Origin of the sequence: Halomonas sp. IOP_6, assembly GCF_021151565.1 — a bacterium.
Taxonomy (GTDB): Bacteria; Pseudomonadota; Gammaproteobacteria; order Pseudomonadales; family Halomonadaceae; genus Vreelandella; species Vreelandella alkaliphila.
This window is the reverse complement of sequence record NZ_JAIRBO010000009.1, coordinates 1-57,671: the sequence shown is the minus strand read 5'-3', so window position 1 is coordinate 57,671 and position 57,671 is coordinate 1. Positions and strand designations below refer to the sequence as shown.

At 53.7% G+C, this 57,671-nt stretch carries 43 protein-coding genes, 2 tRNA genes and 1 pseudogene (1 of these 46 running past the window's edge); 24 read left to right on the top strand and 22 right to left on the bottom strand.

From position 1 onward, the window contains the following. The 4 genes from K7H08_RS15420 to K7H08_RS15405 all read left to right on the top strand — a co-directional run. Nucleotides 1–1,125: the 3' portion of an FUSC family protein gene (locus K7H08_RS15420; protein WP_231658465.1), read on the top strand. It extends 681 nt beyond the left edge of the window; the window shows 1,125 of its 1,806 coding nt (coding positions 682–1,806); the start codon falls outside the window, past its left edge; its stop codon occupies nucleotides 1,123–1,125. Further along, entirely contained in the window at nucleotides 1,122–2,663 is a 1,542-nt protein-coding gene (locus K7H08_RS15415) for a TolC family protein (protein WP_038478141.1), read from the top strand. Before K7H08_RS15420 ends, K7H08_RS15415 begins: the two co-directional genes overlap by 4 nt. Before the next feature lie 292 nt (nucleotides 2,664–2,955). Beyond that, the gene (locus K7H08_RS15410) at nucleotides 2,956–4,899 is read left to right on the top strand and encodes an aspartate:alanine exchanger family transporter (protein WP_231658464.1); all 1,944 of its coding nucleotides are present in this window, start codon (nucleotides 2,956–2,958) and stop codon (nucleotides 4,897–4,899) included. Between the two features lie 270 nt (nucleotides 4,900–5,169). After that, nucleotides 5,170–6,549, top strand: coding sequence for a glutamate decarboxylase (locus K7H08_RS15405; RefSeq protein ID WP_095604505.1), 1,380 nt, complete (start codon nucleotides 5,170–5,172; stop codon nucleotides 6,547–6,549). A 201-nt stretch (nucleotides 6,550–6,750) separates the two neighbouring features. Here K7H08_RS15405 and K7H08_RS15400 read toward each other — a convergent pair whose 3' ends face one another. The 4 genes from K7H08_RS15400 to hemB all read right to left on the bottom strand — a co-directional run bounded on the left by K7H08_RS15400 (nucleotide 6,751) and on the right by hemB (nucleotide 12,768). Then, nucleotides 6,751–7,779, bottom strand: coding sequence for a linear amide C-N hydrolase (locus K7H08_RS15400; RefSeq protein ID WP_038478135.1), 1,029 nt, complete (start codon nucleotides 7,777–7,779; stop codon nucleotides 6,751–6,753). 103 nt (nucleotides 7,780–7,882) lie between these two features. After that, nucleotides 7,883–9,346, bottom strand: a complete 1,464-nt coding sequence (gene cls / locus K7H08_RS15395) for a cardiolipin synthase (protein WP_231658463.1) — start codon at nucleotides 9,344–9,346, stop codon at nucleotides 7,883–7,885. Nucleotides 9,347–9,420: 74 nt separating this feature from the next. After that, nucleotides 9,421–11,634 (bottom strand): polyphosphate kinase 1, encoded by a 2,214-nt coding sequence (gene ppk1 / locus K7H08_RS15390; protein WP_038478128.1) that lies wholly within the window; start codon nucleotides 11,632–11,634, stop codon nucleotides 9,421–9,423. 126 nt (nucleotides 11,635–11,760) lie between these two features. Then, nucleotides 11,761–12,768, bottom strand: a complete 1,008-nt coding sequence (hemB, locus tag K7H08_RS15385; RefSeq protein ID WP_038478126.1) for a porphobilinogen synthase — start codon at nucleotides 12,766–12,768, stop codon at nucleotides 11,761–11,763. A 208-nt stretch (nucleotides 12,769–12,976) separates the two neighbouring features. On the opposite strand from hemB, the gene elbB reads away from it, so the two are divergent. Next, nucleotides 12,977–13,636, top strand: coding sequence for an isoprenoid biosynthesis glyoxalase ElbB (gene elbB / locus K7H08_RS15380; protein ID WP_095604510.1), 660 nt, complete (start codon nucleotides 12,977–12,979; stop codon nucleotides 13,634–13,636). 124 nt (nucleotides 13,637–13,760) lie between these two features. Here the strand turns inward: elbB and tatC are convergent, their stop codons facing one another. From tatC to K7H08_RS15315, 13 genes and pseudogenes are all read right to left on the bottom strand, one after another. Beyond that, nucleotides 13,761–14,543, bottom strand: a complete 783-nt coding sequence (tatC, locus tag K7H08_RS15375; RefSeq protein ID WP_231658462.1) for a twin-arginine translocase subunit TatC — start codon at nucleotides 14,541–14,543, stop codon at nucleotides 13,761–13,763. 161 nt (nucleotides 14,544–14,704) lie between these two features. Beyond that, nucleotides 14,705–15,091, bottom strand: a pseudogene (tatB, locus tag K7H08_RS15370) (Sec-independent protein translocase protein TatB); the annotation flags it as partial. Between the two features lie 3 nt (nucleotides 15,092–15,094). After that, on the bottom strand, nucleotides 15,095–15,379 hold the full coding sequence (tatA, locus tag K7H08_RS15365) for a Sec-independent protein translocase subunit TatA (protein ID WP_089039797.1): 285 nt from the start codon (nucleotides 15,377–15,379) through the stop codon (nucleotides 15,095–15,097). 23 nt (nucleotides 15,380–15,402) lie between these two features. After that, complete coding sequence (locus tag K7H08_RS15360) at nucleotides 15,403–15,759, bottom strand: phosphoribosyl-ATP diphosphatase (RefSeq protein ID WP_095604533.1); 357 nt, start codon at nucleotides 15,757–15,759, stop codon at nucleotides 15,403–15,405. Between the two features lie 96 nt (nucleotides 15,760–15,855). Next, nucleotides 15,856–17,478, bottom strand: coding sequence for a ubiquinone biosynthesis regulatory protein kinase UbiB (gene ubiB / locus K7H08_RS15355; RefSeq protein ID WP_038478112.1), 1,623 nt, complete (start codon nucleotides 17,476–17,478; stop codon nucleotides 15,856–15,858). Continuing rightward, nucleotides 17,478–18,155, bottom strand: a complete 678-nt coding sequence (locus tag K7H08_RS15350) for a ubiquinone biosynthesis accessory factor UbiJ (protein WP_231658460.1) — start codon at nucleotides 18,153–18,155, stop codon at nucleotides 17,478–17,480. Before K7H08_RS15350 ends, ubiB begins: the two co-directional genes overlap by 1 nt. Nucleotides 18,156–18,177: 22 nt before the next feature. Continuing rightward, on the bottom strand, nucleotides 18,178–18,933 hold the full coding sequence (ubiE, locus tag K7H08_RS15345; protein WP_038478106.1) for a bifunctional demethylmenaquinone methyltransferase/2-methoxy-6-polyprenyl-1,4-benzoquinol methylase UbiE: 756 nt from the start codon (nucleotides 18,931–18,933) through the stop codon (nucleotides 18,178–18,180). A gap of 121 nt (nucleotides 18,934–19,054) precedes the next feature. Continuing rightward, nucleotides 19,055–19,456, bottom strand: a complete 402-nt coding sequence (locus K7H08_RS15340) for a gamma-butyrobetaine hydroxylase-like domain-containing protein (protein WP_038478102.1) — start codon at nucleotides 19,454–19,456, stop codon at nucleotides 19,055–19,057. Nucleotides 19,457–19,693: 237 nt separating this feature from the next. Next, complete coding sequence (gene hslU, locus K7H08_RS15335; protein ID WP_083006999.1) at nucleotides 19,694–21,016, bottom strand: ATP-dependent protease ATPase subunit HslU; 1,323 nt, start codon at nucleotides 21,014–21,016, stop codon at nucleotides 19,694–19,696. A 10-nt stretch (nucleotides 21,017–21,026) separates the two neighbouring features. Continuing rightward, nucleotides 21,027–21,560: an ATP-dependent protease subunit HslV gene (hslV, locus tag K7H08_RS15330; protein ID WP_009724832.1), complete on the bottom strand. Its 534-nt coding sequence runs from the start codon at nucleotides 21,558–21,560 to the stop codon at nucleotides 21,027–21,029. Between the two features lie 210 nt (nucleotides 21,561–21,770). After that, a complete protein-coding gene (locus K7H08_RS15325) occupies nucleotides 21,771–22,538 on the bottom strand; it encodes an SPOR domain-containing protein (RefSeq protein WP_231658459.1) in 768 nt (255 codons plus the stop codon). 3 nt (nucleotides 22,539–22,541) lie between these two features. Continuing rightward, nucleotides 22,542–24,227 carry an arginine--tRNA ligase gene (gene argS / locus K7H08_RS15320; RefSeq protein ID WP_231658458.1) on the bottom strand — a complete coding sequence of 562 codons (1,686 nt, stop codon included), beginning with the start codon at nucleotides 24,225–24,227 and terminating at the stop codon, nucleotides 22,542–22,544. Between the two features lie 144 nt (nucleotides 24,228–24,371). Further along, nucleotides 24,372–26,756, bottom strand: coding sequence for a primosomal protein N' (locus K7H08_RS15315; RefSeq protein ID WP_231658457.1), 2,385 nt, complete (start codon nucleotides 26,754–26,756; stop codon nucleotides 24,372–24,374). A gap of 19 nt (nucleotides 26,757–26,775) precedes the next feature. Between K7H08_RS15315 and rpmE the strand changes: the two genes are divergently transcribed. Then, nucleotides 26,776–26,991 carry a 50S ribosomal protein L31 gene (gene rpmE, locus K7H08_RS15310; RefSeq protein WP_009724828.1) on the top strand — a complete coding sequence of 72 codons (216 nt, stop codon included), beginning with the start codon at nucleotides 26,776–26,778 and terminating at the stop codon, nucleotides 26,989–26,991. Between the two features lie 483 nt (nucleotides 26,992–27,474). After that, on the top strand, nucleotides 27,475–28,746 hold the full coding sequence (locus K7H08_RS15305; protein ID WP_038478085.1) for a malic enzyme-like NAD(P)-binding protein: 1,272 nt from the start codon (nucleotides 27,475–27,477) through the stop codon (nucleotides 28,744–28,746). Between the two features lie 80 nt (nucleotides 28,747–28,826). On the opposite strand, the gene K7H08_RS15300 is transcribed toward K7H08_RS15305, so the two are convergent. Next, on the bottom strand, nucleotides 28,827–29,651 hold the full coding sequence (locus K7H08_RS15300) for an acyl-CoA thioesterase (RefSeq protein WP_095604519.1): 825 nt from the start codon (nucleotides 29,649–29,651) through the stop codon (nucleotides 28,827–28,829). Nucleotides 29,652–29,761: 110 nt separating this feature from the next. On the opposite strand from K7H08_RS15300, the gene tadA reads away from it, so the two are divergent. After that, complete coding sequence (tadA, locus tag K7H08_RS15295) at nucleotides 29,762–30,214, top strand: tRNA adenosine(34) deaminase TadA (RefSeq protein ID WP_217181852.1); 453 nt, start codon at nucleotides 29,762–29,764, stop codon at nucleotides 30,212–30,214. A 49-nt stretch (nucleotides 30,215–30,263) separates the two neighbouring features. Here tadA and mltF read toward each other — a convergent pair whose 3' ends face one another. Continuing rightward, the gene (mltF, locus tag K7H08_RS15290; protein WP_038478076.1) at nucleotides 30,264–31,730 is read right to left on the bottom strand and encodes a membrane-bound lytic murein transglycosylase MltF; all 1,467 of its coding nucleotides are present in this window, start codon (nucleotides 31,728–31,730) and stop codon (nucleotides 30,264–30,266) included. Nucleotides 31,731–31,895: 165 nt separating this feature from the next. Here mltF and purL point away from each other — a divergent pair, with 165 nt between their 5' ends. From purL to nadA, 9 genes are all read left to right on the top strand, one after another. Continuing rightward, nucleotides 31,896–35,837, top strand: coding sequence for a phosphoribosylformylglycinamidine synthase (gene purL / locus K7H08_RS15285; protein WP_231658456.1), 3,942 nt, complete (start codon nucleotides 31,896–31,898; stop codon nucleotides 35,835–35,837). Between the two features lie 226 nt (nucleotides 35,838–36,063). Continuing rightward, on the top strand, nucleotides 36,064–36,855 hold the full coding sequence (locus tag K7H08_RS15280; protein ID WP_193061910.1) for a crotonase/enoyl-CoA hydratase family protein: 792 nt from the start codon (nucleotides 36,064–36,066) through the stop codon (nucleotides 36,853–36,855). A gap of 1 nt (nucleotide 36,856) precedes the next feature. Next, on the top strand, nucleotides 36,857–38,686 hold the full coding sequence (locus tag K7H08_RS15275) for a DEAD/DEAH box helicase (RefSeq protein WP_231658455.1): 1,830 nt from the start codon (nucleotides 36,857–36,859) through the stop codon (nucleotides 38,684–38,686). Nucleotides 38,687–38,797: 111 nt separating this feature from the next. After that, complete coding sequence (locus tag K7H08_RS15270) at nucleotides 38,798–39,775, top strand: segregation and condensation protein A (RefSeq protein ID WP_231658454.1); 978 nt, start codon at nucleotides 38,798–38,800, stop codon at nucleotides 39,773–39,775. After that, complete coding sequence (gene scpB, locus K7H08_RS15265) at nucleotides 39,772–40,572, top strand: SMC-Scp complex subunit ScpB (RefSeq protein WP_198349884.1); 801 nt, start codon at nucleotides 39,772–39,774, stop codon at nucleotides 40,570–40,572. The genes K7H08_RS15270 and scpB overlap by 4 nt, the downstream gene beginning before the upstream one ends. Beyond that, nucleotides 40,559–41,428, top strand: a complete 870-nt coding sequence (gene rluB, locus K7H08_RS15260) for a 23S rRNA pseudouridine(2605) synthase RluB (protein ID WP_038478061.1) — start codon at nucleotides 40,559–40,561, stop codon at nucleotides 41,426–41,428. The genes scpB and rluB overlap by 14 nt, the downstream gene beginning before the upstream one ends. 121 nt (nucleotides 41,429–41,549) lie before the next feature. Continuing rightward, a tRNA-Lys gene (locus K7H08_RS15255) sits at nucleotides 41,550–41,625 on the top strand. 51 nt (nucleotides 41,626–41,676) lie between these two features. Then, a tRNA-Lys gene (locus K7H08_RS15250) sits at nucleotides 41,677–41,752 on the top strand. A 289-nt stretch (nucleotides 41,753–42,041) separates the two neighbouring features. Further along, entirely contained in the window at nucleotides 42,042–43,070 is a 1,029-nt protein-coding gene (nadA, locus tag K7H08_RS15245; RefSeq protein ID WP_231658452.1) for a quinolinate synthase NadA, read from the top strand. A 71-nt stretch (nucleotides 43,071–43,141) separates the two neighbouring features. On the opposite strand, the gene K7H08_RS15240 is transcribed toward nadA, so the two are convergent. Further along, nucleotides 43,142–44,602, bottom strand: a complete 1,461-nt coding sequence (locus tag K7H08_RS15240) for a M48 family metalloprotease (RefSeq protein WP_198349886.1) — start codon at nucleotides 44,600–44,602, stop codon at nucleotides 43,142–43,144. A 183-nt stretch (nucleotides 44,603–44,785) separates the two neighbouring features. Between K7H08_RS15240 and K7H08_RS15235 the strand changes: the two genes are divergently transcribed. Together K7H08_RS15235 and K7H08_RS15230 are read left to right on the top strand one after the other, a co-directional pair. After that, entirely contained in the window at nucleotides 44,786–45,064 is a 279-nt protein-coding gene (locus K7H08_RS15235; RefSeq protein WP_038478052.1) for a sulfurtransferase TusA family protein, read from the top strand. Further along, the gene (locus K7H08_RS15230) at nucleotides 45,061–46,158 is read left to right on the top strand and encodes an AI-2E family transporter (RefSeq protein ID WP_038478049.1); all 1,098 of its coding nucleotides are present in this window, start codon (nucleotides 45,061–45,063) and stop codon (nucleotides 46,156–46,158) included. The genes K7H08_RS15235 and K7H08_RS15230 overlap by 4 nt, the downstream gene beginning before the upstream one ends. A 111-nt stretch (nucleotides 46,159–46,269) precedes the next feature. On the opposite strand, the gene K7H08_RS15225 is transcribed toward K7H08_RS15230, so the two are convergent. After that, entirely contained in the window at nucleotides 46,270–46,743 is a 474-nt protein-coding gene (locus K7H08_RS15225) for a peroxiredoxin (protein ID WP_038478046.1), read from the bottom strand. A gap of 384 nt (nucleotides 46,744–47,127) precedes the next feature. Between K7H08_RS15225 and dapA the strand changes: the two genes are divergently transcribed. The 3 genes from dapA to purC all read left to right on the top strand — a co-directional run bounded on the left by dapA (nucleotide 47,128) and on the right by purC (nucleotide 49,836). Continuing rightward, nucleotides 47,128–48,012: a 4-hydroxy-tetrahydrodipicolinate synthase gene (gene dapA, locus K7H08_RS15220; RefSeq protein WP_038478043.1), complete on the top strand. Its 885-nt coding sequence runs from the start codon at nucleotides 47,128–47,130 to the stop codon at nucleotides 48,010–48,012. Nucleotides 48,013–48,093: 81 nt separating this feature from the next. Then, nucleotides 48,094–49,092 (top strand): outer membrane protein assembly factor BamC, encoded by a 999-nt coding sequence (gene bamC / locus K7H08_RS15215; RefSeq protein ID WP_231658451.1) that lies wholly within the window; start codon nucleotides 48,094–48,096, stop codon nucleotides 49,090–49,092. 30 nt (nucleotides 49,093–49,122) lie between these two features. After that, entirely contained in the window at nucleotides 49,123–49,836 is a 714-nt protein-coding gene (purC, locus tag K7H08_RS15210) for a phosphoribosylaminoimidazolesuccinocarboxamide synthase (RefSeq protein WP_038478039.1), read from the top strand. A gap of 87 nt (nucleotides 49,837–49,923) precedes the next feature. Here purC and K7H08_RS15205 read toward each other — a convergent pair whose 3' ends face one another. Next, nucleotides 49,924–50,706, bottom strand: coding sequence for a response regulator transcription factor (locus K7H08_RS15205; protein WP_231658450.1), 783 nt, complete (start codon nucleotides 50,704–50,706; stop codon nucleotides 49,924–49,926). 795 nt (nucleotides 50,707–51,501) lie between these two features. On the opposite strand from K7H08_RS15205, the gene K7H08_RS15200 reads away from it, so the two are divergent. Together K7H08_RS15200 and K7H08_RS15195 are read left to right on the top strand one after the other, a co-directional pair. After that, nucleotides 51,502–55,104, top strand: coding sequence for an ESPR-type extended signal peptide-containing protein (locus tag K7H08_RS15200; RefSeq protein ID WP_231658449.1), 3,603 nt, complete (start codon nucleotides 51,502–51,504; stop codon nucleotides 55,102–55,104). Nucleotides 55,105–55,160: 56 nt separating this feature from the next. Then, nucleotides 55,161–57,671 (top strand): beta strand repeat-containing protein (locus K7H08_RS15195; RefSeq protein WP_231658448.1); only part of this gene is annotated, 2,511 nt, incomplete at its 3' end.

The following is a 57,671-nucleotide window of genomic DNA, read 5'->3' as shown; positions in this document are numbered from 1 at the left end:
GAACACGACCGACTCGTCGCGGAGCTAGCGGCGAGCTTCAATTTGCTCGCTACAGCCCAGGCGGCGACTGCCGCAGGCCGACCCGAGCCCGAACTGGCTCCCTTGCTGCGCCGGTTGGCTGAAGAGGGCTCGTCGCCGCCCTTGCCTGAGGGTGGTGGTTTAGTTGCCGATGCCGTCCGTACCTTCGTTGCCGCCCGAAATGTCGCTACTGTAACTGTACCCACATCATCTGAGGCTAAGAGTGGATTTTTGAAGCCAGATGCTTTTGAGAATCCTATTTATACCCAGTTTGCGCTCAAGGTGTTGCTTGCTGTCTTTCTGACCTATGCCTTGTACACCAGCATCGGGTTGTTTGAGATCCACACGGCGATGGTCACCTGTTTTGTGGTAGCGCTGGGAACCTCCGGCGAAACGTTCCATAAGAGCATCTTGCGTATCATTGGCTGCCTGATTGGGGCTGCGATGGGAGCCTTCGCCGTTGTCTTCGTGATGCCACACTTGGATGATCCGGGGCACCTTTTCCTGCTCATCGCCGCGGGTAGCCTGATCGCTGGTTGGGTAGCGACGGGGTCGTACCGAGTGCAGTATGCTGGCTTTCAGATGGCACTCGCCTTTTTCATCTGCGTGCTGCCCGGATCACCACTGGACTTTGGACCGAACTACAATCTCTCAGACGCGGGCTATCGCGTACTTGGCATTCTCGTGGGCATCGGCATCATGGGGCTGGTGTTTTCGTTGGTCTGGCCAGAGAGTGCAAAAGATACCCGTGATAGCGAGGTCGACGCCGCGCTTGTGGTAATGGCCGAGGTACTACGCGGCGAGGATCGTCTTGATGATATGTACCGACATGTTGGTGCTGCACACCATGCTCAGGAAGTTATGCGATTCGAGTGGGCTGGGCCAATTGCCAAGGAACAGGGCGAGGGTGTCCGGCGACTTGCGGCAATCGATGAATTAGCACGACTATTGCCATTGATTAGCGTGGAGAATGCAGCTCCACTCGCGGCCGCTTTAGAGGCAACCACTGAACACACGTCGGCAGTTTTAGATGTAAATGATGCAGGTGATAATGTCTACAAACGCGCACGAGTTCTGGTAGGGATACTGACAGGGGAAAGTGAATGAGAGTTGAACTTCATCGAATAGTGCTTGCCGCGATCTGTGCTGCGACAGCGGGTTGCGCACAGCATCCACCCCATGCAACATCACCTGACGCCTCGACACCCCTGGGGTTGGCGCAAACGGCAACCGGTGCCATGGATTTTTCCCTACCCGCCGATCTATCGCGGGCAGATGATCAGGTATCCACCCTCGTCAGTCAGCAGCTCACGGACGAACTGTCTGTCGCTATCGACTCGGAGCGAATTTATACCCTACCTGAGCTGATCGACATCGCCCAGCGTACCAAGCCCGCTACCCGCGCTGCTTGGCTGCGTGCCCGTGAAGCGGCTCTTGCCGTGAATGTTGTCGAGGCCTCCTATTTGCCACAGCTGTCAGCCAATGTGCTAGCGGGTTACGAAACGGTATCACGTCCCGAACAGGCAATTCCGGAGCTTGGAATCGGAACAGGGCGTCTGACAGCGACAGGTTACCATGTGATACCTAACCTTACCGTAGAATGGCTGCTGTTCGACTTCGGTGCGCGAGATGCCGCTATGGAGATTGCTGAGCAGGTAGCCATCGGTGGCAATATCGCTTTCCACGGTGCCCACCAAAGGGTCATCTTCGAAGTCAGCGAGGCCTATTTTCAATACTCTGCAGCACGTGCGGAAACACGCATCGACCGAGAGCGGGTGGAGGACGCCCGAACTTTGCGCAGAGTTGCTGAAGGCAGACTTCGAGAAGGCTTGGCTATCAGGGCTGAAGTCGCCCAGGCACGACAGATCGAGGCTCGAGCCCAGTTCGATTTGACGCTGGCCGAGAGTCGAGAGGAAAACAAGCGGACGGCGTTGATGCACGCCATGGGCCTCTCACCAGCAACCACAATAGGGGTAGCGGAGCTCTCAGATAGGCAACTGCCGGAAGAGATGCCTATGCCGCTCGACGAGCTGATCGAGAAATCACTGGCTCAGCGGCCCGATATTCAGGCAGCGTTGGCTCGGGTCCGAGCAGCCCGTTCAGAAGTGAACCTAGTGGCAGCGTCATCTAGGCCCAAGATCGCGGCGGTGGCTGAAGTTGGGCGAGCAATTGGGGGAGTGAGCCTCAGTGATAGTCGCTTCGACGGGAGTGCCTCAATGAATAGGACGCTTGACGAGGCCGTAGCTGGCGTTGTTTTCACTATGCCCCTTTTCGACGGCGGACTACGCCAGACTCAGAAGCGGCAGGCCCGTATGCAGGCTGAAGCTGCTGAACAGGATCTTCTTGAGATCCGCAATTTGGCTGCACAGGAGATCGTTGAAGCCTACAGTCTGCTGCACAGCAGCCTAGCTGCCTACACGGCCTCCGGTCCACTGCTTGAGGCCGGGCGAGAAACCTATGAAACTGCGCTTGGACTTTACGAAAATGGCCTCGCGTCGCTGTCTGAAGTCAGTCAGTCAAAAATCGGTCTAAACGACGTCCGTTTAATCCATGAGCAAGCCTTTGCCGACACCTTCGCTGCCGCGACAGCTCTTGCCTTTGCGACCGGTCGTCTCACTAACAGCGATGTTCCGGCCGGATTGTGACGTGAATCAAATGCAACGGCGCTCACCCGCCTTGTACTTTCATCCATGCCTTCATTTCAGGCAATAGAGGTCGATACGGATGACCTCATATCTATCATGCCAAAAATAACAAAATTCAACGGTAAAGGCATAGCTGTACGCCATGACAACACCCATTGCACTAACGCCGAAAGTGGCAGTTTCATCATATCGAGATGATTGTCTGTAGAACCTAATATGTTGACAGGTTTGTAGCAGTGTGATTAGTTGACCGAAGCCTAAGGTGAGTTTGTTTCAAGAGCGAGGGAGCGACATGCGCAACTCTTCTTTTTTGCTAAGTGCCTCAATAAGCGCCAGATTTAGTGTGCTTTTGGTCGCTGGACTACTCGCCTTAGGCATTGCCACGCACGCGCAAGCTGAGGGAGCAGGAACAGCAGAGAGCGGAACCCTACGAACCTTTGAGCAGGCGAGTGAGCGGGCCCTCGGCAGTGTCTTCGAATTCATCGAGCCGGTGACAGAGCGTGGTATCGAAGGTGTCTTTGCCTTCCTTGACGCGCAGCAATGGGTATTTATTTTGCTTGCGCTTGCCATCGGATATCCTCTCGGGAGGCTCAAGTTCGGTCCTATTTCTCTTGGATCAACTGCCAGCACGCTACTTGTCGCCGTCGTGATCTCGATGACGGCGCAAATCGCTTTTAATATGACTTATGCGATCCCGGGCATCGTCGCGACCATCTTCCTGTCGCTCTTCATGTATGCACTGGGGCTCGGGGTAGGCCCCAAATTCTTTGCTGGTCTGAAATCAGGTGGTTTGGCGGCGATTGTTTGCGGGGTGATTATCTGGGCACTGAACTGGGTGATTTGCGTTGGCGGCGCGCATCTTGTCGGGCTTGAATCAGGCTTTGCGGCTGGCCTGATTTCGGGCAGTTACACGATTACAGCCGTCCTTGGTGTCGCGGAATCAGCCGTGCAAAGCGGCTCGGCAACGGTACCTCCGGGCATGACCGCCGATGAAATTGGGGCTAACATGGCGGCAGGCTATGCCGTCAGCTACATCCTGTCTAGCGTCGGAATTATTCTACTCATGCGCTACCTGCCCGCGATGTTCGGGCACGACCCTGTCGCAGATGCGAAAAAGGCGGAAGACGCCTTTGCTGGTTCCGGCACCCATCCGCTTCCGGGCACACCGCATGCGTTCCTGCTCGGCTACATGCCGTTCGATATCCGTGCCTATAAGGTCGATAACGAGAACCTAGTCGGAAAGAGCGTTAATGAGCTTTTTGAGGCCCATCCTCAGGCCCCAATTCTTCGTGTAGAGCGTGATGGTCAGGTAATCGATGCGCTCAATAACCCGACAATTCTTAAAGGCGACATCGTGACTGTGCGCGCGGATGTGCACGACATGATTCTACACGGCAACGAGGTGGGTCCAGAGGTAGACGATCCGGTTGCTCGAGATATAACCATTGAGTCTGCAGATATCGCAGTATCGTCCTCCGAGATTGCTGGCAAGACTATTGCGGAGCTTGCAAGGACCTCACTGGCCTATGGTCTTCGTCTGATCGCGATTTTTCGGGCGGGGCAAGAGATTCCTATCGGGCCGCAAACCGATATTCGCGTGGGTGATGTAGTGCGCCTTACCGGGCCAGACAGTTGTATCGAACGGGCGGGAAAGGCCCTGGGCAGCAGGGTTATTACAGAGCAGACCCTTGCGACGACTGAAGTCATGTATATGGCGATCGCCATGGTAGTCGGCTTCATCGCAGGGACGTTGAGTGTCACGATCGCAGGCATTCCCTTCGCACTCGGCACTTCGGCTGGCTGCCTACTTGCCGGTATCATCGTTGCATATTTACGTAGTCGCAACCCGCAATTTGGCGGGCCGGTATCTGAAGGTGCGCGCAGTTTTTTGCAGGATATCGGCCTTAATGTATTCGTCGCCGTGCTGGGCGCGAATACTGGGCCGAAAATAATTTCGGCGCTAGGCGGCGACACGGTCATCTGGCTCGCCCTGATAGGTACCATAGCGGCCCTTCTGCCGGTAGTGGTAGCCTTTTTCGTTGCTGACAAATTCTTCAAACTGAACTCTGTGATCAACGCAGGCGCATGCGCGGGCGGGCGCAACTCGACGCCAAGCTTGAATGCGGTGCTTGAACAGTCTAAAAGCCAAGTGGCTGCGGTGCCTTTCCCTGTATCCTACGCCATAACGACGGTGCTTGCCCTTGTCGGTGGCTACATCGCGCAGATCTTGTCTTGACATATCTACTATACGTAATTCGCGGGAACGGCCGAGACAACCGAGCTATCCGTGCGGATAGTGGCTCATCTCATGAACTATGTTGACTGCCTCGCAGCATCACTCTCGATTATCCCGGCTAAGAGGGCAGTTATTCGGAGCTGCGCTTAGCGAACTCGATCCCCTGTTGAGCAATCAAGTGAAACCCTGGAAAAAGGCAAAACCTGCCTGATTTTGCCTGCGCCGAGCGACGCCGGAGGCGTGGCCACTACCATAGAGTGGAGATGAGCAATGACAAATCGTTCCCGAAACATGAATGATGAAATCTACGGATCCAGCACGTTGGCGAAGCCACTTCCCAAATCCGGGTTCCCCGATGATGAGCAAGCACCACGCTGGGTCTGCGCTGCCGTGCGCGACGAATTGATGCTGGACGGTAATGCACGCCAGAACCTCGCGACCTTCTGCCAGACTTGGGAGGAGCCCGAAGTGCATGAGCTGATGGATGCCTGCATCGATAAGAATATGATCGACAAGGACGAATATCCACAGACTGCCGAGATTGAAGCACGCTGCGTACGTATGTTGGCTGATCTCTGGAATGCGCCCGAAGGGCCTGCGACGGGGTGTTCGACGACAGGCTCTAGCGAAGCCGCAATGCTAGGTGGGCTAGCCATGAAACGCCGCTGGGAGGCCAGGCGCCGTGCGGATGGTAAGCCAACTGACAAGCCCAACCTCGTGACTGGCCCAGTACAAGTTTGCTGGCACAAATTTACCCGCTACTGGGATGTCGAACATCGTGAGATCCCGATGGAGCAGGGGCGGCTGCTGATGACCCCTGAGGAAGTTCTGAAATACTGCGACGAGAACACAATTGGCGTGGTTCCGACCCTCGGTGTGACCTTTACAGGCGAGTATGAGCCTGTAAAAGCCGTCAGCGACGCGCTCGATCAGTTGGAGCGCGATACCGGTCTTGATATCCCAATTCATGTGGACGGTGCCAGCGGAGGATTTTTAGCGCCATTCTGCGCACCGGATCTTGAATGGGATTTTCGCCTTCCGCGGGTGCGCTCGATCAACGCGTCAGGCCACAAGTTCGGCCTAGCGCCGCTCGGTGTCGGATGGGTACTATGGCGCGAGGAAAGCGACCTGCCTGAGGAAATGATCTTTTGGGTCAATTATCTGGGCGGTAACATGAAGGACATTGCGCTTAATTTCTCGCGGCCTGGCGGTCAGATTGTTTGCCAATACTACAACTTTGTCCGGCTCGGCCGCGAAGGCTACGAAAAGGTGCACGGAGCCTGTTATGACAGCGCGGCGTTCCTCGCCGCTGAGATCGCCGCATTGGGGCCGTTCGAGATTGTTTTCGACGGAGAACGCAGCCGTGGTATCCCTGCGGTCTCATGGAAGCTGAAGGACGGCAGTGATCCTGGCTTCACACTTTTTGATCTTGCCGACCGTTTGCGGGTACGTGGCTGGCAGGTGCCAGCTTATACACTGCCAACCCATTGTGAAGATCAGGCGATTCAGCGAATTCTTGTGCGTAACGGCGTCAGCGGGGATTTATGCGCACTACTGATTGATGATATGAAAGCAGCATTGTCGCATATTGCGGCCCATCCCAAACAGGTTCCTTTGGCAGAAGAGGATGCTTCAGGGTTCCATCACTGAATGCACCATTCTATAGCTCTGGTGCTTTGTGCTGCTGTCGAAGCCTGCTAGTTATTGAATACACTATCTATGATGCGGACCGCAGATGTTCTGCGGATCCGCTTCAGCGTGAAACCTGGCATGCAGGTGACTGAAAAAGAGCGTTCAGTAGACCCATGTTGAAGACCTGCATGTCTTTAACGGCATGCCAAGCTTGATGGTCTACTGTTTAGCCTGCGTTGCAGCTGCAATTAGCTGCCTTTCGCGCTCGATAGTGAGAAATTTCAATGTGCCGGTGTCGACGAATTTGTCGCTTACTTCGCCAGCAATGCCACACTCGACAGTTAGTTCATTCACGAGGTCTAGCTTCAGCTGGGGGGCTCCCTCGGCTAGGTTGAGGTCACTCAGGTCTACCCAGACAATGTTGGGGCGGGTGGTCGATTCGAAGACGTAGCGCCGATTAGTTAGGTCGGTGACAGTCTGCCAAAGCGTCTGGGATGCATCAGGTTTGCCGGGATCTGGGATACGGAACGGTTGGGCGACATTGCGGATGACACTAAACATAGCCGCGATGGCCTGTAGCTGCGTCTGGGGCTGATCGAGACGGCTCACGTAGTATGCAGCACGAGCGAATCTGTCGCTTGCTAGTGTCGACCCAGGAATGGGCTGGTCGCCGCCAAGTCCGCTGATGGTTTGGACTAGCTCGAGTTGCTGGTCGTACGTGGGTGAGTTTGTCATCACTCGGTAATCGCGGCTATGGTAAACCTTGGGTTTCCCCTCGCTATACTCGATGATGCACGAATCGCCGGTGGCGTCATCGAGTGCTAGGTGGATTGCCGGCGGTGCCCCTCCGGTAGGATCCATCATCTGGACGACTTGAACGTCTGAAGTTTCAATCCACTCGACGGCTTCTGCGACGGTGGCGTAGTTGTCGAGGAAGTACTGCATCCAGATGGCCTGACTCAGCTGAGTGCGACTGTCTTCTGGGTTGCCGTAGTCTGACTCTGCAAGCCATAGTACGTGACCAGCCAAGCCAGCCTCATTCAGACCGTCGACTGAAATCATGTCGAAGGCTGTCGCAACGACGCTCCCGTACTTCGATGTCCATGTCAGCGCTCCCTGCACCCCGTCGTCGCGTGTGATGCCTTTCGGCTGCGTCCATAGGTTGGTCATCAGGTCTTTGTGAAAGTCCATGTTACGGCCAACGATGACGGCTCCGTTGGCGTCCGGCCAAACTACTCGCGTGCACATACGGCTCTCCTCTCGCTAAGTTGCAACCAACATACTGCCAGAATAGGTCTGACATTATTCTCTTCGTATATCAGCAGTATAAATCACTTTCTGGCCGCTTAGTTCAAAGGATCGGCCCCAGCATCGCGACGGTATTATTGATTAATCGGCGGTGGCGGGGCCAGTTGGCAACCTCGTTGGGGTCAACGCGCACCGAGCTGTTGAGGTAGTGCTGCTGACGTTGGCGGATCTGTTGGGCCAGCTCTGAGTCGTAGGCCAGGATATTGTTCTCATAGTTGAGTTCGAAGCTGCGCCGGTCCATGTTGGCGGAGCCGATAAGACTGATCTCACCATCGAGGGTGAGCGACTTGGTGTGCAACAGGCCACCGACATACTCATGAATTTTTACGCCGGCGGTGAGTAGTTCGGCGTAGTAGCTGCGGCTAGCAGCGGCTACTACGCGGCTGTCATTGCGTTGAGGAAAGATAATAAGAGTCTCCACGCCGCGACGTGCGCTGGCGCAGAGCGCGGCCTGCAGAGGTTCGTCCGGCACATAGTAGGGTGTAGTGATAACTAGGCTTCGGCGGGCGCTGTAAATCAAGGCCTCGAACATCTCAGGCATGGCCGAGTAGCGCACGGTGGGGCCGGTGCCGATTACCTGTGTACATATGCCAGGCCGAGTGGCGGGGAGGGGGCGGTGCAGCAGGGCACGGATATCGTCGTTGACATGCGACATCCAGTCGCTGATGAACAGATGCTGATTTTGGCGTGCGATTGGCCCTTCAAAGCGAATCATAAGATCGACCCAGGGCGCATACTTCGCCTTGACCCGAAACTCAGGATCAGCGCAATTCTGGCTACCGCAGTAGGTAATGTGGTCATCAATGACGACAATTTTGCGGTGGTTGCGCAAATCGATACGGCCGCCAAGCATGCGCAAGATCGGATTGCCAATAGGCAGGGCGCGTGCAAGCTGGACGCCAGCAGCTTGCATCGCCCGCCAGTGCTTGGAGTGGATCATGGCGCGCGCACCAAGGTCATCTGCCATCGCTCGGCAGGCAATGCCGCGCGTGGCAGCCCGTATCAGCGCCTGGGCAACTTTGAGGCCGTTGTTATCGGTCAACCAGATGTAAAATAGTAGATGGACGTGATCTTGTGCAGCGTCAATATCGGCAACAAGTGCATCAATGACGGCGTTGGAGTCTTTTAGTACTTCTGCGTGGTTGCCACCGACCGGCTCGAACCCGCTGATAGAATAGCCCACCTGAAACAAGTGCTGATAGTGCGCCGGAATCTGCGGTGCGAGGTTGGTTGAATCAACACCAAGAGTGGTCTCTGGTGTTGATGTTTGCGCAAGTACCTCACGCATCCGTTTGGCGCGTTTGTTGCCGATGTTAGTCTCACCGAGTAGTAAATAGGTAATGATGCCAACGATAGGTAGGGCGATGATGACCACTATCCAGGTCAGTCTGGCCCTAGGGTCGCGGTGCGGTTTAAGTAGAACGCGGATGATCAGCAGCCACTGAATCACCAGGTGCAATGCAGCGCTGAGCGCAGTGAGAACGGTAGAGTCGCTAATGCCATTCATTATAAGTGTGCTTCCTCATGTTGATACGGCAGGTCAATCATGGCTAACCGTCCCCAATCCTCCTTTCTACTCAGCTAGCTTTTTGATGCGTAGGCATAGAGCAGTGTTTCCTGAGCGCTGATCGCGTCGCCATTGCCAGGATCCTGGAGGTGATAGCTACCGTCGCTTTTTAGTAACCAGCTTTGGCAGTTATCGACGAGGTAGGTCTCTAAATCTTTACGTACCCGCGTGGCAAGCTTTTTATCCAATAGCGGGAAGCAGGTTTCTACGCGATGGAACATATTGCGTGACATAAAATCAGCGCTTGAGCACCATGTTTCTGGTTTGCCGTCATTGTGAAAATGGAAAACGCGGGTATGTTCTAAAAAACGCCCAATAATCGACCGGACACGGATATTTTCTGAAACACCCTCGATACCGGGTTTCAAACAGCACATGCCGCGAATGATCAGGTCGCACTCTACGCCTGCTTGCGAGGCGCGATAAAGCGCTTTGATAAGCTTGGGCTCTGTTAGCGAATTGCACTTAATAATGATGTGCCCGCGCTTACCTTTAAGCGCCACCTGAGCTTCACGGTCAATCATTTCGACTAAGCGCTCGTGAAGCGTAAAGGGGGCGTGGAGCAACGTGTCGATCTTGCGCGCGCGGCCCATGCCAGAAAGCTGCTGGAACACCTTGTGCACGTCCGCGCATAGTGCTGTATTGGCAGTTAGCAGGCTGTAATCGGTATATAGTTTCGCTGTTTTAGAGTGGTAGTTGCCGGTGCCTAAATGTGCGTAGTGGCGCAGCTCGCCCTTCTCACGTCGCACGATATGTAGCATTTTGGCATGGGTTTTATAGGCCATGATGCCGTAAATCACGATGGCGCCGGCTTCTTGCAGGCGTGATGCTAACTGAAGATTGTCGGCCTCATCGAAACGCGCCCGCAGCTCGATAACAACGGTGACTTCTTTGCCTTGGCTGGCGGCATCGACCAGAGCACTCACTATCGTTGAATCTGCGCCCGTGCGGTACAGAGTCTGCTTGATTGCCAGTACGTCCGGATCGCGTGCGGCCTCGCGTAGTAGGTCTTCAATAGGTGAAAAAGACTGGAATGGGTGATGAAGCAGGATATCGCTTTTGGCAATAGCGCTAAATAGGCTGCCACCCTTTAATGCTTTTGGCACGCTAGGCGAATAGGGGCGATAGAGCAGTTCCGGTCGGTCAACATCACCGAGTACAGCCATCATGCGGGTCAAATTTACCGGCCCTTGAACACGGTATAAGTCGCTGCTTTCTAGCTCAAACTGGCGCAGCAAGAAACTGATCAAGTCATCTGGACAATTATCAGCGACTTCAAGGCGAACACCACTGCCATAACGGCGGGCTAATAGCTCGCCACGTAGCGCTGATGCCAAGTCTGAGACCTCTTCTGGGTCGACGGTCATATCGGCATTGCGGGTCAGCCGGAACTGATAACAACCGCGCACACGCATACCGGGGAAGAGTTCCTCTGCATGAGCGTGAATCATCGATGACAAGAAAATATACTCAGAGAAACCTTCTGCACACAGAGCTTTAGGCAGTGCCATCAAGCGAGGCAGTGAGCGAGGCGCTGGCAGTATTGCCATGCCACCAGCCCGACCAAAGGCGTCCTTTCCCTCTAGTTCAACAATGAAGTTGAGGCTTTTATTAACCAAACGCGGAAACGGGTGGGAAGGGTCTAAGCCAATGGGGCTGATGACCGGCATGATTTCGTTATCAAAAAAACCTTTAACCCAAGCTTTTTGCTCGTCGGTCCACTGATCGCGACGACGAAAGCGTAGCCCCTGAGCTTCCAGCGCGGGCAGCAGTGTTTCGTTCAATATTTGATATTGGCGGGCAATTTGCTGATGCGCGATATCCGAGATTTCTGCCAGCACAGCCTTAGGTAAGCGGCCGTCGGCGGCGGTGGTATCGTCACCTAATGCCATTTGGTGTTTAAGCCCAGCAACTCTTATCTCAAAAAACTCATCCATGTTGGATGAAAATATCAGCAGAAACATCAGCCGGTTAAGTAGCGGATGTGCATCGTCCAGGGCTTGTTCAAGCACCCGGATATTGAATTGCAGATGAGAAAGCTCGCGATTGAAGTAAAGCTGCGGGTCGTCAAGATCCGCTTCCAAGTGAGCCTCTTTCGCGTGAACTCCGGTGGGGGTACGATTGATACGCAATGGCAAAGCCTCTCCCTCGCCACTTACCGTCTCGTTTGCAGCGTTCGTTGACTCGCTAGAAAATGCTGGCGTGGAATCTGCTGATTGATCGTCCATGGCTGCCCCCCCGGTGGTGGTTCATACTCATCATAGCGTGATAACTACTGTTAATAGGAGTATGCCGGGAAAAGATGACAAACAAGTGTCACCGGTTTGTCATCTTTGAAGGTTTGACCCCTGAAATTAACGCTGTAACAAGCGTGCTGCTTCTAAGGCAAAATAGGTTAAAATCCCATCGGCACCTGCTCGCTTGAAGCACATCAGTGACTCAAGAATGACGGGTTCGGCCTCAAGCCAGCCGTTGTCGAAAGCGGCGCGATGCATGGCGTACTCACCGCTGACTTGATAAGCGAATGTCGGTACTTGGAGTTCGCTTTTTACACGACGTACGATATCCAAGTAAGGCATGCCAGGTTTTACCATTACCATATCAGCGCCTTCAGCGATATCCATAGCGACTTCATGCAGTGCTTCATCACTATTGGCAGGATCCATCTGATAGGTGCGTTTGTCCGCTTTGCCAAGATTGGCGGCAGAGCCGACTGCATCACGGAAAGGGCCGTAATATTTAGAGGCGTACTTAGCGCTATACGCCATAATACGCACATTATGCAGGTGTTCCTGCTCCAACACTTGACGTATGGCGCCGATGCGGCCATCCATCATATCGGAAGGTGCCACGACATCGGCGCCTGCTTCGGCGTGGGAGAGCGCCTGTTTGAGTAGCGTATCCACTGTGCGGTCATTTTGCACATAGCCGTGCTCATCAAGAATGCCGTCCTGTCCGTGGCTAGTATAGGGGTCAAGGGCGACATCGGTAATAATGCCAAGCTCTGGTAGTGCTTCTTTTAGCGCCCGTACACTACGCTGGACAAGACCATTCGAGTTGTAAGCCTCTTCTGCTAACTCGCTTTTTTGCTCAGCGCTGACAACGGGGAAGAGAGCTAAGGCAGGAATACCCAGCGCGTAGGCCTCACGTGCCTGCTCAATCAGCAGGTCGATGGAAAGACGCTCAACACCGGGCATTGAGGCAATCGCTTCGCGCTGATTTTCGCCTTCCAGTACAAAAACCGGCAAAATCAAATCGCTGGGTGTTAGCGTCGACTCCTGCATTAAGCGACGTGAGAAATCGTCGCGACGCATACGGCGAAGTCTGGTGGCAGGGAAGTGACGGGGAGCAGAGGTGTTCAACGGCTTTCTCCAAACAATCGCATAGTCAATCGAATAGTGGGTGCCCTAAAAGGCCTAACGTGAGTATATCAGTCCTGCACTGCAGCGAAAGCGGGCTTGTGATAGCTGGCTTGTAGTGGCTTTATAGACTGACTAAAGTGAGCCACTCAGCGACGCTAAGTGGCGACGATTTAACAGCGATAATAAGCGCTACGATAAGGAGATAAGCATGACCAAACAGGTAGCAATCGTATTAGCAGGCTGCGGCGTTTTTGATGGTTCTGAAATCTATGAAACAACGCTAACGCTGCTGCGCCTTGATCAGTTAGGGATTGGCTATCGCTGCTTTGCGCCGGATGTCGCTCAGCATCATGTGATTAACCACTTAACCCAAGAGCCTGTCGAGGGCGAGCAGCGCAATGTACTGCTGGAGTCGGCGCGCCTTGCCCGTGGTGATATTAGCCCGATTACTGAGCTAGATGCAGATGACTTTGATGCGGTCATTGTTCCTGGTGGCTTTGGTGTCGCTAAAAACCTGTCTGATTTTGCCGACCAGGGCGATAGCATGCAGGTACTTGAGAGCGTGAAAGAGGCGCTGGTAGGCTTTAAAGAAGAGGCAAAACCCATTGGCCTGATGTGTATTGCTCCTGTTTTGGTCCCGCGCCTGCTTGGCGAAGGTGTGGCCGTGACGATTGGTCATGATCCGAGTGTTTCTGGCGCCATTAGTGCGATGGGTGGCCTGCATCGCAGCTGTGGCGTAGAAGACATTGTGGTAGATCATGAGCATCGGGTGGTAACGACGCCTGCTTACATGCTGGCGACCCGTATCAGTGAGGCCGCAACAGGTATCTTTAAGTTGGTAGACCGCATTGATGAAATGATGGGCTAATGTTTTCTAGGTAATCGGCTATTCGTATGAAGAGCAAAAGCCTCTCGTATGAAGAGCAAAAGCCTCTGTCATGTTCCCATGGCAGAGGCTTTTTTTGAGCAGTGTATCGCCTTTAATAGTGCTTTTAGGTCTCTTGTTCCTCAGCGTCATCCGCCTTTGCCTTACGGCGTACCAACCGGCCAAACAATAGGCCCACCTCATAAAGTAGATACATCGGTATCGCTAACAGGCTTTGAGAAATAATGTCGGGAGGAGTAAGCAGCATGCCCACCACAAAGCAGCCTAAAATAATGTAGGGGCGCTTTTTAGAAAGGCTCTCGACCGTGGTCGCGCCAGACAGTATTAGCAGAAATGTTGCGATGGGGATTTCAAACGCAACACCAAAGGCGAAAAATAGCTTAAGTACAAAGTTCAAATACTGATTAATATCGGTCATTACCGCCACGTTTTCCGGCCCGGTCTGGGTGAAAAACTCAAAGAGCAGCGGAAAAACCACGTAATAAGCGAAGGCTGCCCCAGCGTAAAATAGCGCTATGCTAGAGACCAGAATGGGTATCGCCAGCGCTTTTTCGTTATCGTAAAGCCCAGGTGCTACAAATGCCCATGCTTGGTGCAGTACGAAGGGGATAGCGATAAAGACGGCGACTACCAGGGTTAGTTTGAAGGGCGCCAAGAAGGGCGAGGCTACCTCGGTGGCGATCATCTGTGAGCCTTCTGGCAACAGTGCCATTAATGGCTCAGCCACAAAGCTGTAGATGTCATTAGCAAAGGCATAAAGGCCAAGAAATACGACTAATATAACCACGACCGCTTTCATAAGCCGCGAGCGTAGTTCAATCAGGTGCTCGATAAGAGGCGCTTGGCCTTGGTCTTTACGTGGCTCCTGGGGGGCGCCAGACATGCTCATTGGTGATTACTATCCTTTGTAAGATCCGCCTTTGTAAGATCCGCCTTTTTAGCATCGGCATTTCCCACATCCGCCTGCTTGACGTTAGCCTTGCTAGACTCATTTTTGCCGCTAGGATTCAGCGCGCGCAGTTCATCGGTAGCACGTTGATGAGGCGTTGAGGAAGAGGCTGCTGGCGTGTCTTCGCGTACTGTTTGCAGGGCATCATCTAACCGAGCACTCGCGTTGGCAACCCGCTGCTCGGTCTCGTTTTGGGACGCTTGTGTCGAAGTGCTGGAAGGAGAGGGGGCGTCGGCAATGCTCTCAACATCCTGCTTGGCTTTTTTGAGACTGTCATCGAGCTTTTTCTGTTGCTCGTTGAGTTTTTGACGCAACTCCTCTGCTTCCAACTGAGCGCTGATCTCGCGCTGCATACCGGATACCGTACGCTTGATTTTGCCAATCCACATGCCTGCTGTGCGAGCGGCTCTAGGCAGGCGCTCTGGGCCAAGCACCAGAAGCCCGACGATACCAATCAGCATCAGTTCAAGAAAGCCGATATCCAGCATGGGTTATTTGCGCTCTTCGTTACGTTCTGTGGGGCGTTCTTCGGCGGCACGCTTCTCTTCTGCTTGAACATCATAGGTGTTACCAGCCTCTTCGTGGCTTACCTTCGCCTGAGGTTGGTCAGCATCTTTTTTGTCGCCGTCTTTCTCTTCTTCGTTAATGGCCTTCTTAAAGCCTTTGACTGCACCGCCTAAGTCGGTGCCCACATTACGCAGTTTCTTGGTGCCGAAAATTAGGATGATAATGCCCAGAACAATCAGCAACTGCCAAATACTGATACCACCTAACATATGCATTTCCTCATCAGTGCAGGTTAACGTTGTGTGCGGGATGCTTTTTCGTCATGACCAGAAATACCAAACCGCCGTGCTAGCTCATCTAAAACGCGCTGATGATCCAGTTCAAGGTGCGACAGCATCACCAAACTATGAAACCACAGGTCGGCGGTTTCAGCGATCACAGCTTGATGCGCCTGCTCGCCGCCGTGCTCGGCATCTTTAGCAGCCAAAATTGTTTCGGTCGCCTCTTCGCCGACTTTTTCGAGTATCTTGTTCAAACCCTTATGATGCAAGGAGGCAACATAAGAATCTTCTGCACAAGCATGTCGACGCTGCTTTAAGACCTCCGCGAGTGTATCTAGCACTTGCGTCGTCTGGGTAGAATCAGTCATAGGCATCCTTTTATCAATCATCACAGCGCTTTCGCCAAAGATCAGTGCTTTCGCCAAGGGCGACACTGAGACGCTCTATCTTACTGCCAGAATGTTTCATTGCCATAGCAGCAGCAACAAACCTACTCCCGCAGCTGCTAAAACAGGCCACTCTTGAGCCGATGCCCAGCTGCTCAGCGGCTGCCAAGCCAGGGCAATAGCAAGCAAAATAAGTCCGATACGCAGTCGGTAATGACGTTTATGCTGGCGCGTCAGTTGCTGCTGAACGGTACTAATGGAGTTCACTTGCTGATGACGCTGGCGGTGTTCATGCTCCATTCGGCTCAGCGCTTGATGCGCTAACACGGGTAGCTCAGGCAACTGATGAGAAAGCTCCGGCGCTTGGCGTTTGAGCGACTCCCAAAGGCCGCCGATACCAGCGCGCTGTTTCATCCACTTTTCTAGATATGGTTTCGCAGTGCTCCACAGATCCAGTTCAGGGTAAAGCTGACGACCCAGCCCTTCGATGTTAAGCAGCGTTTTTTGCAACAATACTAACTGTGGCTGTACTTCCATATTAAAGCGTCGTGCTGTTTGAAACAGTCCTAACAGCACCTGCCCAAACGAAATATCTTTTAGCGGCTTTTCAAGAATGGGCTCGCATACGGTACGAATAGCGGCTGCAAACTCGTTAGCGCGCGTGTTTTCGCCCACCCAGCCGGACTCAATATGTAACGCCGCTACTTCGTAATAATCTTGATGGAAAAAGGCCAGTAGGTTGCGTGCTAGGTAGTCTTGATCTTCTCGGGTAAGGCTCCCCACGATGCCGCAGTCGATGGCGATATACTGTGGATCTTCAGGATCATCGCAGTTAACAAAGATATTGCCGGGGTGCATATCGGCATGGAAGAAGTTATCTCGGAAGACCTGGGTGAAGAAGATTTCTACGCCGCGTTCAGCCAGCTTCTTAAGGTTGGTTCCACGCGCAATAAGGGTATCTAAATCAGCCACTGGCACGCCGCGAATGCGCTCCTGGACCATGACATGGCGGCGGGTGTATGACCAATAGATTGTCGGCACAAACAGCAGCGGTGAGTCTTTGAAGTTACGCTTAAGTTGCGATGTGTTTGCCGCTTCTTTATAGAGATCAAGTTCGTCAAATAAGGTGGCTTCGTAATCACGAATCACTTCTACAGGGCGTAAGCGTTTTGCGTCAGGCACTTTACCCAGCAACTTAGCGATTTGATACATCAGCGCCATATCCTGACGCATAATGCGGTCGATGCCGGGGCGAATAATTTTGACGACGACATCTTCACCGCTATGCAGCGTTGCTGCATGCACCTGGGCAATCGATGCTGACGCCAAAGGCACTCGGTCAAAGGCGGCAAATGCCTCTACGAGCGACATTTCCAGCTCTTTTTCGACCCGTGCAGCGGCTAGTTCGCCGGGGAAGGGCGGCACTTGGTCTTGCAGCCGTTTTAATTCATCGGCGATGTCTTCGGGCAATAGGTCTCGACGGGTCGAGAGCATTTGGCCAAATTTAATAAAAATCGGCCCCAGCGCTTCCAGGGCCAGGCGCAGTCGCTCGCCGCGACTGCGCTGCCCGACAGGAAACAGTTTTAGAGGCGAAAGAGCCATTAAGGCACGTAGCCAGAACGGCAGCCGCTCAACGGGTATCAACGTATCTAAGCGATGGCGAGCCACTATCCAAGAGATTTTCAATAACCGCAGGCTCATCAGTGCGGCTCCTCGAGGTGTGGCTGCTTGTTTGGCGACTGACTGGCCGTCAACTGTGTCAAGCGCTTATGCAGGCGATTGAGTTTGGCTTCCAGGCGGTCGGTCGCGATCTCTAGCTCGGTCAAATGATCTCGGAGTACATCGCGCTGTTGGCGGCCGGGGAGTATGCGTGCTTCTTCAAATACGTATTCAGAAACGTCTTGCAGCAGCTCATCTTTCGCTCTTAGCCCCCAGCGTGCGGCGCGCCGGATACCTTCGGCCAGTGAATGGGCCGGCATATCCCCCAGCCAGCGAGCTAGCTCGCCTTCCCAGTCGATATCCAGATCAAAGAGCAGGTCGCGGGTGGCTTCCAAGAGGTGGATACGGCCACGCACAGAAAGCTTGCCATCAAACATCAACCGCTCAATGGAGGCACCACTTAACCACTCAGAGAGCGTTTCAGGGGTGAGCTCGACGATGGCGTCGACGTCAGTTTCGTCTAGATCATCGCCACGCAGCAAATCAATCCCCGCATGGTGATAGTGCAGCACCAACTGAAGGTGAGGCTTTTCAAGCCTTACCAGTAGTCGACTCCCTGCTAGCGCAGACAAGCGCACAGGTGAGGCCGGATCACGGGCAAGCAAGGCATTCAACGTGCGTTCACATCCGGCCAGCAACAGGGTCGGGGTGACTAGCATGCTGACCTCATTGTCGGTGAGTTCATAATTTAATGCCGCGGTGAAGGGCCACGATACCGCCGGTCAGGTTGGTATATTCAACCCGATCAAGCCCTGCCGTTTCCATCATGCCTTTCAGGGTTTCCTGGTCGGGATGCATGCGAATAGATTCGGCGAGGTAGCGATAACTCTCACCGTCTCCGGCCACTAGTTCGCCCATTTTAGGTAGAAGGCGGAAGGAGTACTCATCGTAGGCTTTCGACAGCAGCGCATTATTTGGCTTTGAAAACTCAAGCACTAGCAACCGTCCGCCGGGCTTTAGCACGCGTGTCATAGAGCGCAGTGCAGCGTCTTTATCGGTGACGTTGCGCAGTCCGAAGGCAATCGTAATGCAGTCAAAACTGTTGTCCGGAAATGGCAGGCACTCGGCGTTGGCTTGTACATACTCAACGTTGCCTCCGACGCCATTATCCATCAGTTTGTCGCGGCCAACGTTAAGCATGGAGGCGTTAATGTCGGCCAATACCACTTTGCCACGCGGGCCAACCAGGCGAGAGAATTTGAGTGTTAAATCGCCAGTGCCGCCGGCAATATCCAGCACATGGTGCCCAGGACGAACGCCTGCGCGCTCAATAGTAAGGCGTTTCCAGACGCGATGGATACCCATAGACATCAAGTCATTCATGATGTCATAGCGCGCAGCTACCGAATGAAAGACATCGGCAACACGAGACGCTTTTTCGTCAACTGCGACTTCCTGATAACCAAAATGGGTGGTGCGTTTTTCAGTGGGGCTCATGGGGCTCTAGCTCCCGAGTTCGAGGCGGTAATAGTCGACCAAAAGGTCGTCGCAATAAATGGTTAGCGACATTGTAGCCTTCTCACCCCCAACTTGTCTGCGCTTCAACTGAGGTGAAGCGTCACAGCTGTTTGAATTGGATGCTGGCTGGTTCGCGGGAGGCGCCGGCCGCTTCTAGGCGTTGTAGGTAGTTTTGCCAATAATCTGTTTGGTGCTGAGCTAAGTCGTAAAGATAGTTCCAGCTGTAAAGTCCGCTGTCGTGGCCGTCGTCAAAGTGCAATTTCAGAGCGTAATTGCCGGCTTGGGTAATGTTTTGCAGGCCGACATCTTTTTTACCCACTTGCAGCACGGCAGTATCGCCGCCGTGGCCACGCACTTCGGCTGAAGGTGAATAAACCCGTAAAAATTCGACAGGCAGTCGAAAGCTTTCACCCGTGGCGTAGCTAAGTTCTAGCTCGCGAGCCTGCTTATGGTAGTGAACCCGCGTTGGGGTGGGGGCATTCGTAGAAGTAGGGGCATTCATGGATGACGTCACCTTTTACGATATTGAGCTAAAGCGGATTGACCGACTATTTGCGCTTTAGCAAATGCGTGAAGGCAAGCGCCACGGCTAACGTTTGATCGACAGGACGTCGATCAAGCACGAGCAACAGGGATGTTGTTATCGTGCGTAACGTTAGACGCAGCGCAGCCTGAACAGCGGCATTTGCTTGCGTAAAAAGCGGGCAAGCTGTTGCGGGCTATACCGATATAAGCGCGTTTACAAAATATAGCGCGATAGGTCTTCGTCTACTGCTAGCTCACCCAGTTGGGCATTGACGTAATCGGCATCGATGACCAGCGGGCTATCCATGTCGCCGCCTTTAAATGAGGCTTCTTCGAGCAGCCGTTCCAGCACTGTATGTAGACGGCGAGCGCCAATATTCTCGGTGCCTTCGTTCACTTGCCAGGAAATCTCGGCAATACGCTCGATACCGTCTGGAGTGAACTCGATATCCAGCCCTTCGGTAGCCAGCAGCGCTTGGTACTGCTTGGTGAGCGAGGCGGATGGCTCGGTGAGAATCCGCTGGAAATCGCCGGGGGTCAGCGCATCCAGCTCAACACGGATCGGCAAGCGTCCTTGTAGCTCTGGAATAAGGTCCGAGGGACGCGATAGGTGGAAGGCACCCGAAGCAATAAACAGGATATGATCGGTTTTGACCATGCCGTATTTGGTTGAAACGGTAGAGCCTTCGATTAACGGCAGCAGGTCACGCTGAACGCCTTCACGGGAGACTTCGCCACCGCTAGACTGGCCGCTACCCTTGGCAACTTTGTCGATCTCATCTAAGAAGACAATCCCATGCTGTTCAACGGCTTCGACAGCGCGGGCTTTGATCTCTTCTTCATTGACCAGCTTGCCCGCTTCTTCATCGCGCAGCAAAACCAGTGCTTCTTTGACTGTTACACGGCGCTGTTCGCGCTTTTGCTGGCCCATGTTGGAGAACAGGCTCTGTAGCTGGTTGGTCATCTCCTCCATGCCTGGCGGCGTCATTATGTCGATGCCTTGCCCATGGGAAGAGATTTCGATGTCGATCTCTTTATCATCCAACTGACCTTCCCGAAGCTTTTTGCGGAAGGTTTGACGTGTACCGTTATCTTCCCGAGGCTTATCTTCCTGGCCACGGGGCGGTGGTAGCAGTGCATCTAGAACGCGATCTTCAGCGGCATCTTCAGCGCGATGGCCGACTTCTTCCTTCGCGTGTTCACGAACCATTTTGATGGCGGCTTCCATCAAGTCGCGAATAATCGACTCGACGTCCCGGCCTACATAGCCGACTTCGGTAAATTTAGTGGCCTCGACCTTGATGAAGGGCGCTCTGGCTAGCTTGGCGAGGCGGCGAGCAATTTCAGTTTTACCCACGCCGGTAGGGCCAATCATCAGAATATTTTTTGGTGTCACTTCCGGGCGCAACTCATCGTCTAGTTGCATGCGACGCCAGCGGTTACGCAGGGCAATGGCCACGGCGCGCTTGGCATCTTGTTGACCAATGATGTATTGATCCAGGGCGTGGACGATTTCGCGGGGTGTCATCTGAGTCATAAAAAGGGCCTCAACGGTCGTTGATGTTCAGCTCTTCGAGCGTCACGTGGTGATTGGTAAATACGCAGATGTCGCCGGCGATTTCGAGAGACTTTTCAGTAATTTCACGAGCAGAAAGCTCGGTGTTTTCCAATAGTGCGCGGGCACTTGCCTGGGCAAAGTTGCCGCCAGAGCCAATAGCAATAATGCCGCGTTCAGGCTCAACCACATCACCGTTACCGGTAATAATCAGCGAGGCGCTGTGGTCCGCTACGGCCAGTAGTGCTTCCAGGCGGCGCAGAGCTCGATCGGTGCGCCAATCTTTGGCCAACTCAACCGCTGCTTTGGTGAGGTGTCCTTGGTATTTTTCTAACTGCGCTTCAAAACGCTCAAACAGGGTGAAGGCATCGGCGGTGCCGCCAGCAAAACCAGCGAGTACTTTGCCACGATACAGGCGGCGTACTTTGCTCGCGTTGCCTTTCATTACGGTGTTGCCCAGAGATACTTGGCCGTCGCCTGCAAGGGCAACCTGATTACCGCGGCGTACGGATACAATAGTGGTCATGGAGATAACTCCTTGGGGGAGACACATGCTCCCGATGACTGATCGGCCATTTTAAAAGACCGTATAAAAAGCGATTCACAACAAAATGCGGGCGGCTGATAAAAAATCAACCGCCCGCTAAATAAAGCTGTTAGATAAACTGTTTTTTTAACGGGGCTTATGGCGATGAAAGCCTGTCTAGCCCTTGGGTTAAAGTAGTCTGTGGTTAGACTAGTTCTGCAGTTGGATCAGCAGTGGCTCAATGCCTTGTGTGGCCATTAAGTCTTGGGCGCGGTTAAGCTCACGAGTATCTTCGTAAGGGCCTACTTGAACACGGTGCCAAGTATCGCCATTAGCCTTTACTTCGCTAACTTGCGCTAGCAGGCTTAAGTTGCGCAGACGGCCACGCAACTGCTCGGCATCGCTTAGCTCTCGAAACGACGCAGCCTGTAGCATGTAGCGGTTAGGCGTGTTGCTGGCAGGCGCTTGCTGGGCAGCGGCCACTTGCTCTTCAGGGCGCATATTAGCCGCAATAACCTGAGCAATAGGGTCATCGTTCTGACGCGTACTTGCGCTGCTTGTCGTTGTTTCGTTAGCTGTCGCGCTGTTACTTGCCGTCGTTTGTTCTTGCTGTGCTGCTGCCTCGGGGCGATTTACGGTTGATGGCAGCGACACGCCTGGAGCAATGACTTCTGTATCTGGCAGCAGCGTGTAGAACTCAAACGTTGGCATTGATGGCTCGGCGACGGTTTCTGTTTGACGCGCAGCGCTACGCTCATCGCTGTCAGCAGGCTTAGGCAAGACAGTCGCTTGGGGCGTGTCTTCCTGCTCTTGCCAAGGAGCGGTGCCATGTTGATGCTGTGCTAGGAAGAAGCCTGCCGCTAAGCCTGCTATCCCCCAAAGCCAGCCAGGAATTTTGAATCCGCCACCTGAGCTTTTGCTGGCTTTGCGCTGAGAGGTTGCCCCTCGGCGGGCGGGCTTCTCTTTTGGGCTGGCCATCGCTTACATCTCCTCTGGGGCGCTGACCCCCATAAGATCAAGGCCGTTGCGAAGCACCTGTTTGGTTGCTAGGCCAAGAGCTAAGCGTGTGTTACGCAGGGTATCGCCTTCAACCATGACTTTAACGGCGTTGTAGCACGTGTGGAAATCACCTGAAAGATCCAATAGATACTGAGCAACCTGCTGGGGCTCGCGATTTTTAGCGGCGTTTTCAACCACTTCTGGGTAGCGTGCCAAGCGATTAAGCACGGCCTTTTCCTGGTCGCTATCGAGCAGTGCGAGGTTAGCTAGAGCGACGCTGTGGTTGAATGGCTGGTCTGCATCTTCGGCTTTGCGCAGCATGCTGGATACCCGCGCATGGGCGTATTGAATGTAATACACCGGGTTATCGTTCGACTGCGAGCGCGCCAAGTCGATATCAAAGGTAAGCTGCGAATCCGCCCGGCGTGCGGCCAGGAAGAAGCGAGTAGCATCACGGCCAACTTCATCAATTAGGTCGCGCACGGTGACATAGCTGCCAGCACGTTTGGAAAGTTTTACCTCTACGCCTGAGCGGGTCACCATCACCATTTGATGCAGAACGTAGTCGGGCCAGCCTTTGGGAATGCCGACCTCCAGTGCCTGCAAGCCAGCACGAACACGGGTAACCGTGGAGTGGTGGTCAGCACCTTGCTCATTAATCACGGTTTTAAAGCCGCGTTGCCACTTATTCAGATGGTAGGCCACATCTGGCAAGAAGTAGGTGTAGCCACCTTCCCGTTTGCGCATCACTCGGTCTTTGTCATCGCCAAAGTCAGTGGTGCGCAGCCACATGGCACCGTCTTCTTCGTACGTATGGCCATTCGCAACGAGCTTCTCAACGGTTGCGTCTACTTTGCCGTCTTGATAAAGCGATGACTCAAGGAAGTAGACGTCAAACTCAACGCCAAACGCTTTCAGGTCTAAATCCTGTTCTCGGCGCAGCCAAGCGACAGCGAAGGCCTGAATGGCATCTAGGTCATTGGCATCTGCTTTAGCGGTGACTTCACGGTCATCGGCTGCCACCGTTCTGCCTGCCATGTAGTCGTTGGCCACATCAATGATGTACTCGCCGCGATAGCCGTCTTCTGGCCAACTGGGGTCATCTGGCCCAAGGCCCTTGGCGCGAGCTTGAACAGAAAGCGCCAGATTTTTGATCTGGGCGCCGGCATCGTTGTAATAAAATTCGCGCGTCACATCGTAGCCGGTGGCTTCTAACAGGCGGCAAATACAGTCGCCTATTGCTGCGCCACGGCCATGGCCAACATGAAGAGGTCCTGTCGGGTTGGCAGAAACAAACTCCACCTGGACTTTCTCGCCCTTGCCAATCAGGCTGCGGCCAAAAGCATCGCCGCTATCGAGCACCTGAGCAACAATTTGAGCGGCCGCATCCGTGGCAGCAAAAAAATTAATAAAGCCGGGGCCAGCAATCTCGGTTTTTTGAATTGCATCGCTAGCGGGGAGGGCGGCGACCAGTAGGTCGGCTAGCTCGCGAGGCTTCTTTGCTGCGGGCTTCGCCAGCATAAGGGCTAGGTTAGTGGCGTAGTCGCCGTGTGCTTTATCTTTAGTGGGGTCAACTTTAATCGTCGGCTGTAAATCGTCGGGCAGCACGCCTTGGTGCTTAAGCGCGTCAATCGCGCCTTCTAGCAAAGTAACAATTGTGTCTTTCATTTAAATATCCGAATGTCGTCAGTGGCGGCGTGTGCATGCGCTCATGTTAGGCAGCGGCAAAGCGGTCATTATCGGCAATTGGCGCGCAGTTTCAAAGCCGTATTACGTTACAGGGCGAGCCAATGGCCCACGATATGTCTATCTCTACGCGAGAGTTTGCGGGTCAATGTCGATTGACCATCGGACTTTGCGCGCCTCACGATTGGCTTCTAACCACTGTACCAGCCAGTTAGCAGCGGTATGGCGCTGGCTACGTTTGTCTGCTGCCAGCATGATGTGCACATGATAACGGTTTTGGCGGCGCTCCATGGGGGCTGGAACGGGGCCTAAGCAGCGCACCGGTAGTTTTACCATTGTTAACCATTGTTGAAGTGCTTGAGCAGCCTGCTGGCCCAAAGCAGTGGCAGCTTCTTCATAAGGGCTTTCAATGCGTAGCAATGCCATAAAGCAAAAAGGCGGCAGCATAGCGAGGCGGCGCTCTTCCAAAAGGCTGCGGGCGAGTGCGCCATAACCGTGCTCCGCAAGTTGGCCCAAGTGCGGGTCATCTGGGTGCAGCGTTTGTACCAGTACTCGCCCAGGATGAGCGGCACGTCCTGCGCGACCGGCGACCTGCTCCAGCAACTGCGCGCTGTGTTCCAACGCGCGAAAATCAGCAGCGTAAAGCCCACCGTCGGCATTAACGACGACGACCAGCGTGACATGAGGCAGGTGGTGGCCTTTCGCCAGCATCTGGGTGCCGACGAGCAAGCATGGCTCGCCTCGCTGGATCTCTTTGAGTATCTGCTCAAAGCTCTCTTTTTTACGCGTACTGTCGCGGTCAATACGGTGAACGGTGACGTTTGGGAACAATCCCTGCAACGTTTCTTCAGTTCGTTCGGTACCGCTGCCCAGGGCGCGTAGGTCACCGCTGCCACACTCGGGGCAAGCGTCTGGTAGCGCGCGTCGACTATCGCAATGGTGGCAGGCCAAAAGGGAAGGCTGGCGGTGCAGCGTCATGCGCGAGTCGCACTGTCCGCATTCGGCGATCCACCCACAGCTATGGCAAGCCAGCGTTGGTGCGAATCCCCGTCGGTTAATAAAAACGAGCGCCTGCTTGCCTGACGCTAAGGTGTTTTTGATAGCGGTGATGGCGCCGGGCAGAAGCCCCCCCTGGCGTCGCTGATGACGTAGGTCAATCAATTCAAGCTTGGCTGGTGGGTGTCGACTGGGACGTTGGGTAAGACGCAGATGGCGATAGTGGCCGGAAAGCGCTTGCTGCAAACTCTCAAAAGAAGGCGTGGCGCTGCCTAACAGCAGGGGGATATTGTGGTAATGAGCCCTGGCGACGGCTAAGTCCCGGGCGTGGTAGCGAAGCCCGTCGTGCTGTTTATAGGAGCCATCATGCTCTTCGTCGACGATAATGGCGCCTGGGTTTTTGAGTGGCGTAAAAATAGCCGAACGAGTGCCGATAATGACTAGCGCGCGGCCATTGGCAGCGGCTTCCCATACATCCAGGCGCTCCAGGTCGGTAAGCCCTGAGTGTAGCGCCACTACCGGTACCCTAAAGCGGCTCTTAAAGCGCGCCAGGGTTTGAGGCGTGAGGCCTATTTCAGGCACCAGTACCAGGGACTGCTTGCCTTTAGCGGCGAGGGCTTCAATTAGCTGAAGGTAGATTTCGGTTTTACCACTACCGGTCACGCCTTCAAGTAAGCAGGGATGGTAGCTTTCGAGCTTTTCATGCAATACGGCAAGTGCCGAGGCCTGCTCTCTGTTCAGCGGCAGTGATGGTGAGGCCAGCAGGTTGCCGCCAGCGGACGGTGTTGGGGTTAGCGTGGTTTCCTGGGCACGGGCGAAGCCCTTTTTTTGCAAGGCTAGCAGCTGTTCACGGGTGAAACCATGAGCAGTGATTGCTCGACCAGCCAGTCCATGTGGATGCTGACGCAGCAGGGCATATAGCTCGGCTTGTTTCGGTGCTCGCTGAAGCGGCAGGTCGTCCCCAGTTGACAGCGGCAGCCACAGGGTCTGTGTTCGTCCCCCCATCGGATGGCCCTGGCGCAGCCGGGCAGGCATGGCCAGCTGCATCGTGTCGCCTAAGCTGTGCTGATAATAACGGGCCGTGAAATGGCATAGCCACTGCCAGTCGTTGGGCAGGGGGGTGTCATCGAGCACCTCGCTAATAGCGCGTAGCTTCCCGTGAGGCAGTTCGCTGCCATTGGCAAGTTCTGCCACCACGCCGACCACTTCTCTGCGGCCAAAGGGGACGCGTACTCTAAGGCCTATCTGCCAGCCACAAGCGGGTGGTTGGCGTGTTGGTAAATAGTCAAACAAACGCCGCAGTGGTGATGGTAGAGCGACTTTTAGCACTTGAAAAGGTGCTGAGGACCCGCCTTGAGGGCGTGCCTGGTTAGAAACAGAGTCGGACAATTGGCCTCCGGCGTTTAGTTTGCTAGAATGCGCGGCCGCTCTGAATCTATAGGATGGAGCGGTTAACCGGTTAGCAGTTTTTTCAAACCCGTATGCGGTGCCTGGCAACGGATCAGGTGGCGGCATACAGCTCATGAGGCTCAAGATGAAACAAGGTATCCACCCGAATTACAACACGGTCACCGCTAGCTGTTCTTGCGGTGCAAGCTTCCAGGTTGGTTCTACCTCTGGTCAGGACTTCTCTCTGGACGTGTGCTCCAACTGCCACCCGTTCTACACCGGTAAGCAGAAGCAAGCGACCACTGGTGGCCGTGTAGAACGCTTTAACAAGCGTTTCGGCGCTGCCGTTAAGCGCGGCTAATCCTAACGGATTTGCGCTGCTGCAAACACACAATGTGTTTGCAATATAAGCCCACGCTACGGCGTGGGCTTTTTATTCTCAGAGGCACGCTTTTTCCATTTTCCTTTCCCTTCCTTACCTGATAGGCCTTCTGAAGGCTTATTTTGCTTAGTAATAATGTATCCATGGATGCTTCTAGCAGATGTTTAAAATAGATACTTGTCCACAGCCGCTTCTGTAAAGGCAGGCCTGTGGAAAGGTTGGTTTTTTATGATTTTTAATGGAATTTATTTCCATAAATTCCGCATTGCATCAATAAGCAAACCTTTATGGCTACCGTGCTTATTTATAAGTTGCAGCAAATGGTGTTGAAAAGTTACGAACATGTTGGAAATGGGGTTGAAACAACTGTTTTTCTGCAAAGTTTACTACGTGCTTGAGGCGCATGGGTTTTTTCTATATTCTGGAGTGACTTTTCTACTTTAGGCTGATTGGACCTTGACCATGATGGATGCAAATAAGCAAGCGGCTTTGGATTATCACGCTAAACCGATTCCCGGTAAGCTGTCTGTGGAGTTAACCAAACCCACAGCTACCGCGCGTGATCTGGCGCTGGCGTATAGCCCTGGCGTTGCTGAGCCGGTTCGCGAAATCGCCCGTGAGGCGGAAAACGCGTATCGCTACACTGGTAAAGGGAATCTGGTCGCTGTCATTTCTGACGGAACTGCCATTCTAGGCCTTGGTAACCTTGGCCCGCTGGCCAGTAAGCCGGTTATGGAAGGTAAGGGCGTGCTGTTTAAGTGCTTTGCAGGCATTAACTCAGTCGATATTGAAGTGGATGCTGAAAGCCCGCAGGCGTTTATCGATACGGTGGCGCGTATTGCGGATACCTGGGGTGGTATTAACCTGGAAGATATCAAAGCCCCCGAATGCTTTGAAATCGAAAAAGCCTTGATTGATCGCTGCAGTATTCCAGTATTTCACGATGATCAGCATGGTACGGCCATTGTGACCGCTGCTGGTATGCTTAATGCGCTGGATATTGCCAATAAGCGTATTGAAGATGTGAAGATTGTCTGTATGGGCGCGGGAGCTGCAGCGATTGCCTGCATGCGTTTGCTAGTGTCGTGTGGCGCTAATAAAAAGAATTTGGTGATGCTTGATCGTCGCGGTGTTATTCACGCTGACCGCGATGGCATTAACGAGTATAAAGCTGAATTCGCCCGCCATACCAATATGCGCACGTTAGACGATGCCATCGACGGTGCTGATGTGTTTATTGGTCTTTCAGGCCCAGGGCTGCTTTCTGCCGAGCAAGTGAAAAAAATGGCCGCAGACCCGGTTATTTTCGCCTGTACTAACCCAGATCCGGAAATTCACCCAGCTGTGGCCCGCGAGGCACGCCCTGATGTGATCATGGCCACCGGCCGTTCGGACTTCCCGAATCAGGTAAATAACGTATTGGGTTTCCCGTTTATTTTCCGAGGTGCTTTAGATGTTCGGGCGACACGCATTAATGAAGCCATGAAGCTGGCTGCTGTCCACGCTCTGAAGGATCTAGCCCGAGAGCCGGTACCCCAAGAAGTGTTAGACGCCTACGAGCGCACTGAGATGAGTTTTGGGCGTGAGTACATTATCCCGACACCGGTCGATATTCGCCTGCTAGACCGAGTTTCTTCGGCGGTGGCTCAGGCAGCCGTAGACTCCGGTGTGGCGCGTAAGCCTTATCCCGCGCACTATCCGCTCAAAACTATTAATGACGTTTACGGTGCGTAAACTTTTTAACGCACGTTGATGTATCCTCCGACGCCCGCTGATAGCGGGCGTCGGTGTTTTTGCGCACCGGTTGATGCGCTTTAGTGCTGTTGCGGGTAGCGCACCAGTCCTTCTTGAGCGGTAGAGGCCACCAAGCGCCCATCGCGTCGATAAATATGACCGCGTGCTAAACCGCGGGCGCCGCCAGCCCAGGGAGAGTCAATCACGTAGAGTAACCAGTCATCCAGGCGGGTATCTTCGTGTAGCCACAGGGCATGGTCCAGGCTGGCGATGCGCAGTTTGGGATCGGTAAACTTGATACCGTGGGGAACCAGTCCGGTCGTTAGTAGGTTGAAGTCCGATGCGTAGGAAAGCAGGTGGCGATGCAGGGCTGGATCATCGGGCAGCGTTCCGCCCGCTAGGCGAAACCATAGGCACTGACCTGCAGGCGATGCATTGTCTGGATTGCCTTTTAAATGCAGAAACTCGATAGGATGACCTGGGAAACGCGCATGCTTTACATCTCCACTTTCGATTAACGCTTCTGGCGTAGGCACGTGGGGCATGGCGCGCTGGTGGTTAATGCTCTCTTCGGCGCTTTGAAACGAAGCGCTACAGAAGAAGATCGGGCGCCCTTTTTGAATAGCGGTAACGCGCCGAGTAGTAAAGCTACCACCATCGCGAATCGTGTCTACTTGGTAGACGACGGGGCGGTGAGGGTCGCCGGGACGCAGAAAATAGCCATGCTGTGAGTGTGGGCGGCGATCATCGGGCACGGTGCGGGCCGCAGCTGCTAATGCTTGGCCTAATACCTGGCCACCGTAGAGTTGTGGGAAGCCGAGGTCTTGGCTTTGGCCACGAAATAGCGTCTCTTCAAGTGTTTCCAGCTCTAGTAAGCTTACCAGTAACTTCAGCGCATCGTTCATTCTCGGTATCCTTAGTGCTGTCCGTTTGGCCGCTAATGTTTGCCAGGGTATCTATGCGGCTATGGCACAATTAAAACGATCGTTTTGCTACCTTAGCGGAGTTTGTCTTGATACGCAGCGACGAATTTTACATGCACCGAGCGCTTGACCAAGCACACCTTGCCTTTAAAGAGGGCGAGGTGCCGGTGGGGGCTGTAGTGGTGGATGCTCTGGGAACTATTATAGGTGCAGGGCGAAACTCACCGGTAGCTAGTTGCGACCCTAGCGGTCACGCGGAAATTCGCGCGCTGAGAGCAGCGGGACAGCAAGTAGGTAACTATCGCTTAGAGGGCTGCACACTATTTGTAACGCTTGAGCCATGCATGATGTGTGCGGGTGCCATGGTCCATGCCCGCTTAACACGCTTGGTGTATGGTGCGGCAGAGCCGCGCACGGGGATGGTCGAATCAAAAGCCAACTTGCTTGCTCAGCCGTGGTTCAATCATCAAGTAGTCGTCACCAGTGGTGTGCTGGCAGCGCCGGCAAAAAAATTGCTAAAACAGTTTTTTGCTACGAAACGCTAGCCCGCTACTATCGTCAACGAGTGGCGGTATAGAGAGTAGCAACCAATCATTATTCCATGGGTGGAATAATATCAAAGAGTAACAGAGGCTCATCGCTAACCAGTGTTTGTCCCAACTGGAAAAACTGCTGGCGACTGCGTTCGACGTACTCAATCATCTCGTAGTAGCGGCGAATGTTGCGTACATAGATCACAGGCTCACCGCCGCGTGCATAGCCATGGCGAGTTTGGCTGTGCCATTCCCGTTGCTGAAGTAAGGGCAGCGCTGCACGGACATCTTGCCAGCTGTCTGGGTTGCCGCCGCGCATTTCGGCGATCTTGCGGGCATCGTATAGGTGTCCAAGTCCAACGTTATAGGCTGCCATCGCCATGTAGAGCCGGTCATTGCCGACAATGCTCTCTGGCAGGCGATCTTTAATACTACGTAAATAGCGGGCGCCACCATCAATGCTCTGGGCAGGATTAGTGCGGTCAGCAATGCCCATCTCGCTGGCGGTTGGGTTGGTGAGCATCATTAGGCCGCGCACCCCGGTGGGAGACACTGCGTTAGGGTCCCAGTGAGATTCCTGATAGCCCACGGCGGCCAGCAGTTTCCAATCAAACCCCGTGTCTCGAGCAGCCTTTTTGAAAAGCTCGCTATAGGTTGGCAGGCGTTCATCAAGATGGGCTAAAAACGTGCGTGTTCCCACGTACTCCAAATAATCGTCATGGCCAAAATAGCGGCTGACGAGCTGCTCCAGCGTGCCACTTTCCTGCAGTTCTTGAAGAAACTGATTGGCAGTTTCCAATAGCCCCAGCCCGCGCCCGCTAGGTACCGCCCAGGCTAATGACAGCGGCTCTCCCAAAAAGAAACCGCGCTCGACGTTAGGGAAAAAGAGCCGATTGAGACGAAACTGATGATCAAAAATAATTGCGGCATCCAGCGTGCCGTTTTCCACCCGAGCCAGCAGTTCTGCTACTTCAAGCTCGTGAGACTCTTTCCAGCTTAAACTTGGGTAGTCGCGCTGAAGGGCGAGGAGTGATTGGCTGGTGCCTGCTTCGCTAAGCGTGCCTAATTCCAAACCAACTAAATTTTTTGGCTCGTTTATGCCGTTCAAGCCGCGACGATAAACCACCAGTGGCTGCATCTGGATAATTGAGCGGGTGTAATGAATGCCGGGTGAATCTGGCAGCAAGGGTAGCGCCGCAGCACCTAGGTCTCCTTGTTCTCGTACGGCAGGCAGCACGCTTTCAGGATGGTGGCTTGCATTGAGATTTAAGCTAACCCCCAAATAGTCAGCAAATCGATGCATCAGCTCATATTCAAAGCCAGTGGGGCCTTGGCGGCCTTCATAGTAAGTGGTTGGTGTGTTGCGGGTATGAATAGTAATAAATTCTTTCGCGATGATCTGAGCGAGGTGCTCACCTTGCGGTACCGGCGTGGTGGCGCGCGGAATTAACGCTAAGAAAAGCGTAACAATGACTGCAAAATAGGCGCGATAACACGCTATAAAATGTCGGCAAATCAACGTCAGCATGGCGTCTTGTCGGCATGAAACAAGCTGCCACGATACCCAGCCTGAGAGATGCTGTCACCTTGTTGATTTCGTGTGGCCGCCGCTTTCCAGTATCATAGTGAGATTGCCGCGCTGCGGCCCACTGATTTCCCGCACGAACTCTTCCTGCTTTAGAGGCTCCCAGATATGCTCGAACTGCGAGGCGCACCTGCCCTTTCTGCCTTCCGCCATGAACGGCTGTTAACGGTGTTGCGTGAACGTGTTCCCGAGGTGGAGGCGTTGTCCGCCCATTACGTCCACTTCATAGACCACCGCGAGACACTGGATGATGCTGCCCAGGAGTGTTTGGCCAAGCTGCTTGATTATGGCAGCCACGCAAGCCAAGACATTCCTGAAAACGCCCAGCGCTTCCTGGTTGTGCCGCGTTTAGGCACCCAGTCGCCATGGTCTTCTAAAGCAACTGATATTGCTCATAACTGTGGGCTGCACCAGATTGATCGCATCGAACGTGGTGTCGATTATCGGGTAGCGCTGCGCAGTGAGCCTAGCGCTGAACAGTTAGACGCGATCAGCGCGTTACTGCACGACCGTATGACGGAGAACGTGCTGGCTGACGTTGCTGATGCGGTCAAACTGTTTGCTCATCATACCCCTGCGCCACTGGGCAGTGTCGATATCTTGGAAGGCGGCCACGAAGCGTTGGCAACAGCCAACCGAGAATTAGGGCTGGCGCTTGCTGACGATGAAATCGACTATCTGGTGGCTGCGTTTATTGAGCTTGGTCGCAACCCTAGCGATGTCGAGCTGATGATGTTTGCCCAGGCGAACTCGGAGCACTGCCGCCACAAAATCTTTAACGCGGACTGGGTTATTGATGGCGAGGCCCAGAGTCATTCGCTGTTTAAGATGATTAAGAACACCTTTGCGACCTCGCCGGACAACGTGCTCTCGGCCTATAGCGACAACGCAGCGGTGATCAAAGGTAGCCAAGGGGGGCGTTTCTTCCCCACGCCACTGATCGGCGCTGAGGGGGAGCGGGCCAGCTACGACGCCCACCAAGAGCCCATCCACATTCTGATGAAGGTGGAAACCCACAACCACCCTACAGCGATTGCACCATTCCCTGGCGCGGCGACCGGCTCTGGTGGTGAAATTCGTGATGAGGGGGCGACCGGTATCGGCGGCAAGCCGAAGGCCGGCCTGTCGGGCTTTACCGTATCCAACCTGCGCATCCCCGAGTTCGTACAACCCTGGGAAGCGTTTGACTACGGCAAGCCAGAGCGCATGCAGTCGGCGCTGCAAATTATGCTGGACGGCCCCATCGGTGGTGCGGCGTTTAACAATGAATTTGGCCGGCCTAATCTGACGGGCTACTTCCGCACCTACGAGCAGGATACGCTGAGCGACGATGGTATCGAGCGTCGCGGCTTCCACAAGCCGATTATGTTGGCCGGTGGTTATGGCAATATTCGTGCTCACCATGTGCAGAAAGGCGAAATTCCCGTTGGTGGCAAGCTAATCGTGATGGGCGGCCCGGCCATGCTGATCGGCCTGGGTGGTGGTGCAGCGTCTAGCATGGCATCAGGCGAGTCTAGTGCGGACTTGGATTTTGCCTCGGTGCAGCGGGAAAACCCGGAAATTGAGCGTCGTGCCCAGGAGGTCATCGATCGCTGTTGGGCGCTGGGCGATAAAAACCCGATTCGCTTTATTCACGATGTAGGTGCAGGCGGGCTTTCCAACGCCTTGCCGGAGCTGGTTAAAGACGGTAATCGTGGTGGTCTGTTTGACCTGCGTGCAGTGCCTAACGCTGAGCCAGGTATGAGCCCGCTGGAAATTTGGTGTAACGAAGCCCAAGAGCGTTATGTGCTGGCCGTTGCCCCCGAAGACCTGGATACCTTTGACGCACTGTGCAAGCGCGAACGCTGCCCCTATGCGGTGGTCGGCGAGGCCATGGAGCATCATCACCTGGAAGTTCGTGACGGCCATTTTGATACCAAGCCGGTCGATCTGCCGATGAGCGTGTTGTTTGGCAAGCCGCCGAAGATGACGCGCTCGTTTGAACGTCAAACTCCTGAGCTATCTGGCGTTATGCTCGACAACCTGGATCTACGCGAAGCGATGGATCGGGTGTTGCGCCTACCAACCGTGGCATCGAAGAGCTTTTTGATTACCATTGGCGACCGTTCAATTACCGGCCAAGTCGCCCGCGATCAGATGGTTGGCCCTTGGCAGGTACCGGTGGCCGATGTGGCCGTGACCACTGCTAGCTTCGACACCCACGCTGGTGAAGCCATGGCGATGGGCGAGCGCCCGCCAGTGGCGCTGATTAACCCTGCTGCCAGCGCCCGCTTAGCGGTTGCCGAAGCGATTACTAACTTAGCTGCGGCGCCAATTGCCAAACTGTCGGATATTAAGCTTTCAGCTAACTGGATGAGCGCTGCCGACCATCCCGGTGAAAATCAGGCGCTCTATGATGCTGTACATGCCGTAGGTATGGAGCTGTGTCCGGCACTCGGCATTGCCATTCCGGTGGGTAAGGATTCCATGTCAATGCGTACCGCTTGGCAGGAAGGCGACAGTTCGGACGAAAACAGTGCCGACGAAAAGAGCATTACATCGCCGCTTTCGCTGGTGGTGACGGGGTTTGCGCCAGTGACCGATGCAATGGCGACGTTGACACCGCAAATCAATCTGGAGCAGGACGAATCAGATCTGATTCTGATCGACCTGGGAAATGGACAAAACCGCTTAGGTGGTTCTGCGCTGGCGCAAGTCTATGGTCAAGTCGGTAATGACTGTCCTGATGTTGATGACCCAGAAGACCTGAAGGCGTTTTTTGAGGTCATTCAGGGGCTCAACCGCGATGGCAAGCTGCTGGCCTACCACGACCGTAGCGATGGTGGCCTGCTGGTCACGCTGTTGGAAATGGCCTTTGCTGCCCATGCGGGCCTTGAGATTAAGCTGGACTGGCTGATTGATGAGCCGGTGGAAGCGTTCAATGCGCTGTTCTCTGAAGAGCTGGGTGCGGTGATTCAGGTGAGCCGTGAGCACACTGAAGAAGTGCTTACCCAGTTTGCCGTTGCAGGTATCGAAACATGCGGTGTTATTGCGCGTCCCCGTTATGACGACCAGGTGCGGGTAACGCTGTTTGAAGAGCCGCTGCTGGAAACTACTCGCCAACTGACTCAGCGCACCTGGGCGGAAACCAGTTACCGCATGCAGGCGCTGCGTGATAACCCCGAATGCGCTAAGAACGAATTCGATAACCTGCTGGATGTTCGTGATCCTGGCCTAAGCGCCGCGCCTAGCTTTGATATCAACGATGATATCAGCGCGCCGTTTATCAACACGGCCAAGCCTGCTGTTGCCGTGCTGCGCGAACAAGGTGTTAATGGTCAGGTCGAGATGGCTTGGGCATTCCATAAAGCGGGCTTTGACGCAGTGGATGTGCACATGAGTGACATCCTGGAAGGGCGTGTTTCGCTTGATGAGTTCAAAGGGCTAGTCGCCTGCGGCGGTTTCTCTTACGGCGATGTGCTGGGTGCAGGTGGCGGTTGGGCGAAGTCGGTACTGTTCAATGAGCGTGCCCGTGAGCAGTTTGCCAACTTCTTCACCCGTGATGACAGCTTCTCGCTGGGCGTGTGCAATGGTTGTCAGATGCTCTCGCAGCTTAAGACACTGATTCCGGGGGCTGAAAGCTGGCCTGCGTTTGAGCGTAACGAATCTGAGCAGTTTGAAGCACGTGTGGCGATGGTGCGGGTAGAGAAAAGCCCGTCGATTCTGCTGGCGGGTATGGAAGGCTCTAAATTACCGATTGCTGTGGCCCACGGCGAAGGACGTGCTGAGTTCCGTGATACCGCGCATCTGCGCAGTATGCAGTCCAGCAGCCAGATAGCGCTGCGTTATATCGACAACTACGGTCAAGTAACAACCCGCTACCCAGCTAACCCTAACGGCTCGCCGTCAGGAATCACCGGCCTCACCACACCGGATGGCCGTGTGACCATTATGATGCCTCACCCAGAGCGGGTGACTCGCGCGGTCACCAACTCCTGGCGTCCGGCCGAGTGGACTGAGGATGGCGCTTGGCTGCGTTTATTCCGTAACGCCCGTGTATGGCTGGGCTGATACGCCCTGCCATGCTAAAGAAAAGCGGCCTGCGGGCCGCTTTTTTCCTGTGGTGGAGAAGTGATCTTGGCGGTAGTTGCGATAGAATGAAACGTGTGTTTGAAAATGCTTCATCTTCGCGCCACACTCAGTTCACAAGCGCTTTTATCACGTCATAAGCGCACTACTTCACAAGCTCAGCTATCGCCCATCGATGGCGAGCCAAAGGAATCTTCTGGGAGCTCGAATGCATCAAATCCTCAATGAACGTGTGACCCTGACCTTCGCTGACCACGTGGCTGAGGTCATGTTGTCGCGACCTGACCACCATAATGGCCTGGATTGGGCCATGATTGATGGTCTGTTGGCAGCCCAACAGTGCCTGACCCAGCTCGCTGGGCTGCGTGCGGTGGTCTTGAGCGGCGATGGTGACAGCTTTTGCGCGGGACTCGATATGGCGTCGATCATGAGCGAGGCGGAGCGGCTGCCCACCCTGCTGGCGTCCGATGAAGCGGGCATCAACCCGGTTCAGCGCTTGGCTCTAGGCTGGCGCGAGGCGGGCGTTCCCGTGGTGGCTGCTCTGCACGGGCATGTTTACGGCGGCGGCTTGCAGATAGCCTTGGGCGCCGATATCCGCATTCTCCACCCCCGCGCACGTCTGGCGCTGCTTGAGATCGACTGGGGGATCATCCCTGATATGGCCATTAGCGTGACTGGAGCGGGGCTGCGCCAGGATGTACTCCAGGAATTGGCGATAAGTGGGCGCAAGGTATCAGGTGAAGAGGCCTATCAGTTGGGCTTGGGCAGCCGCCTGAGCGATACGCCCCAGGAAGCCGCCCGGGAAACCGCTGCGCTTATTGCCTCGCGCTCACCTCGTGCCGTCGCTGCGGCTCGTGAACTGTTTGCATGCAGTCCGGATTTAGCCCCTCGTGATCGACTAGCCCTCGAAGCGCATTTGCAGCAGCAGCTTTTAGCCGGTGCCGAGCAGCGTGAGGCGGTGAGTGCACGAATGGAGCGTCGCGCCCCGCGTTTCGACTGACATGCCTCAATTCAGCCCTTCCAGCGATCCCATTTCTGGCCCACCACCCCGTTTACGCCCCTACCAAACGGAGGCTGTAAAACGCGTGGTGGGCCACTTCCGTGCCAGCAGCGCGCCTGCAGTGGTGGTATTGCCCACTGGGAGCGGTAAGTCGTTAGTGATTGCTGAGCTGGCCAGGCTAGCCCGTGGCCGTGTGCTGGTGCTGGCCCACGTGCGTGAGCTGGTTGAGCAAAATCATGCCAAGTACCAAGCCTACGGGCTTCAGGCAGATATTTTCAGTGCAGGTCTTAAGCGTAAAGAAGCCAGCCGACAAGTGGTGTTTGGCTCGGTGCAGTCGGTGGTGCGTAATCTGGAGCGCTTCAGTGACGCCAGTTTTACGTTACTGGTGATTGATGAATGCCACCGAGTATCGCTGGAAAAAGATGCCAGCTATCGCCAAGTGATTGAGCATCTGCAGCGTCAGAACCCACAGCTAAAAATTCTCGGCTTAACCGCTACGCCGTTTCGGTTAGGGCAGGGATTTATCTACCACCGCCATCACCACGGTATGGTGCGTGGCGATGAAGCGTGCTTCTTTGCCGACTGCGTCTTTGAACAGCCGCTACGATTGATGGTGAAACAAGGTTTTTTGGCGGCGCCTAAACGGCTGGATATGGCCATTGAAGGCTACGATTTTTCTGCCTTGGCTCCTGCGCCCAGTGGGTTGTTTCGTGAGGAAGAGCTCAATCGCGTTGTTGCCGGTAGCCGTGCTACGCCAAGGATTATTCAGCAGGTGGTTGAGTACGCTGAAGAACGTCAAGGAGTGATGATTTTTGCCGCAACGGTTGCTCATGCTGAAGAAATCATCAGCTACTTACCTGCGGACCAAGCGGCGTTGATTACCGGCGCGACGGCCTCCCAAGAGCGCGCCTCTCTGATTGAGGCGTTCAAGGCGCGTGAGCTTAAGTTTCTAGTTAATGTGGCCGTGCTAACCACAGGGTTCGATGCGCCCCATGTGGATTTAATCGCTATTCTGCGGCCCACGGAATCGGTGAGCCTTTATCAGCAGATTGTTGGCCGAGGGCTGCGTTTATCGCCGGATAAAACCAACTGCCTAGTGTTGGATTTCGCAGGCAATCCCTGGGATCTTTATGCGCCAGAAGTCGGCGAGCCAAAACCAGACAGCGACAGCGAACCGGTCCAGGTTGAGTGTCCAGCGTGTGGCCATGCCAATCTGTTTTGGGGTAAGCGTGATGGAGAGCTGGTGATTGAGCATTTTGGCCGCCGCTGCCAGGGGCTGGTAGACAATCCCAATCCGCCCGCTAAGCCGGGCAAGGGCAGGCAGGGCACCGATCAAAAACAGTGTGATTTTCGTTTTCGCTTTAAAGTTTGTGAGCAGTGTGGCGCTGAGAATGATATTGCCGCCCGCCGATGTCATGGTTGCGAGCAACTGCTGGTGGATGCCGACGATAAGCTCAAAGACGCACTCAAATTAAAAGATGCCAAAGTGCTGCGAGTCAGCGGTATGCAGTTAGAGGCCACGGCCAATGGGCGGGGGCTGCCACGTCTAAAAGTGACCTATTACGATGAAGATGGCGCGAGCTTGGCGGAGTGGTTTGCGCTGGAAACGCCTGCTCAACGGCGGGCATTTTATGCTGTTTTTTTACGTAACCACCTGCGTGCCCCAGGCGCTAAGTGGCAGCCTGCTTCGCCGACCGAGGTGGTCGAAGAGCAGCGCCGCCTGCGCCATCCTGATTTTGTTGTGGGGCGTAAAGTCGGACGGCACTGGCAGCTTCGCGATAAGCTGTTTGACTACCAAGGGCGTTATCGCAAGGCGGCTGAGGCAGGCTAGCGATAATGCCTCGATAGGTGGCACGCTGTTACACTGGCGGGCATAGCCATTTAACTAACCATGGGCGCTTAACTAACCATGGATGTTTAACTAAAAAGGAACACGCCCCGCGTGAGCGAGACGCCAAACGCCCCCGTTGATCACGAACTTATTGAGCCAGCTGCCGAACCGGTAGTGGAAGCGCTTGGGCGTCTGTTTGATGAGCCCATCATGCAGTTGCCGGAGGATCTCTATATACCTCCGGAGGCGCTACGCGTGTTTCTAGAGGCTTTCGAAGGGCCGCTTGATCTGCTGCTCTATCTTATTCGCCGTCAGAACCTGGATATCTTGACGATCAATGTGGCGACTATTACTCATCAATACATTGAGTATGTGGAACTGATGAAAGCCATGGAGATTGAGCTGGCCGGAGAGTACTTATTAATGGCGGCTATGCTGGCGGAAATTAAATCCCGCACACTACTGCCACGCCCACCGAAGGCAGAAGGCGAAGAGGAAGAAGATCCCAGGGCTGAGCTGATTCGCCGTCTGCAAGAGTATGAGCGCTTAAAGGAAGCCGCCGAAACGTTGGACACGCTGCCTCGGGTAGGGCGTGACTGGTTTAGTGTGCAGGCGGGTCTGCCCCCGTTAGAGGCGCGGGTAATTCATCCCGATGTAGGGTTAGATGAACTGTTGGGAGCGCTGTCAGATATTCTGAAACGCGCTGAGTTGGCGCAAGCCCACCAAATCAGCCGTGAGGTTCTCTCTACCCGCGAACGCATGCTGAAAATTATGGAGCAGTTAAGTCACGACGGGGACCATCAGCGCTATACCCCGTTTGAAGCGTTGTTTACGCTGGAAGAGGGGCGTGCTGGAGTCGTTGTTACGTTTATGGCCATTTTAGAATTAGCCAAAGAAGCCATGATCGAAATTGTTCAGAACGCGCCACTGTCGCCCATTCATGTGCGTGCGCGGCGTGCAGCCCTCAAAGATGGAGAAGAAGAGAGCGCATTTGAGGAGGCTGACTCAGACGATGACGCCTCAGAGTCTGCGTTTGAAGAGTGCGCGTTTGAAGAGTCAGCATTTGAACCTGACGAGGAGTCGCCGTGAGAGACACCACGTTAGACGATATTATTGAAGCGGCATTACTTGCCGCTGGCGAGCCGCTTTCTCTAGAGCGGCTTGAAACGCTGTTTTTAGCAGACGAGTGCCCGTCTAAAAAAGCACTGCGCGATACGTTGTCCCGCCTTGTCCTGCGCCATGAAGACGGGGCGCTGGAGCTAGTAGAGACCGCATCAGGGTTCCAGTTGCGTATTCGCCCACGGCTCTCTCATTGGGTGTCGCGCCTATGGGATGAGCGGCCACAGCGATACTCCCGGGCATTGTTGGAAACACTGGCGCTGATTGCCTATCGACAGCCGGTGACGCGGGGTGATATCGAAGACGTGCGCGGTGTAAGTGTTAGCAGCTCTATTATCCGTACGCTAATGGAGCGGGGATGGATTCGCGTGGTAGGCCACCGAGATGTGCCTGGGCGACCAGCTGTTTATGCCACCACCCGCAGCTTTTTAGATGATTTTGGCCTGAAAACCTTGGATGCATTGCCGCCGATGCATGAGCTGGTCAATGCCGATGATAGCGATACGGTTATTGAGCAAGATGAAGCGCAACCAGCACTGGACGAAACGCCAGAAACCGTGCAGGATGCGCCACCCCAGAGTGAAGAGATAAACTCAGCTGAGATTGTTGCAGCAGAGATAGCTGATAAACACGCCGAGACGGCGTTAACCCAGCCGCTGAGTTTTGCCGATTTAGAGGCACGCCTAGCGGCACGTGCGCAGCGTAACGATGATGATGCGCGCACGCAGACTAACGATGTGAGGTCAGACGACCATGAGTCAGAGTAATAACACCACGCCCCCCACCAGTGAAAAGCTGCAAAAAGTACTGGCCCGAGCAGGGCTAGGGTCACGTCGCGAAATGGAAACTGCCATTTCCGACGGCCGGGTAAAGGTTAATAGCCAGGTAGCCAAGTTAGGCGACCGAGTAGAAGCCCGCGACAAGGTCAGTTTTGATGATCGCCCTGTGTCGCTGCGCCCCGAAGAGGAAGTGCCGCGCCGTGTGATTATGTACAACAAACCGGAAGGTGAGCTGTGCACACGCAAAGACCCAGAAGGGCGTCGCACGGTGTTTGAACGTCTTCCGCGGCTGAAAGGCGAGCGTTGGGTTGCCATTGGCCGTTTGGATATTAACACTAGCGGCTTGTTGTTATTCACCACAGACGGCGAGCTTGCTAACCGACTAATGCACCCTTCGACCCAGGTAGAGCGTGAGTACGCGGTTCGAGTGATGGGTGAAGTCAAGCGCGAACATATTGTCGCCATGGTTGATGGCGTCATGTTAGAAGATGGTCCTGCGCGCTTTACTGACGTACAAGAGTTTGGTGGCGAAGGCATTAATACCTGGTTCCACGTGGTGATTTTAGAAGGTCGTAACCGCGAAGTGCGTCGCTTGTGGGAATCTCAGGGGCTAACGGTTAGCCGTCTGAAGCGGGTGCGCTACGGCAATATCTTCCTGGACAAGCGCGCTAAAGCAGGCGAGTGGGTTGAGCTTTCCCAGGATGAGGTCGACGACCTGGCCACATTGGCAAACCTGGAAACTCGCAAGGTACCTGCACTAACACCCGACGAGAAAAATCGCTGGAGCCGTGATAAACACAAACGCCGCCCGGTTCAAGCCATGCGTAAGCCTAAGCGTGGCTAGGAATAATTAAGAGTGGTTGGAAGTAGCTAAAAAGAGTGATTTTGACGGATGCTTATTGTTGAAAGGTAAAAAAGGCTTGCTATTGGCGAGCTCTATCCGTACTATATGCATCCGTTCGAGGGGGTCGTTAGCTCAGTTGGTAGAGCAGTTGACTTTTAATCAATTGGTCGTAGGTTCGAATCCTACACGACCCACCACTTGAACTGATTTATAGCGCCAAGTAGTCAACTAGGTGCGTAGCAAAATTTGGGTCGTTAGCTCAGTTGGTAGAGCAGTTGACTTTTAATCAATTGGTCGTAGGTTCGAATCCTACACGACCCACCAAATTTAACGCCCCTGGTAGCTTGCTGCCAGGGGCGTTTTGCTATTCGGTGATAAAGCGTTCTACCGCACACTTTATGCTTGCAGCGGGCAACGATTTAACACCACAATAGTCTTAGTTATAGCTACCAATGATGTCACGGTAGCGCTGCCCGGGCTAATGGCGGGCAGAGCGACGAGTCACCGCGAGAGACGCAGAGGCTTGTCGCATCGAGTGCGGCGTTTGCGGAGTGCACACGCCGTGGCCGGTGTTTAACAGGGGGATTCCCTGTTCGTCACAGTGGTAGACACGATGACTATTATGACTACTCAAGCTGAGCTTGACGCTCCGCTCCCCAGCCCGTACTGCCCTGCCCGCATTCCTGCGGAAGATGAGGCGCGGGTAGCCGAAATCAAGCAGTTGCTAAAAGCACACAATGCGGTGCTCGTCGCCCATTACTACACCGATGATGCCATTCAACAGCTGGCTGAAGAGACCGGTGGCTGTGTTGCTGACTCCCTTGAAATGGCGCGCTTTGGTGCGCGGCACGATGCAACAACGCTGGTGGTTGCAGGTGTACGCTTCATGGGGGAAACAGCGAAAATTCTATCGCCAGAAAAACGCGTCTTAATGCCCACCCTGGAAGCGACCTGTTCGCTGGATATTGGCTGCCCAGCTGACGAGTTTAGCGCTTTTTGTGATGCGCATCCGGATCGTACCGTTGTGGTATACGCCAATACCTCTGCTGCTGTAAAAGCCCGCTCTGACTGGGTCGTCACCTCTTCGATTGCAGTCGAAGTTATTGAGCACCTTCAAGCCCAAGGTGAAAAAATACTGTGGGCGCCGGATAAGCATTTAGGCGGTTATATACAGAAAAAAACCGGTGCAGATATGCTGATGTGGGACGGTGCCTGTATCGTTCACGAAGAGTTTAAGGCAAAGGGGATTGAAGATCTTAAGCGTCTTTATCCTGAAGCTGCTGTACTGGTGCACCCGGAATCGCCCGATGCCGTGGTCAAATTGGCCGATGTTGCAGGTTCAACCTCTCAACTGATCAAAGCCGCGCAAACGTTGCCCAATGACAAACTGATCGTTGCTACTGATCGCGGCATTTTCTTTAAAATGCAGCAGGCGGTGCCCGATAAAACACTATTTGAGGCGCCCACTGCAGGTAACGGTGCTACCTGTCGTAGCTGCGCACATTGCCCCTGGATGGCGATGAATGCTCTGGATAACTTGGCTGGTGCGTTGCGTGATGGTAGCGGTGAGATTTTTGTTGATGACACGCTGCGCCTGCAGGCGTTAAAACCATTAGAGCGAATGTTGAACTTTAATGCCTAGCGTATAAACTCTCCATAGCAGCAAAGCGACAGCCCGAATGCGATAAGCATTCGGGCTGTTTTTTTGAAACGTCAAAACTTCTCTAGTGCCTCTCGATATTCAATGAACGCTTCCCTGCGTTGTTCGATACGCGCCAGTGCCTGTTGATCATTCTCTTGCTGTGCGGCATCTTTGGCGATGCTCAACTGGCGAATACCGCGGTCAATTCTACCCGTTAGCTGTAAGTGTTCTGCTCGCGCTAAGTGTCCCCAACCGTTATAGCCACTGCGTCCGGCTGCTTCGGCAAGAAGATTGAACCCTTGAGGGGTTTCAGGGTGCTGATCAGTAATATCACGTAATAACTCATAGGCTGCTTGCGGATCGCGCTGGAGCTGTGCTTCAGCTAACACCAATTGAGCAGGTAAGTAGTTGGGCATGATGCGAAGCAGGCGCTGGCTACGCGTAATAGCCTCCTCATAGCGCTGTGCTTCTAGCGCAACGGTAGCGGCAGAAGCAGGTAGCATGCCGTAGTCAGGTAGCTCGCGGGCCAATTGGTCAATGGTTTGCAGTGCGTTGTCTGTTTGGCCATTTCGAGCTGCAATTAGCGCTGATAGATAGCGTTGCGCTTGTTCTTCGCTATTCTCTTGAGCAAGTCGTGACGCAGCTTGTTGCGGTGTGTTGTGGTAAATGCTCAAAAGTGCGCGGGCGCGCATCATGTCGTATAACGTGTCGCTGGTATAGGCGTCGGCAATATTTAGCTGTGATGCGCGTGCTTGAGCATCACTTAGTCGGCTGTCGCTCACTGGGTGGGTAAGTAAGAACTCTGGTGGCGTGCCGCCCTGGAGTCGTGCCATCCGCTGCATGGCACCGAACATCCGCACCATCGCATCAGGGTTGTATCCAGCGCTTGCCATTGCCTGCAGACCAACCCGGTCGGCCTCTTGCTCAAAGCGTCGTGAATAAGACAATTGGTCTTGAATTAGCGCCGCTTGGGAACCCATAGCGGCGGCCATGCCCGCATCGCCGCCTCCGCTAGCGGCAATGAGCATGCCGGCCAGCATGGCGGCCATTGCAGGCAGCTGTGTTTGCTCCGCACGTGCACTGCCCCTGGCGTAGTGTCGTTGAGATAGGTGGCCTAACTCGTGGGCGATAACCGACACAAAGGCTCCCTCATCTTCAGCGAAGGCAAATAACCCTGAATTGATACCTATGACTCCCCCTGGGACTGCGAAAGCATTGAGAGAGCCGTTATCAACCATCACGGTCGTTGTGCGAAGGTTGCCAAGCTGGCTGTGGGGAGCAAGGCGTGCAACTAGACTATCTAGGTAGTCATTTACAATAGGGTCTTGCCACTGTGGTGCCTGGGCACGAAATTGACGAAGCCAAGCGCGACCCAGGCGATACTCCTCGTTACTGACAGAGGTTGAAGCGCCACCTAGGCTTGGGAGCTGATAATCGTCGAAGCCAAAGCTGGGAGGGCTAACACTGGCGACACTCAGCATGAACGCTAGCGCGTAGGCTCGGCGAGAAAGTGCGAATCGAAGGTGCAGCATGGCATCCTCATGGTGTTCCTGATTTTCAAGTAATATACGCAGCAAACAGCGGTGTGACATTGATTCAGGCAGGTAAGTGCCGTTAAATCAAATTCTCAGCGACCGTTTTAAAGAAATAGTTTATGTAACAATGCCGTATTCAAGTAAGTATTTTGATCAAGTAGGTCTTTTGGGGGAGAGGGTATGTCCGAGCACACAGAGTCTAGGTCAAACGATAGCATTAAACCCGATACGGTGTTGGACGCTACCGGGTTGCACTGCCCGCTGCCATTATTAAAAGCCAAACAGGCGTTGGCAGGGCTGGCCCCAGGTCAATTGCTTGAAGTAAGAGCAACGGATGCTGGTTCGTGGCGTGATATGGCATCTTTCACTGAGCTTAGTGATCATGTGTTAGAAGCACGCGAGCAGCATGGCGATATGTACTATTTTTGGATACGCAAAGCAGGGATGTCTCACTCATGACCATGCGCACTATTCTGAAAAGTTGGATTGATCGCTACTTTTCAGACGAAGAGGCGTTAATTCTTCTCTTGGTATTGGTAGCTGGTTTTGCGGCCATTATTTGGTTTGGCAGGATGCTAGCGCCGTTCTTCACCGCGCTTGTGATAGCTTTTTTACTGCAGGGCGTAGTGAGTGCCTTGACGCGACGCGGTGTGCCTCATTTGCTAGCGGTCATTGTTGTGTTTGTGGCGTTTGTTAGCGTGTTGCTAACAATGGCCTTTATTTTGATGCCGCTGATTTGGAATCAACTTGTCGGGCTTGTTCAGGAAACGCCACGTATGTTTGCTAGCGGCCAAGGATGGTTAGACGAACTTCAGGCTCGTTATCCTAACTTAATCACACCTGATCAAATGCAGAGTTGGATAGGCGTTGCCAGCCGGGAAATTAGCCAGCTAGGACAGCGTGCATTAACGCTGTCACTGGCATCGCTCGGCAATATTATGTCGTTGATTATTTACTTAGTGTTAGTGCCGATACTGGTATTCTTCATGCTAAAGGATCGCCAGTCTTTGGTAGGTTTTACACTGTCGTTGCTACCGCAAAAGCGTACGCTGTTAACGCGTATTTGGCATGAGATGGATCGTCAGATTGCAAATTATATACGCGGCAAATCGATAGAGATTATTATCGTTGGTACGGTCGCTTTTTTTACCTTCGCTTTCTTTGGCTTGCCATACACCGCCTTGTTAGCAGTGCTGGTGGGTTTTTCTGTTCTGGTGCCATACATTGGCGCGGCGGTGGTCACCATCCCAGTAGCGGCCGTTGCTGGATTTCATTTTGGGATCAGTGAGCAGTTTGCTTATGTGGTTGTTGCTTACGGCGTTATTCAAGCGCTTGATGGGAATGTGCTTGCACCGGTGTTGTTTTCAGAAACGAATAATATTCACCCGGTTTCCATTATTGTTGCGGTGCTGTTTTTTGGTGGTATCTGGGGGTTCTGGGGCGTTTTCTTTGCGATTCCCCTGGCCACCCTGCTAAAAGCACTGGTTTATGCATGGCCCAGAGGAATGGCAGAGAGAGAGGGAGAAAAGCAGCTTCCATTGGCTGAAAATTAAAAGGCACCATCTAACCGCAGTACACGAGGCGCGAACGGAAAAATTGCCTGCGAATCAGTCGCGGCACCGCTTCGCGCTGTACCCGTGAAGGATGCGGTGCTCTTGACTTTGTTAGTTGGCGTGAAGCGCTTCTGCTGCTGTTAGTACTTCATCGGCATGCCCTGGTACTTTAACGCCGCGCCACTCTTGGGCAAGTTTACCCTCGCTGTCGATTAGGAAAGTACTGCGCTCAATGCCAAGATGCTCTTTGCCGTACATTTTTTTAAGTTTGATAACGTCAAAAATCTGGCATACGGTTTCGTCCTTATCGGAGATAAGCTCGAAGTTAAAATCTTGCTTGGCTTTGAAGTTCTCCTGAGCACGGATACCATCTCTAGAAACGCCGATAATAACCGTATTGGCAGCATCGAATCGTGGCTTGCGGTCTCTAAAGTCTCCGCCTTCGGTAGTGCACCCTGGGGTGCTGGCCTTTGGATAAAAATAGATAACCACCTGCTTGCCACGCAGCTCAGACAGCGTCACCGTCGTATCACTGGTGGCTGGGGCGGAAAAGTCAGGTACTGGGTGGTTTAGTTTTACGGACATGAAGAGCTCCTTTAATGAGATGACTTACTTAGTTGATTACACGCAAGTAACGCTATTATGTCAAAGCGAATAGGCGCCCAGTGATGAGTAGGTGAGAAAACTCTCAGCGCTTTACGCTGTACAGGTTCGAGCCGCCTGAGTACCATTTGCTGTCTGTAGCCCTCCTTGGGACGACAACACAGTGCTCAAGGCATAAAATAGCAGTAGGTTAAATCGCCTCGGTGTGCTCGTTCTAGTGGTCAAAGCTCTTGTGGACAGTCTCTTGTGGGCAGTCTCTTGTGGACAGGCTCTTATAAATAGAGCCCTTATGGTCAAAGCTTCTCGATTTTCAATGAACATCGTCAGTAGCTTAATTTTATAATTTTGCAGGTGAGGAAAAAACGGATGATCACAGGCAGCATTGTCGCCCTGGCGACGCCGATGAAAGTCAATGGCGACATCGACTGGGAGGCGCTTCGTCGCCTGGTGAACTTCCACCTCGACAATGGCACTGATGCCATTGTCGCAGCGGGCACCACGGGCGAACCTACTACCATGACATTTGCTGAGCACTTTGATGTGATCCGCAGTGTGGTAGAAGAGGTGAAAGGCCGTATTCCGGTGATCGCTGGCACGGGAGCGAACGCCACATCAGAGGCGGTTGAGTTAGCACGCTACGCTAGCGAAGTTGGCGCAGATTACTGTTTATCGGTTTGTCCTTACTATAACAAGCCGACTCAGGAAGGCCTCTATCAACATTTCAAAGCGGTGGCTGAAGGAAGCAAACTGCCGGTAATTCTTTATAACGTCCCCGGTCGTACTTGCTCTGATCTATATAATGAAACGGTAGTACGCCTAGCCGAGGTGAAGAATATTATCGGTTTGAAAGATGCTACCGGGAACCTTGAGCGCGCTGAGGATCTAATTGCCCGCTTGAAGGGCAGTGATTTTATGCTCTACTCCGGTGACGATGCCACGGCCTGTGACTTCATGCTGATGGGTGGCCACGGGGATATTTCTGTTACTGCGAACGTAGCACCTAAAGCGATGCATGAGCTCTGCGCTGCAGCCGTGGCTGGTGATTCGGACAAGGCTCACCAAATTAATACGCGTTTGATGCCGTTACATACAAATTTAGGCATTGAAGCTAACCCGATTCCGGTTAAGTGGGCACTGCATCGCATGGGATATATGGACGCCGGGATTCGTCTGCCGTTAACTTGGCTGTCGGAAAAGTACCATGCCACTGTTAGTGAAGCGCTGCAGTTGGCGGGTGTCGTAGAGGAGTAATTCGACGTAATCCCCTTTTGCTACTCGGCGTGGTTTGTTAACGCGTCGAGTACTCGACCTGTTGACTGTAAAGGTGGCTTGATGAGCCCTGTTCTGGAAAAACGTTTGCTTGAAAAACGTGCGCTTAAATGGATACCGCTGGCTCTCGCAGCGGCTGTCACGCTTGCTGGATGCGCGCGCGATGACGGTTACTATCACGACCGCAATTTGGATTATACTGAAGCTACCCCAGCGCCCCCCTTAGTACTGCCAGAAACCCGCAATACTCAGCGTTACCGTGATGCCATGCCTGTGCCCCAGGTAGCTATGCAAGGTAGCCGTATTGATGAGGCGGCCGAAATTGCCCCCCCTCAGACGTTGACGATTGGGAGCGGTTTAGAACCTGAATTCGTAGAGCGTCGTCAGGTGGGTAATCAGACATGGTTGGTGGTTGCGGCAGATACGGGAGCCGTTTGGCCTCAGTTAGAAGCGTTCGCGAATAGTCGACAGCTGGGTATTCAGCAAAGCGATGCGAATCAAGGTGTCATAGTGACTTCTCAAGCCACGTTGAAGCTACAAAGCGCGCTAAGGGTGGGCAGTAGTGAGGTGCGCTGTGAGCAAGCGGGGCAAAGCGTGGCTGGGTGTCTCGATGCCCTAGAGCAGTACCTAGGCGCACGCAGTGCCACGGCTAGCGCATCTTCTTGGACGGCTCAACGACTCGCACAAGATCAGGCGCTTCAAGTGCGTCAGCAGGGCGACGAGTGGGAAGTTGTGATTCCTCAACCTATTGATCGAGTTTGGGCAGAGCTGGATCACTATCTTGAGCTCGACTTTAGTGTCGAAGGTCAGCGTGACCTATTAGCCACTTCTGCTGAAAACTATGAATTCCTGGTTGAGTACATGACCGAAACTGAGCGAGGCCGCAATCCTCTGCAAATTGTTTTCAGTCCCGATGTACGCCGTATGTCGCAGCAAATTCGTCTTGCCCTTCAACCCGACGGTGATAAGACCATTCTGCGTGCGATTAATGCCAGTGAGCGTAGTTTTAATGCTGATGATCAGCGCGAGCTGCTTGAGCGTGTCTCCGGCTACCTACGTTAATTTTTAATTTTGAAATCTTTCGGAGCCCCTATGGAAAAGCGCCAAGAACTCTACGCTGGAAAAGCGAAATCCGTTTATACCACCGACGACCCTGATTTGTTGGTACTGCACTTTCGTGACGATACCAGTGCTTTTGATGGCAAAAAGAAAGAGTCACTGGCCCGCAAAGGCAAAGTGAACAACATCTTCAATGCTTTTATTATGCAGCGCCTGGAAGAGGCGGGGATTCCTACCCATTTTGAGAAGCAGCTTTCTGATACTGAAAGCCTAGTAAAGAAAATGGAGATGATTCCCGTTGAATGCGTCGTGCGCAACATTGCAGCAGGTGGCCTAGTTAAGCGCCTGGGTGTGGAAGAGGGCATCAGTTTGAATCCGCCCACCTTTGAATTGTTCTTAAAGAACGATGAAAAGGGAGACCCCATGATTAACGAGTCGTTAGCAGAAACCTTTGGCTGGGCAACTCCTGAGCAATTGGTGAAAATGAAGTCACTTACTTTTAAAGTGAATCATGTGCTCAAGCAGCTTTTTGCCGAAGGCGACATGTTGCTAGTCGATTACAAACTTGAGTTTGGCGTCTTCAAAGGCGATGTAATCCTTGGCGATGAGTTCTCTCCGGATGGCTGTCGCTTATGGGATGCGAATACGCGAGAAAAACTTGATAAGGATCGCTTCCGCCAGGGGTTAGGTGGTGTTATTGAAGCGTATGAAGAAGTAGCACGACGGATTGGTATTCATATCGAATAATCGCAAAGCACATCTGTATTGAGTTGTGCATAGTAAAACCCCGCTTAGGTATCAATTTCCGAAGCGGGGTTTTCTGAAGCGGGCTGCCTATGTAGTCTCTTCATCATTAGAAGGTTTGTCGCCGAAGGGCTCATCGCTTGAAGGCTCGTCAGTGATCTCTTCAAGCGCTTGTAATCGGTAGCCATAGCCATAAACCGAAACAAGATTCCAACCGAACTCCGACGTTAGACTAAGTTTTTTGCGCACTCGGTGAATATGAACGTCTAGTGTACGCGTGCCAGGCGGATCACTTTTACCCCACACATATTCATATAGGTAGGAACGTGAAAGCGGGCTGCCTAGCTGGTTTAGAAGAAGAAAGGCTAAGCGAAACTCCTGCCTCGTCAACGATACTTCTTCTCCGTCCACGTATGCTGTTTCACGATTGGTATTAAGCTTAATGCGGCCAAACTCCAATGTTTGTTGCTGAGCAACACTTGGCGTGCGTAGCGAATGGCGTCGAGTTGATGCATAGGCTCTTGCAGCCAGTTCGCGCGGTCTAAAAGGCTTGCTGATGAAGTCGTCAGCTCCCGCGTTTAAGGCTTGAATAATATCAGATTCTTCTTGCCGCAGAGTCACCATTAGCACAGCAGGAATAATCTGTAGGTAGGTTTTCATCCAATTAAGCAGCGCAATACCGGTGCCGTCAGGCAAGTGCCAATCAAGTATGACTAAATCGAATGTATTGCGGCTGGCGGTATGAATAAATGCCTTACTGGTCTCAAAAGAAAAGATGTTTGCTTCTATGCCTCGCTCGGCAAAGCCATCTGTAAGCGCTTTTTCGATGCGCTCCGATACCACCTTCTCATCTTCTACTACTGCAATGCGCATAGGCTGTATCCAAGTCAGGTCTCGTTAGTGAAAGTGAGCAGCATAGGTTGTAATTTTTTCTTAGATCTAAAAAGAGTATCAAGATGCCATAATTAGATACTTGCTCTGAACTATGAGCTTTGCAAGTAGAAAAGCTCATTAAGTCTCTCTTTTATCAACTACTGATGATAACAGCAGGCACTGAACATACTTGCCAAGTCGTGTTTGGTAGTCCCTCGCCTTTTCGCTACTGAAGCTGTCACAACAGCCTGTTCAATCCCGAACGTTACCGAACTACGTTGCAGGTCAGCTACTTCCCAGAATACGCATCTCAAGTGAAATGTAAATTGGTGTCAAAGGTGTAAATAGATAATTTTGTTTAATGATAGATTTTTTTGTTTTAATCGATTTTTTTTGTTTTTAATTAGTAAGTGCTTACTCTCCGTTTAACCTAAACATTGATAGTGCCTACTTGAAACTGACTGTTGATGCGTGGGTGACTTGCTTCTTGCTCCTGATTTCTATCGCTAGAGTCTGAAAAATCTCCTCACTGATTTTCCCATTTACGTTTATTCATATTGTTGAGGCGCCTACTTCCCTGTGCTAGCTTCAGTATTAAATAAAGTTTCAGGCGCTGCTGTGGTTTCTGTGGATCATTAATAATCGTTTCATAAAAAAGACTTATGAAGCAGAGAGTATGTGATCTTTGAGGCTTGGCGATAAAAGTGAGCTTAATTAGGTGGTCTCTAACTACCGCTCAAGAAGCTAGAAAAACTAATCACAATAATCCCTGACAACGTTAATGGGAGCATGGGAATGAATAACGTATTTCGCTTAGTTTGGAATCGGTCTCTTGGGCGGCTGGTAGTAGCTTCAGAAGCGGCACGTAGTCGTAGTAAGTCTGGAGCTAGTGGCAAAATTGGTCGAGTGGCAGAAGCTTCAACAATTCAGTCACCGATAACGTTTTTTCTTCGGCCTGTCACATTAGGTATTGTGTTCGCATTCGCGGCAATGATTTCTCCTCTGGGAAGCCTTGATGCTGAAGCAAGGAAATTTGCTTCAGATGGTGGTGCCTGTGTGTCTGGAGGTGGTGGGGTAGCAGTTGGCAGGTTAATAACCACTAATACTACAGCAGACCCTATAGACGGCAGTGGCACTTACTCTACCGTTGCAGGCTGTAATACCAGTGGGAACAACCAGTCAGCAGCAACCGTCTATGGCACTTTTAGTGAAGTTACAGGAAAAGGCGGAGCGGCATTCGGTTTTAATGTCAGTGCGGCCCAGTGGGCGACTGCGATAGGGTTAGAAAGCCGTGCAACCGCTGTCGGTGGCACGGCATTAGGTTTTGGCAGCCAAGCAACTGCTCGGAATGCTGTTGCGATTGGTGGCGCAGGTGGAGCGGATAATGCCAATCCTCTCTCTATTGCAGATTCAACAACGGCCTCGGGCGCGCACTCTATTGCCATTGGTAGTAATGATGTACGTGGAGCGCAGGCGACGGCCCAGAATGCTATCGCCATCGGCGGCGAGGCCTCGGCCAACAATGCGGCCAGTGTGGCTATCGGTCTAGAGGCTAATGTTAGTGGTGGAGGAGCAGGAGGTGTGGCTGTGGGCGCCTTGGCTGTAGCATCAGCGCCCAGCAGTACTGCATTGGGGGCTGGGGCCCAGGCTCAAGGAGAAAACTCCATCTCGATTGGCGCCAATCGCGGGAGCCCGTCAGTGGCTTCCGCAGATGGTGCTCAGGCTATTGGTAATCTTACGAATGCCTCTGGTGTGGCGTCCATGGCCTATGGTCGTGAATCGGTTGCCTCGGGCAGTGGCGCGATTGCCATGGGGCAAAGTGCTCAAGCCAATGCCGATGGCACCGTCGCGATTGGCGGTTCCACAGAAGGCTTCAATGGCACGGGGGGAGCACAGGCGGACGGTTTGCTATCGGTAGCTGTGGGTAATAAAAGCTTAGCTCAGGGAGCCGGTGCCATTGCTATTGGTAGTAAATCAACAACAGGTCCGGATTCTGGCGTCTATACTTACCGTCGCAAAGATAATAATGGCGTGGATATTGGCGTAGAAAGTATATTGAATTCTGCCATTGCTTTAGGCGCCGAGGCTAATGTAAATCTCGGTGGAATTGCGATTGGGTCCAATAGTAATGCAAGTGGGACGCTCGGGGTGGCGATTGGCGGGTCGGCAGTTGCTTCTGGCGGCAGCGCCTTTGCGCTTGGCCCTGCCGCTTATGCGACAGGTAATCAATCTCTTTCTGTTGGCTATCAAAGTGCAGCAACGGGGGAGCGTAGTTTATCGATAGGCCCTGCCTCAACGTCTACAGGTGAGGAGTCAGTTGCTCTAGGTACATCGGCATTGGCGAGTGGCAATCGTGCTTTTGCATTGGGCTCATCATCTATCGATGACAGTGGCTGGAAGCAAGACACGGTTAACAATACCCAAGCCACGGGAGATGACTCGCTTGCGTTTGGTACTTCGGCTCAAGCAACTGAAGCAAACACCATTGCAGTCGGTACTGGTAGCCAGGCAACCGGCATAGATGCTATTGCCATGGGTAGCGGTGCCAAAGCCTCGGGCGAGAAAAGCATCAGCATTGGTTTTGCTAACGATGTTTCTGGCACAGGCTCTGGTGCTGTCGGTGACCCTAATATCATTACCGGCGCTGGTAGCTATGCACTGGGAAATGACAATACCATTGAAGCTGATAATGCCGGGGCGTTTGGCAACGATAATACTCTGACAGCCGCCGCTGATGGCAGTCGTGTTGTGGGTAATACGAATACGGTTAGCGGTCCAGATGCTTTGGCATTAGGTAATCGCAATACTGCTTCTAACGAAGCCTCTATTGTCATAGGGCAGGATGCAACTTCAAGCGGCCTACAGTCTTTTGCTGCAGGTAATGAAGCAGAGGCAACGGGGCAGGATGCGCTGGCTGTCGGTACGGTATCACAATCGACTGGGTTAAGCTCGACTGCTTTTGGCCGTGGTGCATGGGCAACAGCTGACTATGCTGCCGCTTTCGGTGCCGAAAGTACGGCAAGTGGTGAAGAATCAACGGCTATTGGCAGCTTCTCGCAAGCAACACTGGAAGATAGCGTCGCACTGGGCTCTAATTCTGTAGCGGATACGGGGCCTGGAATATTAGGCTATAAACCCTTGGGTGCTTCCGCTGCTGATGCAGCAGCAATTGATGGTACGGTGGCCACTCAGTCAGCGGTAGATATCGGAAGCCGCCAGATCACCAGCGTTGCGGCAGGTACCGAACTTGATGATGCTGTGAATGTCAGCCAGCTTGTTGCTACACAATCTAGTGTGGCTGCGGGCACAAACGTTACGAATGTGGCAGAAAGCGATAACCCTAATGGTGGGACTATTTACACCGTGAATGCGGACGGCGCATCAGTGAGCGCTGGTTCCGGTGCGGTGGACGTCGTCGCCGCTGCCCCCGATGCCAACAACGTCACCGACTACGCGGTGGATCTTAGCCAAGCTAGCAAAGACAGCCTGACACTGGCGGATTCCGCGCTGCAGAACGTGGTGACCCAGGTCGACGGTGTTGACGTCAAAACCCTGACGAAGGGCGATAACAACGCCAATTTTGTGACGGGCAAGAATATGGTGCTCAGCCCTGACGGTGCGGGCGGCATTGAAATTGCCACGCTGGACAACGTCACCTTTACCGACGTCCAGACCGATACTCTGACGGCAGGCCCTGTCAACATCGGTGCCACGGGTATCGATGCCGGTAACACTACGATCTCCGGTGTGGCACCTGGGGTGGCGGGTACTGATGCGGTCAATCTTAATCAGCTAGACGATGCGGCAGCCGCTTCGAAGACCGAAGTCGCGGGTGGCACCAATATCGCCAGTGTGGATAAAGCCACCGGTATTAACGGCCAGGACATCTATACCGTGAATGCCGACGGCGCATCAGTGAGCGCCGGTTCCGGTGCGGTGGACGTCACCGCCGCTGCCCCGGATGCCAACAACGTCACCGACTACGCGGTGGATCTTAGCCAAGCCAGTAAAGACAGCCTGACGCTGGCGGATTCCGCGCTGCAGGACGTGGTGACCCAGGTCGACGGTGTTGACGTCAAAACCCTGACGAAGGGCGATAACAACGCCAATTTTGTGACGGGCAAGAATATGGTGCTCAGCCCTGACGGTGCGGGCGGCATTGAAATTGCCACGCTGGACAACGTCACCTTTACCGACGTACAGACCGATACTCTGGCGGCAGGCCCCGTCAACATCGGTGCCACGGGTATCGATGCCGGTAACACTACGATCTCCAGTGTGGCGCCTGGGGTGGCGGGCACTGATGCGGTCAATCTTAATCAGCTAGACGATGCGGCAGCGGCCTCAAAGACCGAAGTCGCGGGCGGCACCAATATCGCCAGTGTGGATAAAGGCTAGACGATGCGGCAGCGGCCTCAAAGACCGAAGTCGCGGGCGGCACCAATATCGCCAGTGTGGATAAAGCCACCGGTATTAACGGCCAGGACATCTATACCGTGAATGCGGACGGCGCATCAGTGAGCGCCGGTTCCGGTGCGGTGGACGTCACCGCCGCTGCCCCGGATGCCAACAACGTCACCGACTACGCGGTGGATCTTAGCCAAGCCAGTAAAGACAGCCTGACGCTGGCGGATTCCGCGCTGCAGGACGTGGTGACCCAGGTCGACGGTGTTGACGTCAAAACCCTGACGAAGGGCGATAACAACGCCAATTTTGTGACGGGCAAGAATATGGTGCTCAGCCCTGACGGTGCGGGCGGCATTGAAATTGCCACGCTGGACAACGTCACCTTTACCGACGTCCAGACCGATACTCTGACGGCAGGCCCCGTCAACATCGGTGCCACCGGTATCGATGCCGGTAACACTACAATCTCCGGTGTGGCGCCTGGGGTAGCGGGTACTGATGCGGTCAATCTTAATCAGCTAGACGGTGCGGCAGCGGCCTCAAAGACCGAAGTCGCGGGCGGCACCAATATCGCCAGTGTGGATAAAGCCACTGGTATTAACGGCCAGGACATCTATACCGTGAATGCGGAAGGCGCATCAGTGAGCGCTGGTTCCGGTGCGGTGGACGTCACCGCGGCTGCCCCGGATGCCAATAACGTCACTGACTACGCGGTCGACCTCAGTCAAGCCAGCAAAGACAGCTTGACGCTGGCGGATTCGGCGCTCCAAACCGTAGTGACCCAAATTGATGGCACTGCGGTTAAGACGATTGATCAGAACGACAATGTCGCTAACTTTATCAGCGGCGATAACATCGAGCTGAGCGATCTGGGTGGCGCGATTGAAATTGCCACTAGCCCGAACCTCACCGCTGATAGCCTGACAATCAACAACGGCCCAACACTCAATGATAACGGCATTGATATGGGCGGCGATACCATTACCAATGTGGGGGCGCCGATAAACGGTGGTGATGCGGTTAATCTCGACTACTTCGATGAAAACCGCTCCCGCTATTACAGTGTTAACGATAACGGCACCCAGCAAGGTAACTACGACAATGATGGTGCCACAGGAGCTAATGCTGTAGCTGCAGGTGCCAATACTCAGGCCGGTGGCGATAGCTCGGTAGCCATGGGAGATGGTGCGTTCACCGGCGGCGGTGGCGACTATCAGGTGGCCATTGGCGGAGATGCAAACGGCGATGGCTTTGGAGCGATTTCCGGCGGTAATGGCGCTGTAGCTATTGGTCAGGATGCGAAGGCTTCCACTAATGGAACCTTTGATCCTATTCAGGGTGGCCAAGATACCGTTGCGATTGGTAGTAATGCCTCAGCGCAAGGCGATGATAATGTCGCTTTAGGCTCTGAGTCTCTGGCGGATGGCAGCACGCTGGGCACGGCGGCCTATCAGCCCGTTGATGCTGATGGCAACCCGATTGCCGTGGCTGCACCCACAGCGGATAGCGAAGTTTCAGTTGGTAGTGCTGGTAACGAGCGCCGTGTGACCAACGTAGCGGCGGGTGCTGAAGATACCGATGCGGTTAACGTCAGCCAACTGAAGGCGGTTAATGAACTGGCCAGCACTGGCTGGAATGTTCAAGCCAACGGTGACGTGGCCACTAATATAGCACCCGGCGATACTGTTCAATTTATCGACGGCAAGAATATTGACATTACTCGCAACGGCTCCGATATCACTGTTGCCACGGCAGACAATGTTATTTTCACAGATGTTCAAACCGATACACTGACGGCTGGCCCGATTAACATTGGGGCGGGTGGCATTGATGCGGGTAACACGACAATCAGTAACCTCGCCGACGGCGTGAACGCTCAAGACGCCGTCAACGTTAGCCAGTTGGAGAACAGCGCCGCAGCTTCAAGAACGGAAGTCACCGGCGGCACGAATATTGCCAGTGTAGATCAAACCATTGGCGCTGATGGCCAAGATATCTACACCGTTAATGCCAACGGCGCATCGGTGAGTGCCGGTTCCGGCGCAGTGGATGTGACTGCTGCTGCCCCCGATGCCAACAACGTCACCGACTACGCGGTGGACCTCAGCCAAGCGAGTAAAGACAGCCTGACGCTGGCCGACTCTGCCTTACAGACTGTTGTCACTCAGATTGACGGTGTCGACGTTAAAACCCTCGACCAGAACGACAATGTTGCCAACTTTATCAGCGGCCAGAATATTGCGCTAAGCGATAACGGCGGGGCGATTGAAATTGCCACTAGTCCAGATCTAGTGGCGGATAGTCTGACGATCAACAATGGCCCGACACTCAATGACAACGGCATTGATATGGGCGGTGATACCATCACCAATGTGGGCGACCCGGTGAACGCTGGCGATGCGGTCAATCTTGATTACTTCGATGCCAACCGCGCCCACTACTACAGCGTGAATGACGGCGGCACCATCGGCGGCAACTACAATAACGATGGTGCAACGGGGCTGAACGCCATTGCGAGTGGTGTCAATGCCACCGCTAGCGGCGAAAGCGCCGTGGCC

Excerpts from the sequence above, each read along its gene's own strand:
- K7H08_RS15415 (WP_038478141.1), top strand. The coding sequence starts at position 1,122 with ATGAGAGTTGAACTTCATCGAATAGTGCTTGCCGCGATCTGTGCTGCG.
- K7H08_RS15410 (WP_231658464.1), top strand. The coding sequence starts at position 2,956 with ATGCGCAACTCTTCTTTTTTGCTAAGTGCCTCAATAAGCGCCAGATTT.
- K7H08_RS15405 (WP_095604505.1), top strand. The coding sequence starts at position 5,170 with ATGACAAATCGTTCCCGAAACATGAATGATGAAATCTACGGATCCAGC.
- K7H08_RS15400 (WP_038478135.1), bottom strand. The coding sequence starts at position 7,779 with ATGTGCACGCGAGTAGTTTGGCCGGACGCCAACGGAGCCGTCATCGTT.
- cls (WP_231658463.1), bottom strand. The coding sequence starts at position 9,346 with ATGAATGGCATTAGCGACTCTACCGTTCTCACTGCGCTCAGCGCTGCA.
- ppk1 (WP_038478128.1), bottom strand. The coding sequence starts at position 11,634 with ATGGACGATCAATCAGCAGATTCCACGCCAGCATTTTCTAGCGAGTCA.
- elbB (WP_095604510.1), top strand. The coding sequence starts at position 12,977 with ATGACCAAACAGGTAGCAATCGTATTAGCAGGCTGCGGCGTTTTTGAT.
- tatC (WP_231658462.1), bottom strand. The coding sequence starts at position 14,543 with ATGAGCATGTCTGGCGCCCCCCAGGAGCCACGTAAAGACCAAGGCCAA.
- tatA (WP_089039797.1), bottom strand. The coding sequence starts at position 15,379 with ATGTTAGGTGGTATCAGTATTTGGCAGTTGCTGATTGTTCTGGGCATT.
- K7H08_RS15360 (WP_095604533.1), bottom strand. The coding sequence starts at position 15,759 with ATGACTGATTCTACCCAGACGACGCAAGTGCTAGATACACTCGCGGAG.
- ubiB (WP_038478112.1), bottom strand. The coding sequence starts at position 17,478 with ATGAGCCTGCGGTTATTGAAAATCTCTTGGATAGTGGCTCGCCATCGC.
- K7H08_RS15350 (WP_231658460.1), bottom strand. The coding sequence starts at position 18,155 with ATGCTAGTCACCCCGACCCTGTTGCTGGCCGGATGTGAACGCACGTTG.
- ubiE (WP_038478106.1), bottom strand. The coding sequence starts at position 18,933 with ATGAGCCCCACTGAAAAACGCACCACCCATTTTGGTTATCAGGAAGTC.
- K7H08_RS15340 (WP_038478102.1), bottom strand. The coding sequence starts at position 19,456 with ATGAATGCCCCTACTTCTACGAATGCCCCCACCCCAACGCGGGTTCAC.
- hslU (WP_083006999.1), bottom strand. The coding sequence starts at position 21,016 with ATGACTCAGATGACACCCCGCGAAATCGTCCACGCCCTGGATCAATAC.
- hslV (WP_009724832.1), bottom strand. The coding sequence starts at position 21,560 with ATGACCACTATTGTATCCGTACGCCGCGGTAATCAGGTTGCCCTTGCA.
- K7H08_RS15325 (WP_231658459.1), bottom strand. The coding sequence starts at position 22,538 with ATGGCCAGCCCAAAAGAGAAGCCCGCCCGCCGAGGGGCAACCTCTCAG.
- argS (WP_231658458.1), bottom strand. The coding sequence starts at position 24,227 with ATGAAAGACACAATTGTTACTTTGCTAGAAGGCGCGATTGACGCGCTT.
- K7H08_RS15315 (WP_231658457.1), bottom strand. The coding sequence starts at position 26,756 with ATGCCGCCACCTGATCCGTTGCCAGGCACCGCATACGGGTTTGAAAAA.
- rpmE (WP_009724828.1), top strand. The coding sequence starts at position 26,776 with ATGAAACAAGGTATCCACCCGAATTACAACACGGTCACCGCTAGCTGT.
- K7H08_RS15305 (WP_038478085.1), top strand. The coding sequence starts at position 27,475 with ATGATGGATGCAAATAAGCAAGCGGCTTTGGATTATCACGCTAAACCG.
- K7H08_RS15300 (WP_095604519.1), bottom strand. The coding sequence starts at position 29,651 with ATGAACGATGCGCTGAAGTTACTGGTAAGCTTACTAGAGCTGGAAACA.
- mltF (WP_038478076.1), bottom strand. The coding sequence starts at position 31,730 with ATGCTGACGTTGATTTGCCGACATTTTATAGCGTGTTATCGCGCCTAT.
- purL (WP_231658456.1), top strand. The coding sequence starts at position 31,896 with ATGCTCGAACTGCGAGGCGCACCTGCCCTTTCTGCCTTCCGCCATGAA.
- K7H08_RS15280 (WP_193061910.1), top strand. The coding sequence starts at position 36,064 with ATGCATCAAATCCTCAATGAACGTGTGACCCTGACCTTCGCTGACCAC.
- K7H08_RS15275 (WP_231658455.1), top strand. The coding sequence starts at position 36,857 with ATGCCTCAATTCAGCCCTTCCAGCGATCCCATTTCTGGCCCACCACCC.
- rluB (WP_038478061.1), top strand. The coding sequence starts at position 40,559 with ATGAGTCAGAGTAATAACACCACGCCCCCCACCAGTGAAAAGCTGCAA.
- nadA (WP_231658452.1), top strand. The coding sequence starts at position 42,042 with ATGACTATTATGACTACTCAAGCTGAGCTTGACGCTCCGCTCCCCAGC.
- K7H08_RS15240 (WP_198349886.1), bottom strand. The coding sequence starts at position 44,602 with ATGCTGCACCTTCGATTCGCACTTTCTCGCCGAGCCTACGCGCTAGCG.
- K7H08_RS15235 (WP_038478052.1), top strand. The coding sequence starts at position 44,786 with ATGTCCGAGCACACAGAGTCTAGGTCAAACGATAGCATTAAACCCGAT.
- K7H08_RS15230 (WP_038478049.1), top strand. The coding sequence starts at position 45,061 with ATGACCATGCGCACTATTCTGAAAAGTTGGATTGATCGCTACTTTTCA.
- K7H08_RS15225 (WP_038478046.1), bottom strand. The coding sequence starts at position 46,743 with ATGTCCGTAAAACTAAACCACCCAGTACCTGACTTTTCCGCCCCAGCC.
- dapA (WP_038478043.1), top strand. The coding sequence starts at position 47,128 with ATGATCACAGGCAGCATTGTCGCCCTGGCGACGCCGATGAAAGTCAAT.
- bamC (WP_231658451.1), top strand. The coding sequence starts at position 48,094 with ATGAGCCCTGTTCTGGAAAAACGTTTGCTTGAAAAACGTGCGCTTAAA.
- purC (WP_038478039.1), top strand. The coding sequence starts at position 49,123 with ATGGAAAAGCGCCAAGAACTCTACGCTGGAAAAGCGAAATCCGTTTAT.
- K7H08_RS15205 (WP_231658450.1), bottom strand. The coding sequence starts at position 50,706 with ATGCGCATTGCAGTAGTAGAAGATGAGAAGGTGGTATCGGAGCGCATC.
- K7H08_RS15200 (WP_231658449.1), top strand. The coding sequence starts at position 51,502 with ATGAATAACGTATTTCGCTTAGTTTGGAATCGGTCTCTTGGGCGGCTG.